This window comes from Polynucleobacter sphagniphilus (genome assembly GCF_001953355.1).
Taxonomy (GTDB): domain Bacteria; phylum Pseudomonadota; class Gammaproteobacteria; order Burkholderiales; family Burkholderiaceae; genus Polynucleobacter; species Polynucleobacter sphagniphilus.
This window is the reverse complement of sequence record NZ_MPIY01000004.1, coordinates 1-52677: the sequence shown is the minus strand read 5'-3', so window position 1 is coordinate 52677 and position 52677 is coordinate 1. Positions and strand designations below refer to the sequence as shown.

The 52677-nt window shown below is 43.3% G+C and carries 66 protein-coding genes and 1 tRNA gene (1 of these 67 only partly in view); 40 read left to right on the top strand and 27 right to left on the bottom strand.

Going from position 1 to position 52677, the window contains the following annotated elements; translation table 11 throughout:
* Window positions 1-72: the 5' portion of a selenoneine biosynthesis selenosugar synthase SenB gene (senB, locus tag BOQ04_RS06290; RefSeq protein ID WP_076023921.1), read on the bottom strand. It extends 885 nt beyond the left edge of the window; 72 of the gene's 957 nt are visible here — the first part of the coding sequence; its start codon is at window positions 70-72; the stop codon falls past the left edge of the window.
* Between the two features lie 146 nt (window positions 73-218).
* On the opposite strand from senB, the gene BOQ04_RS06285 reads away from it, so the two are divergent.
* Window positions 219-635 (top strand): CHRD domain-containing protein, encoded by a 417-nt coding sequence (locus BOQ04_RS06285; protein ID WP_076023920.1) that lies wholly within the window; start codon window positions 219-221, stop codon window positions 633-635.
* A gap of 464 nt (window positions 636-1099) precedes the next feature.
* Here the strand turns inward: BOQ04_RS06285 and BOQ04_RS06280 are convergent, their stop codons facing one another.
* From BOQ04_RS06280 to BOQ04_RS06270, 3 genes are read right to left on the bottom strand one after another with little or no spacing between them, the layout of a single operon-like run.
* On the bottom strand, window positions 1100-1600 hold the full coding sequence (locus tag BOQ04_RS06280) for a DUF6933 domain-containing protein (protein ID WP_076023919.1): 501 nt from the start codon (window positions 1598-1600) through the stop codon (window positions 1100-1102).
* A gap of 16 nt (window positions 1601-1616) precedes the next feature.
* On the bottom strand, window positions 1617-1925 hold the full coding sequence (locus tag BOQ04_RS06275) for a HigA family addiction module antitoxin (protein ID WP_076023918.1): 309 nt from the start codon (window positions 1923-1925) through the stop codon (window positions 1617-1619).
* Between the two features lie 16 nt (window positions 1926-1941).
* The gene (locus BOQ04_RS06270; RefSeq protein WP_076023917.1) at window positions 1942-2220 is read right to left on the bottom strand and encodes a type II toxin-antitoxin system RelE/ParE family toxin; all 279 of its coding nucleotides are present in this window, start codon (window positions 2218-2220) and stop codon (window positions 1942-1944) included.
* Between the two features lie 224 nt (window positions 2221-2444).
* On the opposite strand from BOQ04_RS06270, the gene BOQ04_RS06265 reads away from it, so the two are divergent.
* Window positions 2445-2987 carry a hypothetical protein gene (locus BOQ04_RS06265; RefSeq protein ID WP_076023916.1) on the top strand — a complete coding sequence of 181 codons (543 nt, stop codon included), beginning with the start codon at window positions 2445-2447 and terminating at the stop codon, window positions 2985-2987.
* Between the two features lie 297 nt (window positions 2988-3284).
* Here BOQ04_RS06265 and BOQ04_RS06260 read toward each other — a convergent pair whose 3' ends face one another.
* A complete protein-coding gene (locus BOQ04_RS06260; RefSeq protein WP_076023915.1) occupies window positions 3285-3941 on the bottom strand; it encodes a DsbA family oxidoreductase in 657 nt (218 codons plus the stop codon).
* A 98-nt stretch (window positions 3942-4039) separates the two neighbouring features.
* A complete protein-coding gene (locus tag BOQ04_RS06255; RefSeq protein ID WP_076023914.1) occupies window positions 4040-4504 on the bottom strand; it encodes an Hsp20 family protein in 465 nt (154 codons plus the stop codon).
* 469 nt (window positions 4505-4973) lie between these two features.
* Here BOQ04_RS06255 and htpG point away from each other — a divergent pair, with 469 nt between their 5' ends.
* Window positions 4974-6875 carry a molecular chaperone HtpG gene (gene htpG, locus BOQ04_RS06250; protein WP_076023934.1) on the top strand — a complete coding sequence of 634 codons (1902 nt, stop codon included), beginning with the start codon at window positions 4974-4976 and terminating at the stop codon, window positions 6873-6875.
* Window positions 6876-6895: 20 nt separating this feature from the next.
* A tRNA-Gly gene (locus tag BOQ04_RS06245) sits at window positions 6896-6970 on the top strand.
* A gap of 179 nt (window positions 6971-7149) precedes the next feature.
* Here BOQ04_RS06245 and BOQ04_RS06240 read toward each other — a convergent pair.
* Window positions 7150-8004, bottom strand: coding sequence for a DUF6671 family protein (locus BOQ04_RS06240; RefSeq protein WP_076023913.1), 855 nt, complete (start codon window positions 8002-8004; stop codon window positions 7150-7152).
* 17 nt (window positions 8005-8021) lie between these two features.
* Window positions 8022-8981 (bottom strand): sodium-dependent bicarbonate transport family permease, encoded by a 960-nt coding sequence (locus tag BOQ04_RS06235; RefSeq protein WP_076023912.1) that lies wholly within the window; start codon window positions 8979-8981, stop codon window positions 8022-8024.
* A gap of 83 nt (window positions 8982-9064) precedes the next feature.
* On the opposite strand from BOQ04_RS06235, the gene BOQ04_RS06230 reads away from it, so the two are divergent.
* Entirely contained in the window at window positions 9065-9967 is a 903-nt protein-coding gene (locus BOQ04_RS06230) for a LysR family transcriptional regulator (protein ID WP_076023911.1), read from the top strand.
* A gap of 33 nt (window positions 9968-10000) precedes the next feature.
* Here BOQ04_RS06230 and BOQ04_RS10830 read toward each other — a convergent pair whose 3' ends face one another.
* Genes BOQ04_RS10830 through BOQ04_RS06210 form a run of 5 tightly spaced genes read right to left on the bottom strand, consistent with a single transcriptional unit; the run spans window position 10001 to window position 12652 of the window.
* Entirely contained in the window at window positions 10001-10237 is a 237-nt protein-coding gene (locus BOQ04_RS10830) for a hypothetical protein (protein ID WP_198929297.1), read from the bottom strand.
* Window positions 10221-10574, bottom strand: a complete 354-nt coding sequence (locus BOQ04_RS10825; RefSeq protein WP_198929296.1) for a SixA phosphatase family protein — start codon at window positions 10572-10574, stop codon at window positions 10221-10223. The genes BOQ04_RS10830 and BOQ04_RS10825 overlap by 17 nt, the downstream gene beginning before the upstream one ends.
* A gap of 44 nt (window positions 10575-10618) precedes the next feature.
* Window positions 10619-11008, bottom strand: a complete 390-nt coding sequence (locus BOQ04_RS06220; protein WP_076023910.1) for a dihydroneopterin aldolase — start codon at window positions 11006-11008, stop codon at window positions 10619-10621.
* A gap of 8 nt (window positions 11009-11016) precedes the next feature.
* Window positions 11017-12030: an NAD(P)/FAD-dependent oxidoreductase gene (locus tag BOQ04_RS06215; protein WP_076023909.1), complete on the bottom strand. Its 1014-nt coding sequence runs from the start codon at window positions 12028-12030 to the stop codon at window positions 11017-11019.
* Entirely contained in the window at window positions 12023-12652 is a 630-nt protein-coding gene (locus BOQ04_RS06210) for an alpha-ketoglutarate-dependent dioxygenase AlkB family protein (RefSeq protein ID WP_076023933.1), read from the bottom strand. The genes BOQ04_RS06215 and BOQ04_RS06210 overlap by 8 nt, the downstream gene beginning before the upstream one ends.
* Window positions 12653-12731: 79 nt before the next feature.
* On the opposite strand from BOQ04_RS06210, the gene BOQ04_RS06205 reads away from it, so the two are divergent.
* Together BOQ04_RS06205 and BOQ04_RS06200 are read left to right on the top strand one after the other, a co-directional pair.
* A complete protein-coding gene (locus tag BOQ04_RS06205) occupies window positions 12732-13136 on the top strand; it encodes an MAPEG family protein (protein WP_076023908.1) in 405 nt (134 codons plus the stop codon).
* Window positions 13133-13312 (top strand): hypothetical protein, encoded by a 180-nt coding sequence (locus BOQ04_RS06200; protein ID WP_076023907.1) that lies wholly within the window; start codon window positions 13133-13135, stop codon window positions 13310-13312. Before BOQ04_RS06205 ends, BOQ04_RS06200 begins: the two co-directional genes overlap by 4 nt.
* Before the next feature lie 25 nt (window positions 13313-13337).
* Here the strand turns inward: BOQ04_RS06200 and BOQ04_RS06195 are convergent, their stop codons facing one another.
* From BOQ04_RS06195 to BOQ04_RS06185, 3 genes are read right to left on the bottom strand one after another with little or no spacing between them, the layout of a single operon-like run.
* Window positions 13338-13715 carry a DUF4149 domain-containing protein gene (locus BOQ04_RS06195; protein ID WP_076023906.1) on the bottom strand — a complete coding sequence of 126 codons (378 nt, stop codon included), beginning with the start codon at window positions 13713-13715 and terminating at the stop codon, window positions 13338-13340.
* 18 nt (window positions 13716-13733) lie between these two features.
* Window positions 13734-14594: an oxygenase MpaB family protein gene (locus tag BOQ04_RS06190; RefSeq protein ID WP_076023905.1), complete on the bottom strand. Its 861-nt coding sequence runs from the start codon at window positions 14592-14594 to the stop codon at window positions 13734-13736.
* A 47-nt stretch (window positions 14595-14641) separates the two neighbouring features.
* On the bottom strand, window positions 14642-15244 hold the full coding sequence (locus tag BOQ04_RS06185; protein WP_198929295.1) for an LON peptidase substrate-binding domain-containing protein: 603 nt from the start codon (window positions 15242-15244) through the stop codon (window positions 14642-14644).
* A 138-nt stretch (window positions 15245-15382) separates the two neighbouring features.
* Between BOQ04_RS06185 and BOQ04_RS10715 the strand changes: the two genes are divergently transcribed.
* The 5 genes from BOQ04_RS10715 (at window position 15383) to BOQ04_RS06160 (ending at window position 19849) form a co-directional block, all read left to right on the top strand.
* Entirely contained in the window at window positions 15383-15532 is a 150-nt protein-coding gene (locus BOQ04_RS10715) for a hypothetical protein (protein ID WP_158025480.1), read from the top strand.
* A gap of 22 nt (window positions 15533-15554) precedes the next feature.
* Window positions 15555-15983, top strand: a complete 429-nt coding sequence (locus BOQ04_RS06180; protein WP_076023904.1) for a DUF2244 domain-containing protein — start codon at window positions 15555-15557, stop codon at window positions 15981-15983.
* 571 nt (window positions 15984-16554) lie between these two features.
* Window positions 16555-17043, top strand: a complete 489-nt coding sequence (locus BOQ04_RS06170) for an RrF2 family transcriptional regulator (protein ID WP_198929294.1) — start codon at window positions 16555-16557, stop codon at window positions 17041-17043.
* A gap of 152 nt (window positions 17044-17195) precedes the next feature.
* Window positions 17196-18590 carry a 3'-5' exonuclease family protein gene (locus BOQ04_RS06165; RefSeq protein ID WP_076023902.1) on the top strand — a complete coding sequence of 465 codons (1395 nt, stop codon included), beginning with the start codon at window positions 17196-17198 and terminating at the stop codon, window positions 18588-18590.
* A gap of 2 nt (window positions 18591-18592) precedes the next feature.
* Complete coding sequence (locus BOQ04_RS06160) at window positions 18593-19849, top strand: DASH family cryptochrome (RefSeq protein ID WP_076023901.1); 1257 nt, start codon at window positions 18593-18595, stop codon at window positions 19847-19849.
* 24 nt (window positions 19850-19873) lie between these two features.
* Here BOQ04_RS06160 and BOQ04_RS06155 read toward each other — a convergent pair whose 3' ends face one another.
* Together BOQ04_RS06155 and BOQ04_RS06150 are read right to left on the bottom strand one after the other, a co-directional pair.
* Window positions 19874-20443, bottom strand: coding sequence for a YceI family protein (locus BOQ04_RS06155; protein ID WP_076023900.1), 570 nt, complete (start codon window positions 20441-20443; stop codon window positions 19874-19876).
* Between the two features lie 32 nt (window positions 20444-20475).
* Window positions 20476-20868 (bottom strand): DUF4399 domain-containing protein, encoded by a 393-nt coding sequence (locus BOQ04_RS06150; RefSeq protein ID WP_076023899.1) that lies wholly within the window; start codon window positions 20866-20868, stop codon window positions 20476-20478.
* 190 nt (window positions 20869-21058) lie between these two features.
* Here BOQ04_RS06150 and BOQ04_RS06145 point away from each other — a divergent pair, with 190 nt between their 5' ends.
* The 10 genes from BOQ04_RS06145 (at window position 21059) to BOQ04_RS06100 (ending at window position 28096) form a co-directional block, all read left to right on the top strand.
* Window positions 21059-21712, top strand: coding sequence for a cupin domain-containing protein (locus BOQ04_RS06145; protein ID WP_076023898.1), 654 nt, complete (start codon window positions 21059-21061; stop codon window positions 21710-21712).
* 161 nt (window positions 21713-21873) lie between these two features.
* On the top strand, window positions 21874-22197 hold the full coding sequence (locus BOQ04_RS06140; RefSeq protein WP_342418067.1) for a cupin domain-containing protein: 324 nt from the start codon (window positions 21874-21876) through the stop codon (window positions 22195-22197).
* A 159-nt stretch (window positions 22198-22356) separates the two neighbouring features.
* Window positions 22357-23118: an enoyl-CoA hydratase gene (locus tag BOQ04_RS06135; protein WP_076023897.1), complete on the top strand. Its 762-nt coding sequence runs from the start codon at window positions 22357-22359 to the stop codon at window positions 23116-23118.
* 100 nt (window positions 23119-23218) lie between these two features.
* Window positions 23219-23719 (top strand): DUF6644 family protein, encoded by a 501-nt coding sequence (locus BOQ04_RS06130; RefSeq protein ID WP_076023896.1) that lies wholly within the window; start codon window positions 23219-23221, stop codon window positions 23717-23719.
* 9 nt (window positions 23720-23728) lie between these two features.
* Entirely contained in the window at window positions 23729-24247 is a 519-nt protein-coding gene (locus BOQ04_RS06125; RefSeq protein WP_083657538.1) for a DUF6644 family protein, read from the top strand.
* Window positions 24248-24249: 2 nt separating this feature from the next.
* Window positions 24250-25092 carry a hypothetical protein gene (locus BOQ04_RS06120; protein WP_076023895.1) on the top strand — a complete coding sequence of 281 codons (843 nt, stop codon included), beginning with the start codon at window positions 24250-24252 and terminating at the stop codon, window positions 25090-25092.
* A gap of 22 nt (window positions 25093-25114) precedes the next feature.
* Window positions 25115-25549 carry a DUF6152 family protein gene (locus tag BOQ04_RS06115; protein WP_143742158.1) on the top strand — a complete coding sequence of 145 codons (435 nt, stop codon included), beginning with the start codon at window positions 25115-25117 and terminating at the stop codon, window positions 25547-25549.
* An 89-nt stretch (window positions 25550-25638) separates the two neighbouring features.
* Window positions 25639-26112: a hypothetical protein gene (locus BOQ04_RS06110; protein WP_076023893.1), complete on the top strand. Its 474-nt coding sequence runs from the start codon at window positions 25639-25641 to the stop codon at window positions 26110-26112.
* Window positions 26113-26360: 248 nt separating this feature from the next.
* Entirely contained in the window at window positions 26361-26933 is a 573-nt protein-coding gene (locus tag BOQ04_RS06105) for a phasin family protein (protein ID WP_076023892.1), read from the top strand.
* 194 nt (window positions 26934-27127) lie between these two features.
* The gene (locus BOQ04_RS06100) at window positions 27128-28096 is read left to right on the top strand and encodes an alpha/beta fold hydrolase (RefSeq protein ID WP_076023891.1); all 969 of its coding nucleotides are present in this window, start codon (window positions 27128-27130) and stop codon (window positions 28094-28096) included.
* A 13-nt stretch (window positions 28097-28109) separates the two neighbouring features.
* Here the strand turns inward: BOQ04_RS06100 and BOQ04_RS06095 are convergent, their stop codons facing one another.
* Complete coding sequence (locus tag BOQ04_RS06095) at window positions 28110-28529, bottom strand: hypothetical protein (RefSeq protein WP_076023890.1); 420 nt, start codon at window positions 28527-28529, stop codon at window positions 28110-28112.
* Between the two features lie 192 nt (window positions 28530-28721).
* Between BOQ04_RS06095 and BOQ04_RS06090 the strand changes: the two genes are divergently transcribed.
* Window positions 28722-29729 carry a CorA family divalent cation transporter gene (locus BOQ04_RS06090; RefSeq protein WP_076023889.1) on the top strand — a complete coding sequence of 336 codons (1008 nt, stop codon included), beginning with the start codon at window positions 28722-28724 and terminating at the stop codon, window positions 29727-29729.
* 37 nt (window positions 29730-29766) lie between these two features.
* Here BOQ04_RS06090 and BOQ04_RS06085 read toward each other — a convergent pair whose 3' ends face one another.
* Window positions 29767-31644: a propionate--CoA ligase gene (locus BOQ04_RS06085; protein WP_076023888.1), complete on the bottom strand. Its 1878-nt coding sequence runs from the start codon at window positions 31642-31644 to the stop codon at window positions 29767-29769.
* A 204-nt stretch (window positions 31645-31848) separates the two neighbouring features.
* Between BOQ04_RS06085 and BOQ04_RS06080 the strand changes: the two genes are divergently transcribed.
* Window positions 31849-33519: an MFS transporter gene (locus BOQ04_RS06080; protein ID WP_076023887.1), complete on the top strand. Its 1671-nt coding sequence runs from the start codon at window positions 31849-31851 to the stop codon at window positions 33517-33519.
* A gap of 50 nt (window positions 33520-33569) precedes the next feature.
* Here BOQ04_RS06080 and BOQ04_RS06075 read toward each other — a convergent pair whose 3' ends face one another.
* Window positions 33570-34436: a LysR family transcriptional regulator gene (locus tag BOQ04_RS06075; RefSeq protein WP_076023931.1), complete on the bottom strand. Its 867-nt coding sequence runs from the start codon at window positions 34434-34436 to the stop codon at window positions 33570-33572.
* A 175-nt stretch (window positions 34437-34611) separates the two neighbouring features.
* Between BOQ04_RS06075 and BOQ04_RS06070 the strand changes: the two genes are divergently transcribed.
* From BOQ04_RS06070 to BOQ04_RS06050, 6 genes are read left to right on the top strand one after another with little or no spacing between them, the layout of a single operon-like run.
* Entirely contained in the window at window positions 34612-36114 is a 1503-nt protein-coding gene (locus BOQ04_RS06070) for a CoA-acylating methylmalonate-semialdehyde dehydrogenase (protein ID WP_076023886.1), read from the top strand.
* 11 nt (window positions 36115-36125) lie between these two features.
* Window positions 36126-36902 (top strand): enoyl-CoA hydratase, encoded by a 777-nt coding sequence (locus BOQ04_RS06065; protein ID WP_076023930.1) that lies wholly within the window; start codon window positions 36126-36128, stop codon window positions 36900-36902.
* 17 nt (window positions 36903-36919) lie between these two features.
* Window positions 36920-37816: a 3-hydroxyisobutyrate dehydrogenase gene (gene mmsB / locus BOQ04_RS06060; RefSeq protein WP_076023885.1), complete on the top strand. Its 897-nt coding sequence runs from the start codon at window positions 36920-36922 to the stop codon at window positions 37814-37816.
* A gap of 1 nt (window position 37817) precedes the next feature.
* A complete protein-coding gene (locus tag BOQ04_RS06055; RefSeq protein WP_083657537.1) occupies window positions 37818-38660 on the top strand; it encodes an enoyl-CoA hydratase/isomerase family protein in 843 nt (280 codons plus the stop codon).
* Window positions 38644-38871, top strand: a complete 228-nt coding sequence (locus BOQ04_RS10620; protein ID WP_083657536.1) for an enoyl-CoA hydratase/isomerase family protein — start codon at window positions 38644-38646, stop codon at window positions 38869-38871. Before BOQ04_RS06055 ends, BOQ04_RS10620 begins: the two co-directional genes overlap by 17 nt.
* 21 nt (window positions 38872-38892) lie before the next feature.
* On the top strand, window positions 38893-40044 hold the full coding sequence (locus tag BOQ04_RS06050; RefSeq protein ID WP_076023884.1) for an acyl-CoA dehydrogenase family protein: 1152 nt from the start codon (window positions 38893-38895) through the stop codon (window positions 40042-40044).
* Between the two features lie 3 nt (window positions 40045-40047).
* On the opposite strand, the gene BOQ04_RS06045 is transcribed toward BOQ04_RS06050, so the two are convergent.
* Window positions 40048-40533, bottom strand: coding sequence for an acyl-CoA thioesterase (locus tag BOQ04_RS06045; protein ID WP_076023883.1), 486 nt, complete (start codon window positions 40531-40533; stop codon window positions 40048-40050).
* A gap of 65 nt (window positions 40534-40598) precedes the next feature.
* Between BOQ04_RS06045 and BOQ04_RS06040 the strand changes: the two genes are divergently transcribed.
* Entirely contained in the window at window positions 40599-41072 is a 474-nt protein-coding gene (locus BOQ04_RS06040; protein WP_076023882.1) for a hypothetical protein, read from the top strand.
* Window position 41073: 1 nt separating this feature from the next.
* On the opposite strand, the gene BOQ04_RS06035 is transcribed toward BOQ04_RS06040, so the two are convergent.
* Window positions 41074-41394, bottom strand: a complete 321-nt coding sequence (locus BOQ04_RS06035; RefSeq protein ID WP_076023881.1) for a 4a-hydroxytetrahydrobiopterin dehydratase — start codon at window positions 41392-41394, stop codon at window positions 41074-41076.
* 9 nt (window positions 41395-41403) lie between these two features.
* Window positions 41404-41757: an HNH endonuclease gene (locus tag BOQ04_RS06030; protein ID WP_076023880.1), complete on the bottom strand. Its 354-nt coding sequence runs from the start codon at window positions 41755-41757 to the stop codon at window positions 41404-41406.
* Window positions 41758-41821: 64 nt separating this feature from the next.
* On the opposite strand from BOQ04_RS06030, the gene BOQ04_RS06025 reads away from it, so the two are divergent.
* Genes BOQ04_RS06025 through BOQ04_RS06015 form a run of 3 tightly spaced genes read left to right on the top strand, consistent with a single transcriptional unit; the run spans window position 41822 to window position 43791 of the window.
* Complete coding sequence (locus tag BOQ04_RS06025; RefSeq protein WP_233126687.1) at window positions 41822-42091, top strand: TIGR03643 family protein; 270 nt, start codon at window positions 41822-41824, stop codon at window positions 42089-42091.
* Entirely contained in the window at window positions 42088-43623 is a 1536-nt protein-coding gene (locus tag BOQ04_RS06020) for a cryptochrome/photolyase family protein (protein WP_076023878.1), read from the top strand. The genes BOQ04_RS06025 and BOQ04_RS06020 overlap by 4 nt, the downstream gene beginning before the upstream one ends.
* 9 nt (window positions 43624-43632) lie before the next feature.
* A complete protein-coding gene (locus BOQ04_RS06015; RefSeq protein ID WP_076023877.1) occupies window positions 43633-43791 on the top strand; it encodes a DUF2256 domain-containing protein in 159 nt (52 codons plus the stop codon).
* Between the two features lie 3 nt (window positions 43792-43794).
* On the opposite strand, the gene BOQ04_RS06010 is transcribed toward BOQ04_RS06015, so the two are convergent.
* Together BOQ04_RS06010 and BOQ04_RS06005 are read right to left on the bottom strand one after the other, a co-directional pair.
* On the bottom strand, window positions 43795-44691 hold the full coding sequence (locus BOQ04_RS06010; RefSeq protein ID WP_076023876.1) for a histone deacetylase family protein: 897 nt from the start codon (window positions 44689-44691) through the stop codon (window positions 43795-43797).
* 11 nt (window positions 44692-44702) lie between these two features.
* Window positions 44703-45386, bottom strand: coding sequence for an SOUL family heme-binding protein (locus BOQ04_RS06005; RefSeq protein ID WP_076023875.1), 684 nt, complete (start codon window positions 45384-45386; stop codon window positions 44703-44705).
* Between the two features lie 150 nt (window positions 45387-45536).
* Between BOQ04_RS06005 and BOQ04_RS06000 the strand changes: the two genes are divergently transcribed.
* Window positions 45537-46430, top strand: coding sequence for an alpha/beta hydrolase (locus tag BOQ04_RS06000; RefSeq protein WP_083657535.1), 894 nt, complete (start codon window positions 45537-45539; stop codon window positions 46428-46430).
* Between the two features lie 40 nt (window positions 46431-46470).
* Here BOQ04_RS06000 and BOQ04_RS05995 read toward each other — a convergent pair whose 3' ends face one another.
* A complete protein-coding gene (locus BOQ04_RS05995; RefSeq protein WP_076023874.1) occupies window positions 46471-47187 on the bottom strand; it encodes a hypothetical protein in 717 nt (238 codons plus the stop codon).
* Between the two features lie 89 nt (window positions 47188-47276).
* On the opposite strand from BOQ04_RS05995, the gene BOQ04_RS05990 reads away from it, so the two are divergent.
* From BOQ04_RS05990 to BOQ04_RS05970, 5 genes are all read left to right on the top strand, one after another.
* On the top strand, window positions 47277-47966 hold the full coding sequence (locus BOQ04_RS05990; protein ID WP_076023873.1) for a DUF2461 domain-containing protein: 690 nt from the start codon (window positions 47277-47279) through the stop codon (window positions 47964-47966).
* A gap of 264 nt (window positions 47967-48230) precedes the next feature.
* Window positions 48231-48911: a GntR family transcriptional regulator gene (locus BOQ04_RS05985; protein ID WP_076023872.1), complete on the top strand. Its 681-nt coding sequence runs from the start codon at window positions 48231-48233 to the stop codon at window positions 48909-48911.
* A 33-nt stretch (window positions 48912-48944) separates the two neighbouring features.
* Window positions 48945-50462, top strand: coding sequence for an aldehyde dehydrogenase (locus BOQ04_RS05980; protein ID WP_076023871.1), 1518 nt, complete (start codon window positions 48945-48947; stop codon window positions 50460-50462).
* An 11-nt stretch (window positions 50463-50473) separates the two neighbouring features.
* Window positions 50474-51259 (top strand): alpha/beta fold hydrolase, encoded by a 786-nt coding sequence (locus tag BOQ04_RS05975; protein WP_076023870.1) that lies wholly within the window; start codon window positions 50474-50476, stop codon window positions 51257-51259.
* Window positions 51260-51297: 38 nt separating this feature from the next.
* The gene (locus tag BOQ04_RS05970; RefSeq protein WP_076023869.1) at window positions 51298-52629 is read left to right on the top strand and encodes an MFS transporter; all 1332 of its coding nucleotides are present in this window, start codon (window positions 51298-51300) and stop codon (window positions 52627-52629) included.
* The last annotated feature ends 48 nt before the right edge of the window (window positions 52630-52677 follow it).

The following is a 52677-nucleotide window of genomic DNA, read 5'->3' as shown; positions in this document are numbered from 1 at the left end:
TAAAGCAGTAATGCGGTTACCGTGTAGAGCACCTGGAGGTGCAGGCGTTACGATTTCGATACGTAGTTTCAATTCAGCAATTCCTAGTTAGCCTAGATTTAAATATTGCTCAAATTCTAGGATAGATAGGAAATATTTGTTTAAAGTCCACTAATTGTCAAAAATTGTATCTTCGGGTGTGATAGTCTAAAGATTCGCTAAACCGATTGGAGATATAGATGAAGATGAATCATATTTTTGCAAAAGCTGCTTTAGTAATAGGTGTTGGGATCGCCTCATGTGGCGCATATGCCCAATCCATGAAAGTGACTCTCACTGGCTCTCAAGAGGTGCCCCCAGTCATGACCTCCGCATCCGGAGTGGGTGCAATCATGGTTGCTCCAGATGGTTCAGTATCAGGAACAATTACCACCTCAGGTATTGATGGAACAATGGCGCATATCCATGAAGCTCCTATGGGGCAAAATGGTCCCGTGATCGTGCCATTTACTAAGACTTCGGATAATGTTTGGTCAGCCCCTGCTGGCGCTAAATTAACCGAGGCTCAGCTACAAAGCTTGAAGAGCGGCAATCTCTATCTGAATATCCACAGCGCTACAAATAAGCCGGGCGAAATCAGGGCTCAGCTCAAGTAATGTGAATTTAGATACATCCTTACCCCTAGATTACTGAGCCACTAAAAACACCTTTGGGTGGTTTTTTTGTTAATCGTCCACTATGGGTCGGAAGCGGCCTATCGTCAATAAAGTATTTGAGGTGACAAGCGTTACTTTAAGTAACGCTTATTCACTTAAAAGTAATTTGGAACAACGAAGTGCTAAACGGTTGTTCCAAATTTTCTTTGGTTTTGAAAACCAAAGAGCGAGCCAGCACTTCCTTTAAATCCCTGAATTTGCTTGCGCATTTGCTTACACACCGACACTGACCACCCGCAGATCTTCTGTTTATATGACTCTATCTTGGATGTCTGCTCTCATAATCCTTTGGTCCCAGGTTCAAGTCCGGGTGGGCCCACCAGAAAAGCAAACCCTCATCAGAAATGGTGAGGGTTTTGTCTTTTGGGCGTTACTTTAAGTAACGCTGGTATAGGATCTATTAATCAGTGAATTGTTCCGCTCAGAGCGAATTCCCTAAGAGCATTACCAGGCGTGATTGTACTTTTGTAAAGTGGTCCACAGGGAGTGTCGGCCATCATCATTGAAAGTGAGTAGCAATCATCTGCATAATGCATGGACTGATAGCCTTCTAGGTGATAGGTGAACATATTCAAAATACCAATGATGCTGCGATTAGTTGATTTGCAATACACCACCTTTTCAAGATGATCTAATTCCTGTCGCATAAAAGATTCGCTTACACCTTGAGCAAGCAGGATCTTAAATAGGTATTGTGGGAATCGCTCTACTAGGTTTAATGCCGGGGCTAGAGGCATCAACACTGGTAGCAGGGTTCTTTCATTTACAAACAAGGCTACCTGTGGTTTTGAAAATATTGCTTTAGCATACCAGTTACCCAAAATATTGTCTCCCTTTCCAGCGGGTTCGTTGACGCCTGAAGAGACTCGATCTAATAATTGTTTTGAGCAGTGTAAATAAAACATTGAAAAGTGTCTCTGATTAGGTTAAGACTGGAATCAATGCATGTGTAACTCTAGGTAGTCCAGATTTACGAACTTGCCATAAGTCATAGGCTGCCTGTAAACCTAGCCAAACGCTAGCACTACCTCCATTTTTCTCGCCTAACCATGCCTCAATACGAAGAGCCATTTCTGGAGAAATACCAGCTTTACCATTGATCACTCTAGAAAAAGCAGCTCGAGTTACACCAAGCTGTTCTGAAGCATCTGTTACGGTTAGTTTTAACGCTGGAAGAATATCCTCTTTCAGAGTAAGGCCTGGGTGGGGTGGGTTATACATTTTAGTCATCATTATTCCTATTCTTTTAGTGATAATCTTGATAATCAACAAGTATTACATCTTCACCTTCAAATTTAAACGTCATTCGCCAATTTCCATTTACCGAAATTGAATAGTGATCCTTTAGCTTATCTTTTAAAAGATGCAATCCCCAACCAGGTATATTCATATCTTCCCATTTTTTTGCAACATGTAATCTAGCTAGCTGCCTACCTAGCTTATTCGCATGAGCCGCCTGGATTCTAGACTTTTTACCTGTTTCAAAAAAGAGCTGTAAGCCTTTATGGCGAAATGTTTTAATCATGATGTATCGTATACTGATACTATACGATATGCAACTAGTGTAGTTAAATTATTAATCAATCGTTTTTCTAAGTATTGTTTAAAGTAACGTTCATCACCCCCATATTCCCCCAAAATCTCCCCATAAACCATCGCAACTAGCCACACTTTCTTTTGGCTAAATTGATCACTGTTTTTCCTCCAATCAGATTGTCCTAGCCTAGTGTCAGAAGCTAAAGTATGTGTATGTCAAATAAAAAAGAAAGTACACATCAACTCATACACCGTAACCTAACCCTCTATCAGCGCGAGCATAGTGCCGTATGGCAATGTCGCTATAAGGTAGATAACAAGTGGATTAGATCTACAGCTAAAGAAACCCAGTTTGATTTAGCGGTGAATAAGGCTAAAGAGCTATTGGTAGAAGCAGAAATTCGTAAACGCTCTGGCATCCCAGTGGTTACCAAGCGCTTTAAAGATATCGCTATATTAGCTATTGATCGGATGGAGCGAGCCATAAAAGGTGGCTTGGGTAAGTCAATCTATAAAGACTACATCCGCATCATTAATGAGCACTTCATCCCTAGTCTTGGGCAAAGACTCATTACCAATATTGACTACGATGCTCTGCAGCAGTACTACGATGACCGTGAAGCTAAGTATGGCTTAGCGCTATCGAACAGCAATCGCAAAACACAAAATGCTGCATTTAACAGGGTATTTGATGAAGCCATTGTTATTTATAAGATGCTTTATCTACCTATTTCTCGCTTTTTAAGCCTCAGTTAATTGGGTGTTGTTGGGCAGGTGTCAATTATTCGAGACTAGCTTCCCCATCCGTGCGATCAACATAAGTTTTTGGTTTCCAGTGAACATCGAGCTAAGCTTCAGTATGAAAGTGCTGCTGGAAGTGTTGAGATGAGATGGCACGCACCTAAGCAAAGATCCGAATCAGTAAATGATGAAGACATAGTCCAGGGAGTAGTGAGGGCTACGCAAAATTGAAGTCTTTGATCCTCTAATCAAGTACTGGTGTACCTTCCAGAAAAAGTAAACGCTCTTCAGAAATGATGAGAGGTTTTGGTATTAATGATCTTGGATGATTTTCTCAAATGCGTTTATGAACGACTGAGGAGCCTGAGCACCCTGTAAAAGATATCGATCATTTAGAATGATGGCGGGTACAGAGCGAATATCGGCGTTTGTATAAGTAGCTTCTTCATCCCGAACTTCTTTTGAAAATTCTTCTCCTTCTAGTATCTGTTGTGCTCTAGCTATATCTAATCCCGCTCGTTTAACTGCATCCAATACATTGGCATGATCATCTAGATTTACTGCAAGGCAAAAGTAGGTAATCAGCAATTCTTTTTTTAAGGCTGCTTGCTTTTGTAGGCCATGATCTTTGGCAGCCCAATACAGCAAGCGGTGCGCATGAAAAGTGTTGTATACCCTTTTTCGACCATCAGGGTGAAATTCAAATCCGGCTACAAGTGCCTTTGTCCTTATATTGGCTTGATTGATTTTGACTTGCTCCACGGCCAAGCCATATTTTTCAGTAAGGTGTTCTATGGCATCTTGACCGCCTTGGGCCATGTTGGGGTTAAGTTCAAATGGGCGAAAATGAACTTCAAAATTTACCCTCTCACTTAATGCGGCCATAGCTTGATTGAGATTACCTAAGCCCACGGCGCACCAAGGGCAAGCTACATCGGATACGTAATCTATTTTGATCGTTGACTTCATTGACTTTATTCTACAGAAGCCTACCGAGAATAGGTATTTATCAATGCAGTTTTTAAGTAATTGGCTAGCCCAGATATTTCTGAGTCAGCCGATCTTCTTTATGCCGCTTCTTTGACTTCCTCAATAGCAAACTTTGAGTTGCCACCAATCAAAATCTTACGCGGCAGTTTTTCTTCGGGAATCACATTTTCTAACTTGATAATGAGCAAGCCATTCTCGATATCTGCAGAGCGCACAATCACAGTCTCTGCCAATGTAAAGTCGTGGCTAAAATCCCGATTAGCAATTCCTTTGTATAGGTATTCTCCTGTTTGCTCAGTCTTCACTTTGCCGATAACCGTGAGTTTATTACCCTCGGCGGTAATATCAAGCTCATCATTTTTAAAGCCAGCCACTGCAATTTCTATTGCATAGTCGCGTTCATTTTTCTTGATGATGTTGTATGGAGGGTAGCTTAGCGCTTTGTTGAGCGTTTCTCCGGAATTCATTTCTTCAATCGCATTAATCAGGCGATCAAAGCCAACAGAGCTTAGTAAAACATTTCTACCAAATGGATAAGACATCGTTTTCTCCTTAAATTAAGCAAGTTCACAATTTCCTGGACCCCGAAGGCATCCAGTTAAGCAATACTTAAGGGTTAATTTTTTGGATTTCAAGGGGCTTGAAATTAGATTTTTTTGCCCATAAATAAATAAATGACGGCAAATATTCCCCATTCAAAAAAGGGTTATTTACTGCTGTCATCTTCAGGGAATTTAATAGCAAACTGACCTAATGGAGAAAATAAAATGCTCGATGCTGACCATTTAGAGCTCCAGGAAAATACCCGGGAGCCCATTACCAGACCCAAGCTAAAGCGCTTGATTCTGGAATACCTGCAAAAGAGAAGTCGGAAAGAAATTCTGTTGGAAGACCCTTGCGACCAGGACTCAGGCTCCCTCGAATAGGCGTTCAAAGGCTTTTTGGGGTCTTGAAATCGCCAACAATATCCCCAAATAAGGTTGATTATTCTTTTTTATGGGAAATGAAAAAATGACTGTTGCTACAAAAGAAACACTTGGATTTCAAGCGGAAGTAAAGCAGCTTTTGCAGTTGATGATCCACTCCTTATATTCCAATAAAGAAATTTTCTTACGTGAGCTTATCTCGAATGCTTCAGATGCTGCTGATAAGTTGCGCTTTGAGGGAATTGCTCACCCAGACTGGTATGGGGATGACCCAGAGCTGAAGATTAAGGTCGAATTTGATAAGGCCAGCAAAACAGTAACCATTTCTGACAATGGAATTGGCATGAGTAGGGAAGAGGTCATCAACAATCTGGGTACGATTGCACGCTCGGGCACAAAAGAGTTCTTTGCTAAGCTCTCTGGCGATCAGCAAAAAGATGCAGCTTTAATTGGTCAATTCGGTGTGGGCTTTTATTCTGGATTTATCGTGGCCGACCGAATCACTGTAGAGACTCGTCGAGCTGGACTTCCTCCATCTGATGGTGTTCGTTGGGAGTCTGATGGTTCTGGTGTATTTACAATCGAAACCATCGACCGCCCGCAACGTGGAACTTCAATTACCCTACATCTGCGCGAAGGTGAGGATGACTTCCTCAACTCATACAAGCTTAAATCGATTATTCGCAAGTATTCAGACCATATTTCTTTGCCAATTCAAATGCGCAAGGAAGAGTGGGATGAAGATAAAAAAGAGCAGGTGATTCGGGATGAGTTTGAAGGCATCAATCAATCATCGGCACTGTGGGCTCGAAATAAAACAGAGATTACAGAAGATCAATATAACGAGTTTTATAAGCACCTATCTCATGATTATGAGAATCCCTTGTGCTATTCATTGAATCGAGTCGAGGGTAGAAGCGAATTTACGCAGCTGCTCTATGTACCAGCGCGTGCACCATTTGATCTGTGGGATCGCAATAAGCGGGGTGGTATTAAGCTTTATGTGAAGCGTATTTTCATTATGGATGACGCTGAGAAGCTGATGCCAATGTATCTTCGCTTTGTTACTGGCGTGATTGATTCGGCTGATTTGCCTTTGAATGTCTCTCGAGAAATCTTGCAAGAGTCTCGTGATATCAAAGTGATACGGGAAAGCTCTACTAAGCGTGTTTTGAGTATGCTTGAAGAATTAGCTAGCAGCGAAGATGAGGGCAAAAAGGAGAAATATCGCACTTTCTGGACCCAGTTTGGTCAGGTCCTTAAAGAGGGTGTAGGTGAGGATCAAGCGAACCAAGAGCGTATTTTCAAGCTTCTTCGTTTTGCAAGCACCCATACTGATTCTTCAGAGCAAACCGTGTCCTTAGCTGAGTATGTTTCTCGTATGAAAGAAGGGCAGGACAAAATTTACTATGTCACTGGCGAATCATTTAATGCTGCTAAAAATAGTCCGCATTTAGAAATCTTCCGCAAGAAGGGTGTTGAAGTGCTTTTGCTGTCTGATCGTGTAGATGAGTGGATGCTCTCATTTATCACCGAATTTGATGGTAAGCAGTTGGCATCTATTGCCAAGGGTGACTTAGACTTGGGAAGTCTGAGTGATGAAAAAGAAAAGAAAGAGCACGAGGAAACTGAGAAGCAATTCAAAGACCTGGTTGATCGTATGAAGAAGGTCTTGGAGAATAAGGCAAAGGATGTGCGTGTTACATTCCGCTTGACCGATTCCCCTGCCTGCTTGATTGCTGATGAAAATGAGCTTTCTGGAAATTTATTGCGAATGCTAAAGGCTGCCGGTCAAAATGCGCCAGATATGAAGCCCATCTTAGAAATTAATCCAGAACATCCATTGTTATCAAAACTAAAAGATGACGATCAGAAATTTGATGAGTGGACTAATCTCTTGTTCGATCAGGCCCTCTTGGCGGAGGGTGGGCAGTTAAATGATCCAGCAGGTTTTGTAAAACGCATGAATCATTTGCTATTAAATTAACCCGCTATCACTCTTCTGCTGCGGGTGTCGTATAACGGCTATTACCCTAGCTTCCCAAGCTAGAGACGAGGGTTCGACTCCCTTCACCCGCTCCAGTAATTGGATAAGCGTGACTTCAGGTAATGCTTATTCCTCTAAAAATACTTTGTGGTGATGAGGCGTTAGGCAGTTTTTTCAAAAAAACCTTTGGACTCGGGTTTAAGTCTGGGTGTTAACCAGCAATATTAAATCCTCATCAGAAATGGTGAAGGTTTTATTTAGGCGGTGCTACTTGCTAGGGATTGCAGTAATGGCACTTAGCTGGATCAGCAGTGACCTGATTGGCAATCAGCTCTTCTTTTTTGTCTCCACATTTAACGCATGACCAGATATTAGCGATAGGGAGATTTGTCGGGACTCCACAATGAGAACAAGGCAATCCTTTTTTAGTTTCCGTAATTGAGTATCCCGGGGATTTGCATCCAGGACAAAGCGAAGTCATTTTTTTAGCTAGATCTTGAGTTGCCTTCAGGATATTTTCCATCCGAGTCGGGTTTATGTGGGCTCGTAGGTCATTCTCTACAAATACATTGCCTTTTTTAGAGAGGTTTCTGGCCCAGTCATAGGCCTGTCTAAGTGATCTAATGGTGTCAATTCCTTTGCGACACTCAAGATGGTATTCATCATCAGGCTTTATAACCAAGTGATGGCTTGGAAACCGAGCCTCAGGTAGAAAGGCGGTGAGCTCATCCCAGCTCGATACTAGCATGTTCGCACTTTGGGCTTCACCACCATAAAAGCCAGTGATTTCTATCTCATGAATATCATCCACCAATATGACTAATTCGTAATTCCAGGGAATTATTCCAGCGAAAGGATCATTTGCAAAAGCACCTTCGCTTGCAATGCCTATTTGGGTGCCCGCAAGCTCCATACCTATCCTCGCTTTCTTCCTGGCAGCATCTAGTTGCGAACCATATCTTGGAATATCGCGAGTAAAGCTTCCTAATTTATCAGTGTCATACCCATTGACATGGCTTACCTCTAGGCCATTCGTACTCAGCAGTAGGGGGCAAATAACAGATTCTTTACCGTGCTGAGTTAAAAGGCTTGCCTGTAATCCGAGATAAGGCTTGAGATCGTTTGGCATATTGAATGTCAAATCCTTTAAGCAAAATAGTTAGCAATTGCGCTATAGATAGGGATTCCTAAAATAATATTCAAAGGAAAGGTAATACCTAGTGACATCCCCATGTAGAGGGCGGGATTCACCTCCGGCATAGCATGACGCAACACGGCTGGCACCGCGATATAGGAAGCGCTTGCTGCCAGAATCATTAGTAGAATCGTATCGCCAAGCGGTACATGAAATAAGTGACATAAGCTCAGCGCAATGAGCGCGTGAACGGGCGGCGCTATGAAAGCATATGCCAGAGTAATAGGCGGCTTCCCTTTAAGTTCACTGATACTTTTGGCGGCAACCAAGCCCATGTCTAGCAGGAAGAATGCCAATAGGCCTTTGAATAAATCAATCGAGAATGGCGCCATGACTTTATGACCGGCATCACCTGATATCAAGCCAACGACCAGTGATCCCAATAAAAGAAGCTGCCCGCCATCAGTAAATGACTCGTGCAACACTTTACCTAATGATGTATTGGAGGTTTTGCTATCGAGATTTTTTTGCCTAATATGGTTTGCAAGCAGGATGGCGATGATGATTGCAGGCGACTCCATCAGTGCCATCGCTGCAGCCATATGCCCCCCATAGCTAATGCCGTTTTGATCTAAGACTTGGGTGGTGGTGATAAAGGTGACTGCGCTAATTGATCCATACGTGGCAGCAATTGCAGCAGCATCCAGTTTGTCAAGCTTGTGCTTGAGAAGGTTGTAGCCTAGCAGTGGAATCAAAATGGCTAGTGTGATTGCCAGCCCAAGACTAAGGGCAATTTCAGGGGTAAATCCAGATTTATTGAGCGCAAATCCACCTTTTAATCCCAGCGCCATGAGGAGGTATAGCGACAGAAAGCGAGAGATGGGCTGTGGAATCTCTAAATTAGATTTAACCAAGCCAGCAAAGATGCCGAAGATGAAAAACAGAATGGATGGGTCTAGTAAATTGGTCATATATTTCCTTTTGGACTCATTCTAGGAAGGTAACTATATAAAGTAAAATCGAAATTAAGATAGTTATATATAGATAAATACCTATGAATATTACTTTTAGGCAATTACGCCTTTTTATGGCTTTGGCCGAGACTGGCAGTGTGAGTGCAGCGGCTCGCATGGTTCATGTAACTCAGCCCACTGCGTCGATGGGGCTCAAGGAAATCACCGATGCTATTGGGGTGCCACTTTATGAAGTGGTGGCCAGAAAAATTCATCTAACGCAAATGGGTCATGAATTAGCAAAAACGGCTAGAGCAATATCTGGTGAATGGGAAGCTTTTGAGCAGCAGGTCGATGGGGTCAAAGGATTAACGCGGGGTAAGTTAAAGGTGGCTGTGGTGAGTACTGCCAAATATTTCATTCCAAGAATATTGGGAATATTTTGTGCGAAATATCCACAAATAGACATTGCCTTAGAAATATTAAATCGGGACGGCGTGGTCAATAGGCTAGAAGAGAACTTGGATGATCTATACATCATGTCTCAGCCACCAGTGCATTTAGATATTGAAGACGCAGTGTTTATGCCAAATCCCCTGGTATTGGTAGCATCTAAGGCACACCCCTTTGCTAATAAAAAAAATATTGAGATTGCCTTATTAAAAGGCGATAAATTTATTTTTAGAGAAAAAGGCTCCGGCACACGAATGACAGCGGATGCGCATTTCAAAAGATTGAAATTTAAACCGGATGTTAGGCTTGAGCTAGGTAGCAATGAGGCTATTAAGCAGGCAGTGATAGGTGGTTTGGGTGTAGCCGTACTTTCTCAATATTCTCTTGGCGATAAAGCTGATCAAGAAGAGGTCGCCATTTTAAAGTGTAAAGAATTCCCAATAGAGTCGAGTTGGCATATTGTGAGTCCAAAGGGTAAGAAGTTATCGCCGATAGCAACTATATTTAAAAAACACTTATCTGAGCAATCCAAGGAATGGGTAAAGGCCTAATAAACCTATTTCATCTGTGCAGTTTGCTTATATTTAAAAAGCTGGGCTGGGGTAAATTTGTTGGGATATGTACTTACCATGTTTGTCTACCTTAACCAGGATGATGTCGCCGGTACTGACATTTTTCCCGATATATGATTCGATATTGACCTGGTGAGTAACTAAGATAAGCGGTGTTCTTGGATTTTCTTTGAGTTGAACTTGAATGAGTTTTTCTAAATCCTGAGTCTGTTTTTTGGCCGTACGCGCATCATCAAAAAAAAGAGCCAAGCACAGGGGTGCTGCTGACCGGCCCTTTATTTAACAGCCTTGCTGTATCAAGACAGCGACACCAAGGGCTGCTAAAGATATTTGCAGATAGAATGCCTTGAGTACTTAACCACTGTCCAACCAAGATGGCCTGCTGCCTACCTTTATCCCCCAAATTTCTTTGTGTGGAGCATTGATCTATTTGGTAGCCTGCCGGGTCACCATAACCAGGCGCATCAGCATGGCGCATGAGTAATATATGCTGACCATCATCTAGATCATTTGCAAGATTGGCTCTGGCCTGTAAGGCAAAAAAACTCAGTAAGATAGCGATGAGCAGGGAGATTAGTGTTCTCATAGTTTTTAGACTCAAAAAGATGAAGGGAGTGCTTTGATCAGGGTTTAAGCGATTCTAATATCAGCTAAGGTGTTCTGATCTATCGAGAGGCGAACGCCGAGTGAGCCAGAGTTTGCAAAAACTGGTGATTTTCTCAAGCTAATTTCCAGCGATTGAATTTCGGGGTATTTTGAGCAAATTTGAATGATGCGCGTCATGAGTCTTTCCTGAGTTTCGTAATGACCATGACCTGCAATCTGAATAATCTCCAGGACTAGTGGATCATAGTCAAACACATTTTCCATGAGGTCTTCTGCAATGAAGACTAGTTTTGAGTCAATGAATAGCGTTAAATCTAATAGATGTTCTTTGGGTACGGTGGCATCGGGACCATAGGTGCCAATTTGTGTTTGAAGCTTCAGATCTTTTAATTCAATGCAGGCGTTTGATTGCATAAGGGGCTTTATAAATTGGTTTGGTGTTGTGTCTTTTGAATTTGGGAGGCTAAATGGTGGCCGCTGAGCCAGGCACCCTCCACTCTGCCTCCATTGAGCCAATCCCCGCAGTAGCCTAGTTTTAGATCTTCACAAAGTCTAAAGCCAGAGATTGGAGCGGCATGTCCGCTTGCATAACGCCAGCGGTGAATCGATATTTTGGCTGCATCGCAATTCAAGCCCAGTCTTTTTGCGCAATCAAGAATTTCCTTGGCAGCCTCATCTTTATCCCGCTCCACCCATACTTGACTCCACAGTGGATTGGCATGGATGGTCCACGTCTCCATTCCTGCTCGGTTTGGTTTTGAATTGTTTCGTGATAACCAGCTAATAATCTCACTATTAATGAAAGCCGCATCAAATGGCATATTGGTTTTTTCTGTAAGGGTGGCCATCACTGTCCAGCAAGCTTGCATATTTGCTCGCTTGACAACTTCTTCTATTGGCCGATCTATTGATTGAGTAATCACCAGCGCCTGTGGTGCCGGTAGTGCCAAAACAAGCCAATCAAATTGCTCCTGGATGGCGCCATGCTCTTGGCTATGCAGTAACCATTTGCCTTGATCATAGGCTATATGATGAATGGTTTGGTTTAATTTAACCACTAAGTTTTTGGCTAAATATTGACCAGGGGTGTTCATTGCAGGATTGCCTACATAGCGATTTTCCTTAGAGGCGCTATCTTGCCACTCGCCAGCCTTAAACACCTGAAGACGTGGTTCCCAAATCGCAGCTACATCGTCTTTGATCCATTGTTTGAGTTCATTAATAAATAGTGGATCTCTCGCTGTGAAATATTGAGCTCCATGATCAGCATTCCAATCTGCTGTGCTACGAGTACTCATGCGACCGCTTACCCCACGACTCTTCTCATAGACCCTGACTTGGTAGCCGAGTGCTTTTAAGCGAGTAGCGCAGCTTAATCCTGAAATGCCAGCACCAATGATAGCAACGCTGATTTCGGAGCAATTTTGCTCATGCATGATGAAGCTTCATTTTTCTAAAAGTTAAATTAATCCTGGGCGAATGAATCGTTTTTGTTTTTAGTAAGGCATGTTTCCAAAATTCTTGGGTAGGTGGGTGCATCACCAGGGCGCTACCATTCTCCAGTAAAAGGGTGCTAGTTTTTTTATCTTGTTTATGCTTAAAAGCAAATTTACGGGTAGCACCAAGACTTAATGAGGCAATGGGTGATTGTGAATCTAACTCTTTCTCATCATCACTGTGCCAACCCATGCCATCTTCCCCATCATGGTAGAAATTGAGTAGGCAAGAATTAAATTCTGCATGGGCAAGCTCTTCCATTCGATCCTTAATGACTAGTAATTCCGGGGTCCATACTCGAGGTTCTTTTTTGACGCCAGAGTAGGTATACGTGCATTGCGGATCGCCCACCCAGGCCACTTTGCGACGAGTGGTGATTTTTTTACCAAATAGGATTAATTGATCTGCTTCCCATGGAATTGAATGTTGCAGATGATGCATGAATTGGGCACTACTTTCGACATCCATAAAGGCCGATTGATAGTAAACAGAACCATCCTTTGGTAATCGGTTTAGCTTGGCTTGCTTTATATCGATTTCAAATAAGCTTGTTTGATTCATGAAGGGAGTATGGCCTGAGCGCAAAATCAATAAAAACTCTAGAATATCCTTAATTCTTATTTCTTGATGAGGTCCTACAATGAGTCAGTATCTTTACACCTCATTTATTACTTTGCTCACCATCTTATTGATGCTCGTCCTCAGCTTTAATGTAGGAAGGGCTAGAGGCAAATATCAAGTGAAGGCTCCTGCAGTTTCTGGACATGAACTTTTCGATCGTGCCTACCGGGTTCAGCTCAATACTATTGAAAACGTGCTTATGTTTCTACCGGCCTTGTGGCTCTATGCTGTTTTCCTTGGGGATAAAGGTGCAGGGGACTCCGGTGTGATTTGGCTCATTGCTAGAGTTTGGTATGCCGTTTCATATCAACTCAATCCAGCAAAACGTGGATTGGGTTTCTTAATCTCTATTTTAGTTATAGCTGGCTTGTGGACTGGCGCTGCTTATGGGATGTTTCATCAACTGATGAAGGGTTCAATATGAAAGCCCCAGATAAGCGATGCTGTGGATCGGGTGTTTGCATTATTAATGATGCAGGAGAATGCTGGTGTGGGCAAGTTTGGGATGGTGAAAAAATGACTGCGCCTAGCTTCAACTCCCAGCGAAACGCCAATCAGAATCAAACCGAAGATCCCACTGCACTCAAACCTGAAAAGTAGGCCTTCTGGGGCTGGATAAGGATTTTTAGGGTGCTTTAACCAGAAGATAGATAAAAGTGATTAACTGGAAAAGGTTAATTACTACACTGGCTCCATGAAGTAGGTGAAATTGCCTATTACGTCCACTATCTTTGGCCTTATTTATTTTCGCGGTTAAGTAGAAAAGGGTAAGGGCAAATAACGCTGCGCAGATTCCTAGCAATGCTCTACTGATTGAGTCTGAGGCAGTCCATATGCAGATTAATGTGAGCAACCCTAGAGTGGCGTAATACTTTGGAAAAAAAATCCGCACGTATTTGCTTGACCATTCAACCGGCAACACCTTAAAAACAGTAGGAGCTACTACCACAGTAAAAAAGAGCATGATGCCAACCATGCCAGATAAAAGATAGTTAGTAATCATGATCACTCTCTCAGGAAATTATCCGTAAACTCTACGAAGTGAGTGGGCAGCCACCCCATCTTTAAGAGCCTCACGCACAGGTATTGCAATAAAGTTGATACTCTTTTTAACTGCTAAGCGTTCAATGTAACTTGGGGTGGGCCTCTGAATCAGAGGGAAGGCCCAGTCAGGTAAATTCATCATGCCGGCTCGGCTTATGAGCTTTATAAAAGGTTTTGCAGTGAGATTACTTGGAAAGTTTTCTAATAAATGCACAATACTTCTAGCGCGCTCTCCAAAGTAAAGCTCGGGAATGTAAGATTTAATTGCCTCGCTGGTACTTTGATAAGTAACCGGTAAATCACTTGTACCCATTCTTTTCCCGATAAAGCTCATCTCCAAAAAATATTGATCTTTGTCTTGGGCACTCAGTTTTTCGTGTCGATAGTCTTCAAAGGAACCCATAAAGCTATAAGTCTCGGTCAGATGCACCCAAGAGAGTAAATGGGGGTCTGTAGCGGAATACGGTTTCCCAAATTCATCAAAGCCGGTAATTTTGGTATGAATTTGATTTACCTTCTCGATAATATTGTTGGCCATTTCGACAGAGCCATAGGTCGTTGCTGCTATGAAAAATGCCGTTCTGCCTAATCTACCTTTGAGATCTTGTCTGAAACTTGAGTGATCCCACACTCCCGCTAAGGCTTGAGGATGAAGAGCTTGCAAGATGAGTGAGCTGATTCCTCCAATCATCATGGAGATAAAGTCTGCATGTACTTTCCATGCGACAGATTCTGGTCCGAATAGACCGCGATCTCCTTTGGGGGTCAGGAATGCTACTGGGGGGCCGCCCCCGCCAACCATTTCTCGGATCGTTTTACGAATCAAATCATCAAGCATGGCGCTAATGCATCATGAAATTTTTTAAATCATCATCTTCAATGATTTCAGAAATAAGATCTAGCCTGATACGAGGATTGTTTTGGGCTAGCAAATGATTTTTTTTGTGCAAGAGAGATGGGTAGAAGCTCTGCGAGACGATTTGATACCCAGCCACAGTCTTCTGTCATATAGGGCTTCTTAAACGGAGCATCGCTTAATAAATTTTCACTCTGAATCACTGTAATAATTTCGTCTAATAAATTTGCTACCCGCTGATGTTCTTTAGGAATGGGGATAAGCGGATCTTTTTCCAAAAGCATGATTTCACCAACCCACAGACCGTTTGCCTCTTGAGAGCTACTGAGTAACTGAAAGCGCTGCGTTCCAAATGATTTGGTCATGTATAAAGCGGGTTGAATTGGATCAAAGTCCTCGATGAGTGCAAGAGTACCAACGCTAGAGAATCTTGGGGTTGGGTTGTCATGACTGTCATCTTGATGTTGGATGATGCTAATTACGCCGAATTCAGTTTTTTCACGTAAGCACTGCTTGATCATGTCTAGATAGCGTGCTTCAAAAATTTTTAGAGCGATGACCCCATCAGGAAAAAGGACTGTTTCCAGAGGAAACAAGGGAATTTTGCGTAAGGCAACATTGAGATCATTCATCTGATCAATGTAATGGATTTGTAGATTTTCTGCTCAATAGGAAGTAAGGCTAAAACCATTTATTTCAATTTTTGAGGTCCGCCCTGCAATAAATGCAATTTCCGATTACATTGGATCCTTGATACCTGGAGAAACAGAATGATACAAAAACTACGCATCAAGCTTGCCCGTTGGATATTAGGAAAACATTGTCCATGCTATCAAATGGGTTATCACAGCATGGTCGACTTCCAGCAGCGAAGTGCTGATCAGCTGGCTAAATCTAAAGAGCGAAAAAATACTGCTTAATTTCTAGGCAAGCGAGTTTGGTATGAAAACTTGGCAAATGCGAAGAAATTGTGCACTCACGCCAAAACAGCTCCTTAGGTTTTATATTGCTTTAGTTTGCATTTCGGCGACGGTAGCCACTGGTTTTTTATTGGCTGGTGTTTGGGTTATTTTGATTTTCACATGCATCGAACTGAGCGTTGTCACTACAGGGTTTTTAATTTACTGTAGACACGCGCTCGATTCTGAATCAATTGAAATTGATGGCAGTCGACTAATTGTCAAAAAATTTATTGCCTACAAAGAAACAGTGTATGAATTTAATACCAAGTGGGTAAAAATAGAATTACCCATCGGAGACGGAAAAACATTCTTTATCAGTCAATCTAATCTGCGTATTGAGCTCGGTCAGTTTTTGAGGCGAGAGCAGCAACTTGCTTTAATTTCTTCAGTTCGGGCCCACTTGAGATGATGTCAATCTGCTAAGACGCCATGCGGTTAGGCTACTTAGGGAAATCTGCGTCATTAGTAAGAGTGGGGTGAGGCAATTTAATATTAAAAAGTAGTTGGCGAAGGGTGAAAGCATGACAGGCATGCCATCATGTAGGGCTGTTTCGCGCAAGTAATCCCTACGGGGTATCAGAAGAAAGTTTGTAAAAGCGAGATCCAATATGAAAACGAGCGTCGGAGTGCGAATTGTTTTTAGTTGGAACAAACCTCTTTTAATTAATACATTGGAAACGCTCAATAGGATGAATGCTCCCCCTAAAAAATAATATGAAAGATGCTGGACCAAAAGGTCAGCTTTCATGCCGGCTGCCTGCGAGTCGAAGATGAAAAAGTACATCATTGCGCAAGCAAGGGCTTGTATGAGGGTGCCTCCAGCCAAAATATACGCAATCCATCTCAATAATCGAGTGGTGAGTGGATAAGGGGTTTGGGTAGTATCAACCATGAGATAAAAAGGGTTAAATAATGCATAGCAGCATGATGATTCATTCGGTTTCATACTAGCCCCAACTTCATTTTTTTGTCAAAACGTCATGGAAATCACCAAAGCAGTCAAAGCAGCTCTGAATACCCTTATCGATATTGCAAGCCATTCGCCAAATGGTGAGTTAGTACCAGTTCCGGAGATTGCCAAACGACAGCATTTATCCATTAGCCGAATTGAATTGTTACTGCGTCCTTTAAGGGAGCCAGGAATGGTGGTTGGCGTTAAAGGGCGTACTGGTGGCTATCAACTTTCCAAAGATCCTAGAGTGATTACTATTAAAGACATTGTTTTGGCAATGAATCAGATCAAAAAAAGAAAAGTAGAAGTAGCGGACATTGCCAAAGACCTGTATCAGTCACTTGAGGCTTATATGATGAGCTGCATCTCGAATGTCACTTTAGCCTCTGCTATTAAGGACCATGTCCCGGTATTTAGTGAGTTGCAAACGGCGCCAGAGCGCAAATCCTATTTGCCCAAAGAGCCTCAAGCTCAATTGAAGCGAGAAAAAAACACACAGCCGAGATTAAAAAGGTAGTTTTGACTCATTTCAAGAAGGCGGAGGAAGTTCTGCGCGGTCCAAATTCAGTTTTTGACTTTGCTAATTACCTAAACCGCACCCCTAATTAAAGCGTTTTAGGATAATCAAGGGTCCATGGTTTCAGCTATTTTCGTTGCGTTTGCATTTTCATGAAAAATCAATCAGGGGAGTATCCTGCGCTTGCTTTTGTAGATATTGAAACTACGGGCTCACATTTCGAACGAGATCGTATTACGGAAATCGGAATTAAAACGTTTTTCAAAAATAAGGTGAGTATTTGGGAGAGATTAATTAATCCCCAAGTCTTTATTCCGCAAAATATACAAAGACTCACCGGTATTACGCAACATATGGTGTCGAATCAAGCCACTTTTGAGGATGTAGCAAAAGAAATAAAAGAAGAGCTTGAGGGAAAAATTTTCATAGCGCATAACGCTCGCTTTGATTATGGCTTTCTGAAGGCTTCTTTCAAAAGAGTGGGGATTGATTTCAAGCCTAAAGTGCTGTGTACAGTCAAGCTTTCCAGATTGCTGTTCCCCGATCAAGCTCGTCATAACCTGGACACCATTATTCAGGCTCATGATCTAGAGGTGAGTGCGCGACATAGGGCGCTCGGTGATGCAGATTTACTTTTTCAGTTCTGGCAAGTTTGCGAAAAAGAAGTTGGTAAAGAGCGATTAATAGAGCTTATTCACCAGCTGATAGGCAATGCCAGCCTGCCCCCCAATATCGATCAAGGCTTGATTGATTCCATTCCAGATGCGCCAGGGTGCTATATCTTTTATGGAGAAAATAAGCTTCCCTTATACATTGGCAAAAGCATTTCTCTGCGCAGTAGAGTGATGGGGCATTTTCAGGGAGCGTTAACCCAGCGTAAGGAAATGAAGCTATCCCTGCAAGTGAGGGATATTGACTGGATAGAAACCAGCGGAGAATTAAGCGCACTCATTTTGGAATCTAGGCTCATCAAAGAGCGGATGCCCAGCATGAATATCAAACTTCGACGCTCCAAAGATCTGTGTGCATGGAGTTTGGAAGAGGATTTAGCTGGAATATTGAAACCAGTGCTGAAAAGCTACAAAGATTTATCCCCAGGTCTTCAAGATAATTTGTATGGATTGTTTTATAGCAAAAGAGAGGCTCACTCCTACTTAAGGGCAGTGGCTAAAAAATATCGCTTATGTGAGGTGCTGCTTGGGTTGGAAAAGGGCGAAGAGGGAAAGGCTTGTTTTGGGTATCAAGTAAAACAATGTGGCGGTGCCTGTATAGGATTGACCCCCGCGGAAATGCATAATCTGCAGCTTAAAACTGCAATGAGTTTATACAAGGTACAAGTCTGGCCATTTAAAGGTCCAATCGCCATTAATGATGGCGGCGAAATGATTGTGTTGGATAAGTGGTGTTATCTGGGTACAGCGATCAATGAGGATGAGATATCTGAGCTCACACACTCTGGCGATGCCGAATTTGACCTCGATATTTATAAGATTGTTAAAAAAGCCCTGACAGGGTCATATAAAAATCAAGTCATACCCTTAAGTTAAAAATGACCACAATCATCTACTGGTTTAGGAATGATCTTCGCCTAGAAGATAACCCGGCATTTAAGGAAGCATGTAGAGATGCCACTCTTCTTTTGCCCATTTATATCCATGCAAATTACAAAGATGAGTTGACTCATTGGGGGTTCCCAAGAATCGCCAATCACGCCAAAGCATTTTTACAAGCTTCCCTAAAGGATCTTCGTAGTCAATTGGCTGCAAAAGGTTCGACCTTATTGGAGTTCAAGGGTGATGCAGCAGAAATAATGCAAGTGCTGAGAGATCAGACCCAATCTGGACTGGTGTACTGTGAGCAAATTGAAGCTCCCGAGGAGCTTGACCAAGTTACTGTCATTGAGGGTCTGGGATTTAAGGTTAAACAATTTTGGCAATCCAGTATGTTAGATCCAAGAGATTTGCCATTTGATTTGAAAGATATGCCCGATATCTTTACGAGGTTTCGCCAGGATATCGAGCGTGAGGGCCTTTCTTATGCGCTCCCAATAGTGGCGCCAGAATTCATCCCGCCTTTGCCTTGCTTGAATCAGCATGAGGGGCAGCGGGAGAGTCTATTAAGTAAACAAAGTGAATCCCCATTTGTAGGCGGTGAGTGCAGTGGTCTAGCTCACTTGTCTCAATACTTAGATAGGCGACTACCAGATACCTATAAACAAACTCGTAATCAGCTGATGGGCATGGATTATTCCAGTAAGTTCTCGCCTTGGTTATCCCTTGGGTGTTTATCGCCAAGAGTGATCGCTGACAGACTTAAAAATTACGAGTTAATACATGGCGCTAATGATGGAACGTATTGGCTTTGGTTCGAATTATTGTGGAGGGATTATTTCCGTTTTTTGCACTTTAAGTACGGAAGGAAACTTTACCAACCTAAGGGCTTGGGTAAGCAACAGCCAAATAGCTTTCATGAGGAACAGTTTTACCAATGGAGTTCTGGTCTCACAGGTGAGGATTTGATTGATGCCGGCATGCGTGAACTTCAACAAACTGGCTTTCTATCAAATCGGATGCGCCAAGTGCTAGCAAGCTATTGGATTTATGACATGAAGGGCGACTGGCGTGCAGGGGCCGCTTGGTTTGAATCTCAATTAATTGACTACGATGTACATAGCAATCAAGGAAATTGGTTATATATCACCGGAGGTGGTACAGACCCACGCGGTGGAAGACCATTTAATGTTCAGAAGCAAACTAAGGACCATGACCCCGACGGGGTTTACAGGGCAATGTGGTTGGCAAAATAGGCTTTAAAGTATTGCCAAAGCCGACTATTGCCTTGATGCTTCTATAACAATATTGAGTGTTACCTCATCCCCAACAAAGGGCGTATATTTCCCCAGGTCAAAATCAGAACGGCTTATTTTGGCGCTTGCGTTTGCGCCACACATGTATTGAAGGGTAAGTAGGTTTCTACTGCAATTAAAGTGATCCACTTCAATGCGCACTGGCTTGGTAATCCCCTTGATGGTGAGCTCACCATAGATTGCGGAGATATCATCTTGATTAAAGATAATACTATCGGATTTAAATGTAGCTAGAGGGAACTTCTCGCTTGAAAAAAAGTCCTCGGATTGAAGGATGTGGTTGAAAGTGGGTGACCCAGTACTGATGGAGTTGGTGTTGATGGTCATCTCTACGCTTCCCCCATCATTTTTATCATTGACTCTCACTATGCCACTGACTGCATCAAATCGACTGGTTTGAACAGAGTAATTCAGATGCCTATAGCTAAAACTGACAAAGGTGTGCTCAGGATCAGTTTTATATATTTCGTCAGCCTGAGACAGGCTAACAATAGATAAGCTCAATGCTAACAGGGCCAGCAACTTCAGATACATGATTGAGCTTTATCAGTGTGAGTGAGATGATCCTATTTGACTATGACTTCAATTGATTTCTCAAGCTTCGGGCCATAAGACTGATGTGCTCCATTGGCAAATTGCATAGTGAGTTTATATTTACCTGGGGGGAGTGTCACTTCAGTTTCAGTTTGACCCTTGCCAAAGTGCTTATGCATTTCATCCATCGGGATTACGGTGCCTTCGGGAATACTTTCGGCATTAATGAGGAGATGATGGTGCCCTGTATTGGGGGTCATATCACCTGCGGGTGCCACATTCATTCCTGTAACTGCAAAAATCACTTTAAATGGACTGCTAACAATTGCACCATTTTTGGGTTCTACAAAATCAACTGATTCTGCGAAGACTAGGTGACTGGAGAGGGCTAAGAGAGCGCCTATCAATAGAGAGTGAAGTTTCATGCGATGTTCCTCGTAATATGGTGTGTTTCACTCGCAAAATGAGTGAGCCTTATTCATACTACAGATATATTTGATTACTTGCTTTGAGTATGTTTCCGGCTAATTTGCAAAGACTGGAAAGAATGGCTCCTCAACGAGGATTTGCACCATCTGCTATGCTTTATTGATAGTGAATATAGATAGCCCCGCAATGAATATCAACGCCGATTACAGTCAAAAGGTTGTAGTTAATCACCATGAACTGCCATGGATTCCGAGCCCCGAGCTAGGGATTGAGAGGCGTATGCTTGAGCGCTGTGGTGGTGAAGTGGCAAAAGCAACTTCCATTGTTCGCTACCAAGCTGGATCGAAGTTCCCAATGCATTTCCATGAATTTGGTGAGGAAATCTTCGTTTTGGATGGGATCTTTAGCGATGAGTCTGGTGATTATCCTGCTGGTTCATACATCATGAATCCCCCTGGTTCTTCCCATGCGCCATTTAGTGATTTTGGCTGCACATTGTTTGTGAAGTTACGACATCTGGGCCCTGATCAAGAGAGTGGAGAAGTGATTGATACGAAAACGGCGGATTGGTATCAAGGGATGGTTCCAGGTCTGCATGTAATGCCATTAATGCGCCAAGGTAGTGGATCGACTTTAGTACGTTGGGCTCCGCAAACCTATTTCAATCCACACAGACATTATGGCGGTGAAGAAATCTTTGTAATCGATGGCGTCTTTGAGGATGAGCATGGTCGTTATCCCGCTGGTTCTTGGATTAGAAGCCCTCATATGAGCCTGCATCAGCCGTTTAGTAAAGAGGGCTGCACTATCTTTGTTAAGACTGGCCACCTACTGGAATGATCTAGATCAGTCGAATTTTTGGGCTGATTTCTAAAGTTAAGGCACTCTCGTTCTCCCAAATAGTTCTCAAAACATCCATCAATCATGCCGGAGCCCTTGTCTCTGGGGGTAATATATTGACAATAGAAAAATATTAAAAATATAAATCAGGAGAACTCATCATGAAATTAGTAAAAGGGATTGTCATTGCTGCAGGTGTCTTTATATTTGGCGCTAGTGCCTCTGTATATTCTCAGAGCGTAGGTTTAACACGATCAGTAGTGCTGAAAGAGGATGTTTCCGTTCCCAATCGTGAAGCAGTGATTGCGCGTGTTGAAATCGCTCCCGGCGGTGTGGCGGATTGGCACACTCATCCAGGTGATGAGATCAGCTATGTAGCCGATGGCGACATTGTGCTGTTTGTTGCTGGACAGCCACCACGTAAGATTTCTAAGGGTGAGGGGTTTGTAGTTCCTGCTGGGATAGTTCATAGCGCAAAAAAATGAAGGGACTACTCCTATTAAGCTAGTTGGTGTGTATGTTGTTGAGAAGGGTAAGCCTTTAGCATCACCAGCCCCTGCGCCGGCGCAGTAATATCAAAAGAGGCGACTTAGTATTTATTGCTTTGTCACTTCTTTCTACTGCCACATGAAAGGTAAAGATTAATGATTCAATGTCATGAGCAAGATGGCATTCTGACCATTCAATTTAATCGCCCGGATAAAAAGAATGCTTTTACTGGCGCAATGTACTTGCAATTGAGAGATGCGCTGATCGCGGGAGATTTAGATCCCGCAGTAAAAGTGATTTTGATTTGTGGCTCTGGAAAAATATTTAGTGCTGGTAATGATATTGCTGATTTTCTTCAATCCAGTTTTGATGAGACAGCTCCCCCAATTCTTTTGTTAAGAGCGCTAGCTCAACTTAAGAAACCGCTGATCGCTGCAGTAGATGGACCTGCAGTAGGCATTGGATCGACTATGCTGTTCCATTGTGATCTGGTATACGCCCAGAAAGATGCTCAATTTATATTTCCATTTGTGGCCTTGGGCCTTGTTCCCGAGGGAGCGGCTACATTATTACTGCCTCGTCTAGTCGGTCATCAAATCGCTTCCGAGGTATTGTTCTTTGGTGAACCTCTTACTGCGGAGCAGGCGTACAAAATGGGTTTTGTAAACAAAGTTATCTCTGAGGAATCCTCTCTTTCATATGCGCATGAGCGTGCCAAGGCTTTAACGGCCCTGCCTTTGGGATCTATTCTGGAAACAAAAGCGTTGCTAAAAAGCGGCAGGGTGAAGGCCGCAATCTTGGACCAAATATCTATTGAGGCACAGGCTTTCATGCAAAGACTCAAGGGCCCAGCCGCTAAAGAGGCTCTGACGGCGTTTATGGAAAAGAGGGTGCCAAAATTTGATCTCTTGGATTAGTAAAAACAGCTGAATCAGTTGTGAAATATTGATCTGCGTCATCGGTCTAGTAATGTAGCCCTGAGTTAAAATCAATCACAAGAAAGAATATCAGAGAGACATGAGAACAGCTGCCCTACTCAACTTCTGCGCTTCAATTGGAAGCACACAGCTCAGTATATGGATTCAGGATCATGGTGAATCTTTTGTGCCAGCGGTGCAAGTCATTCACATTCTTTCAATTTCGGCAATTCTTATTTCTACTTTGATGATTAACGCCAGAATATTGGGTTTTGGTTTTTCGGATAGACCATTAAATTTAGTAATCAAGCGTTTTTCGCCCGCCATCTATTTAGCGCTGACCTGTTTGCTGTTGACTGGTGTAGCAATGATTGTTGGTGAGCCGGCAAGGTCACTAGCCAACATCGCCTTTCAAGTAAAAATGCTGTTTTTATTAAGCGCTCTCCTGATCTTTTTTATCTTTAAAAAAACCGCAAATCAAGATCCTCAGTATTGGGAAAAGAGTCATCAGCGTCAATTCTTTGCAAAACTTCTTGCCCTCACTTCTATAGTTCTTTGGATTGGGATTGTCTTTGCGGGCCGTTGGATTGCCTACCTATAAGAGTCCTACATGCTAATGAACACAATCATTGATTTATTAAATTGGCTCAACGATTCGCAGCTTGCGGTATTAATTAGCGAAAATGATTACCTATTTCCGTGGATAGAGTCTATTCATGTCTTGGCCATTACAATTTTTTTTGGCTCACTCGCCCTGGTTGATTTGCGATTGATGGGATTGGCCTTTTTAGAAAAGACGATCTACAGGGTGAGTGAGGCCATTCTGCCATTGACGTGGATTGCTTTTGGTATTGCGCTCATCACTGGGTCACTACTCTTTATTAGTAAAGCAATCACCTATTCTCACAATGCCTTTTTTCTGGCAAAAATGTGCCTGTTAATTTGTGCCGGAATCAATATGATGATTTTTCAGAAAATCACTGGTCGAGATATGGCTGATTGGGGGGTGGGCAATCACATTCCTCTATCAGCTAGATTGGCTGGATTGATCTCCTTGCTTTTGTGGATCTCAATCATCATCTGTGGTCGCTGGATTGGTTTCACTTTGACACCAACAATGGGAAGTTAATCATGTCGTCTAAACACATCATCCAATTTGTGTTGCGCTTTTGCGCTTATAGCCTTGTTGGATACAGCATTCTCGCCAGCAGTGCTCATGCTCAAGAAAAGCCCATCATTAATCGAGCCCCTGTTGCTAAAGATTATGCTGACTTGGGCAAATTGCCTGATTGGAGCGGTACTTGGAATCCAAATATTAGCGATCAGTTTAATCAGGTCAATACGAATATGCCCCCCTGGAAACCTGAGCAGGCCAAGGTCATTCAGTTTCAGCTTGTAGAAGAGAAGGCCGGTCGTCCGGCTCCCCTCTTCACCAATTGCCTTCCTGAATCAATGCCTTCATGGGCTTTGATTACGCATAACTCGATTGAGTTTTTGTTTACCCCAGGTCGAGTAACTATTCTGGGAGAGTCTGATTCAAACCGTTTACGTCGCATTTATACAGATGGTCGAGCAATGCCCGATGATCCGGATCCAACCTTTCATGGCTACTCAGTGGGGCATTGGGAGGGTAATACTTTGGTGGTAGAAACCACTGGCATTCGACCTCAAACCTATTTGGCAGTAAGTGAAGCGGTGGGCGTACCCAACAATGGCGATGTGCGGGTAATTGAGCGTTTTCATCTTGCAGGTAAAGATATCATGCATGACGATATTGAAATCATTGCCCCGAATGTGCTGACCAAGCCTTGGAAAACCACTCGCGAGTATTTCAGGCAACGTGCGCGCAAATATGAAATTATTGAAGGCGTTTGCTTAGAGGGTTCCTTTTCCGAATCTAAAGATCAGACTGGAAACGATATCTTTGTTCCAATAAAGTATGATGTTGGCGGCAACCGTATTCCGCCTCAATAATCCATTTTTTCTAAATCATGAAATGAACCCGATGAAAACCATCACTAATTTATTTAAATTGGCCTTATTCATAGCAACTGGAATAGTTCCTTTTGCCGTCAATGCCCATCATTCCACGACGATGTTTGATCGCACTCAAGTGGTGACCATCACCGGTGTAGTGAAAGAAGTGCAGTGGACCAATCCGCATGTGGCGATCTTTGTTTCAGGCGCGGTAAAGGAAGGTGATGAGCAATCCTTATGGTTAATGGAGATGACTAGCCCTGGCAATTTAATCCGTGTGGGTGGATGGTCTAGAACGGCAGTGAAAGCTGGAGATAAAGTGGTCGTTGAATTTTTTTCCGCTGCGAAATGGTGGCAAAGGCGGTGCTTTAAAGAAAATTACAGAGACTCAAACGGGCAAAGTGTATACAGCGGACATCTTTGCTCAAGAGAATGCAAATCTAGAACAATCTAAATAGTTTGGGTTTCTCTCGGATAATTAAAATACCACCGCTACGGTGGTATTTTTTATAAGACTACATCAGCCACAGTAATATTGCTTTCATGAAAAAAAAGATATTCATTTTATTTTTCTCACTCCTCGCATTACTTGGGTGTGAAAAGTCAGAGCCTCCCCCTAAGCCACCATTTAATGTAAGCTTAACTTTGCCCCAGCTCATGGATTGGGTTCTGGATCCCGCCGCTGATGGAATTTGGGATGCTGTTGCTTGGATCAGCACCACCAAGGGCGAGAAAGTAATAGCGCCCCATACTGAGGCCCAGTGGGACGCTTTGCGTAATAGCGCAGCCACATTGATGGAGGCGAGTAACTTGCTGATGCTTGAGGGTAGGGCGAAAGACAATGGCCCGTGGATGACATATTCGCGAAGGTTGAGTAATGCGTCTGAAAAAACGCTCAATGCTATTGCCAACAAAGATACACAAGCTATTTTCGACGCAGGCTCGGAAATTGATAGCGCTTGTGAAGCATGCCATATTCAGTATGCAAAATTTGACCCAAAAGCCCCTCAAAAATAAGTAATTAGATCTTTTGAGTCGTGTATTTTTGACTATAAAACCCTAATAATTTTATGGTTTTGGCTTGTTTTTGAGCCCATTTTGACCTGCTTAAATAACAGTAAGTCTATGATTTATATATAAATAGTGGTCTTACACCCTATTTATGTTGCGCCGCCGCAAATAATGCTTGATCACTTAGAAGTTTGGTCGTACTATGGTGCATCGCAACAAATTAAACCTTCTTTACTTACATTAGGAAAATTACCATGGCACAAACTCTATTAAACGACCAATTAACTGCTGCTCAAGCTAAAGCTGTTGAAACTGCAAAACATTTGGCACAAGTTGCTGTACAAAGCGCGCAAGAGTTAGCTGAAATCAATCAAGCTGCCGCTAAAGATGCTTTAGTTGCTGCACAAGAAGCAAGCACACAATTGTTGTCAATCAAGGATCCACAAGAATTGGCTAAGTTGGCTCAGCCAGAAGCTACTCAAGAGGTTGTTAAGTACGCTACTTCCTACCAAGCTAAGGTTAGCAAAGTAGTTCGCACTAGCAATAAACAAGTTGCTGAGGTCATTGATGCTTCTATTGATGATGCACGTGATGACTTAGTTAAATTTGTTAAAGAAGCTACTAAGACTGCACCAGCTGGTTCTGAGTCTTTTGTATCTGCATTCAAATCTATTTTTGAAACTTCAGTTCAGCAATTTGATCAGGCTCGTGCAAGCGCAGCTGATGCATTCGCAAATTTTGAAAAGTCTATTGACGCTGCTTTGGCAAACGTTCAAGGTCAATACGCAGTTGCTAAGCCTGCTGCTAAAACACGTAAAGCTGCTTAATACAAAGCTACTCAATACGTATTCTGTTGTACATGAGAAACCGCCCTCGGGCGGTTTTTTGTATTTTTAAGCTTTATGTTCAATTGGCTGCCTTCTAATGGTGCAAGTTAAGTATTTTTGTCATGAATGATCTGTACAGTCAGTTTTATAGGTGGCTTATATTGGCCAACATACTTTGATTGGAGAAGACTTCAATGAAGAAAGAGTTATTTAATTTACTCATGGAAGTTAAGGCTGAAATTCTCAAGTCGATACAGCCTTTGGGCGGAAAGAAAACAATCATCGAAATTCAAGAGCAGCCGCATATGCAAGTGCAATCCTTAGTCAAGGTAGAAAGTACACCTTCGGTAGTGGAAAGGGATGAAAAGAACTTGCTAGAAACGCTTTACTATGAAATTCAAGATGGGGCGCGCCTTAGGAAAATTGCTTATACCGTCTCTGGTTCAATTGATGCAGAAAATATTCTGCTTTGCTTACCGGGGCTATTGGAGACCAAAGCCTCTTTCTTGGGAATCCACCATTTCTTTTTAAAGACCCCTAACTACAAAGTCATTAGTGTAGATTTTTCAGGTCGCGGTCAATCTGACTATCTAGATTCTGACCAATCCTACAAGATGTCACTCTACCTATCTGATCTAAGTCAATTTGTTGAGGGAGTGTTGTTTCGCGATCAAAGCAGGCGCCCTAAGCTCACAGTGCTTGGAACTAGCATGGGCGGTGTACTGGCAATGTATCTTTGCAAGGTATTTGGTTCAAAGATATTCGGCATCGTATTAAATGATATTGCGCTAACCGTCAATTGGACCTCGCTGTACTCACTCTATAAGTCGATGAAAAATGATGCTGGATTTAAAGAGGCAAGAGAGCTCGCCAGGGAATTTGATGTGGATGAGAAAGCGATGTCCGATGTCCAACTGCCCACTCATTTTGATCTTGCTTACCAAGCAGATGTGTGGGGTATGAACTTCCATGAATCTTTAGAGGGATATAAGGGGAGAGTGAGCTTGATCTATGGGGGCGATTCAAAAATTTGTACTAAGCGGCGTGTTTCCGAGGCCAAGACTCACATACCCCGTCTCAAGACCTTTGAGGTTCCTGGTGCGGGACACCCAGCACCATTTACGGTTCCAGTATGTGAGTTTATTCAATCGGCAATGATTTAATTGGCGCCATCTCTTATTTATAAAGTTGATGGAGGGTGCTGATTTCTTTGACTTCTAGCTCGCCAAAAATAAATGATTCTGATCGAATGAGCTGCCACCCTAGGTCTTGGAAGATATCCTGATAGGAGCCAGAAAATTTCTGTGAAATTCCATAGAAAATGTCTGTCAGCTCATCCTCTAATGCCTCTGGAACGGTTTGTGAGAAGTAGATTACTTTTTCGCTGTTGTATGTCTCGCGAATCTGTGCGCCTTTAATATCGGCGATGCAAATGCCAATGTGGGGTAGATAGTTTTTTAAAAATATTGGCTTTTGTTCGGTTACTACTGAACCTAGCTTCCAAACTAAGCCACATTTGATCTCCATGTTGTCGCTTTGAAATACTTCACGTTCAACAATGGATCCTAGCTCTAGGGGAATAATTTGATATTGCATCTTTGACTTCCTTCATTTTGTGGAGTCTTGATGCGTTTGATTATTTCATTGCATTATGACAATTGAGCGATGCCACTCATCTGACTAATATGACAGTTTGATGTCAGCAGCGCGAATATCGGAGACTTTCAGTGTCATACAATAAGTGCTTACTAAATAGGGTTCGTGCCTTGTTTAAACCGGTAGAACTAGATGAATGATCTGAATTCCGCTCCATTCCCGATTGATGGAGTCGTTTTTGCTTGGGCAATGCGATCAGGCAAGAGTGATGAAATCCCCCCAAATCAAATTGGGAATGCCTTGGCTGATCCCGATCAATCAGTATGGCTGCACCTCAATCTATCTCATTCACAGGTTCAGCGTTGGCTTGAAAAAACCAATCTAGTGCCAGAGCGTGCTGTTGCGATGATCCGTGAGGGCGTTACACGCAGTCGCCTCGAGAGAATTGAAAAGTTAGATGACTGCTTGTTGATGGTGATGAATGATTTTCATCAGGAGTTTGGGGGTGCTGATGGGGAAGCTAGTCTAGGTACTTTGTGGGCTATTTTGACCCCGCACTTGATGATCTCCCTTCGAAACAAGCCACTCAATACAACTGATAAACTCAGGGCTGATTTACGCGCAGGAGAGTTGCATCCACATTCCGCGATTGAGTTATTTCATGAACTAATTGATTTGCGTGCAGAGCATTTGAGAACCTTGCTATTTCGTGTATCTGAAAAAATGGATGACTTAGAGGAGTTGCTTCTTAAAGGCAGGGATATACCAGAGCACGAAAATTTGGGTGCCATTCGAATTCAATGCAGTCGTTTGCGACGCCAATTTGCTCCTGAGCTCGTTGCGTTACATCGCTTACAAAAACATCCTCCTTTTTGGTTTTCTAATGAGGACAAAATTCGATTAGCTGATGATTTGGATTTGCTGTCTTTCTTGGTCCAAGATATATCCAACCTGTACGATCGGGCAAGAGTGCTGCAGGATGAGCAGGCTGCCCATGTTGCCGAATTTAATGCGCGTAATTTACAGGTCTTGTCTGTGATGACCGTTATCTTTCTGCCAATGACCCTGATCACGGGAATCATGGGTATGAATATGGAGGATCTGCCGGGCCTTAAAGGGTCTTTTTACGAGATCATGTTCATCATGGGCTTAGCTGGTGCACTGGTTTATGCAGTGCTAAAGCAACGAAGAATTATTTAGCCTACTTAAAACTCTCAGAAACTTATTTGCTTGGCTATCACTTTCTACTATCAATCACTTCCTGTATTTGCCCTAAAACCGTTTTATCTTCCATAGTGCTAATGTCACCTGGATCACGTCCTTCTGCAATCGCTTGCAGAGCACGGCGTACTATTTTTCCGGAGCGTGTTTTAGGAAGTAAATTGACTAAGTAAATTTTTGCTGGCCTTGCTAGTGCGCCTAATTTGGAATCAACGATTTTCATTAACTCTGATTCGATTTCTGGGTCGTTCGAGCCGTCTTTGGTAATGACAAAACCTATAGGTACTTGTCCTTTGAGTTGATCCTCAATGCCTACAACTGCTACTTCGGCAACGTTGCTATGACTGGAGAGGCACTCTTCAATTTCTCGGGTGCCCAAGCGATGTCCGGCAACATTAATCACATCATCAGTGCGCCCAAGAATAAAAAAATACCCATCTTTATCTTTAATTCCCCAATCAAAAGTCGAGTAGGTGAGTTTTCCAGGTACAGTTTCCCAGTAAGTACTAATAAATCGTTTGTCATCACCCCAAACAGTTTGCATGCAACCAGGGGGGAGGGGGCCTTCAATCACAACCACTCCTTTTTTGTCTGGACCCAATTCTTCTCCGGTATTTTCATCGAGTAGTTTGAGGTTGTATCCAAATACTGGTACGCCAGGAGAGCCAAATTTATGCGGCATCACCTCAACCCCCCTTTGAATGGCCATCATGGGCCAGCCTGTTTCGGTCTGCCAGTAGTTATCTACGATTGGTTTTTTAATGGCCTCATGGATCCAGCTTGCTGTTGGTTCATCTAGTGGTTCGCCAGCAAGAAAGAGTAAGCGCAAGGACGATAAGTCATATTTACTTAAATAAGCAGGATCTTGTTTTTTAAGAACCCGAATTGCAGTTGGCGCAGTAAACATCACTGTTACTTTATATTTTTCAACTAATGACCACCAAATGCCTGGATCGGGTCTGAGAGGCGTACCTTCATACATGATTGAGGTCATGCCATTAATCAAGGGGCCATAGACTGTGTAGCTGTGACCTACAGCCCAGCCGACATCAGAGGCGGTGAACATGGTTTCGCCAGCTTGACCGCAAAAGATATATTTCATCGAGGCTGCTAAGGCAACTGCATGGCCCCCGGTATCTCTTTGAATTCCTTTTGGTTTACCGGTTGTGCCTGAGGTATACAAGATATAGGATGGATGAGTAGCATCAACCCATTCCACCGGAACGAGCTCATCATGATATTTTTGATATTCGGTGGCGTAATCTAAATCGCGCTCTGCGATTTGGGTAAACGGTGTCAGGCCCCGATTGACGATCAAGACTTTTTTCGGCTTGTATTTGGCTAACTCAATGGCCTCATCTAGCAGTGGTTTGTAAGGGACAATTTTGCCTGCGCGCATGCCAGCTTCAGCAGTCACAATCACCACTGGCTCCGCATCATCAATTCGAGTGGCCAGGCTATGCGAAGCAAAGCCGCCAAATACTACTGAGTGAATGGCGCCAAGACGAGCGCATGCCAGCATGGCAAAGGCGGCCTCAGCAATCATTGGCATATAAATTAATACGCGATCACCTTTGCTAACCCCGTTCGCTTTCAGGATGGCTGCCATGCGATTCACCTCTGCATAGAGCTCTTGATAGGTATAGATTTTTTCTTGATTGGTCTCTGTAGATACTGCTACTAGAGCTAACTGATCGCCGCGCTGCGCAAGGTGGCGATCAATTGCGTTGTAACTGAGGTTCGTTAATCCGCCCACAAACCATTTGGCAAATGGGGGGTTTGAGTAATCCAATGCCGAGTCATAAGGTTTTTTCCAGTCAATCAGCTTGGCTTGTTCTGACCAAAAATCGCTAGGGTTCTCAATAGATAATTTGTGGAACTCGATATAAGACATACACACTTTCTTTATAGAGATGCTTTAGAAATAATTCTAATTTTGACAATTGAGTGTAAGTGCTTTGCAGTAAAGATCAATCTTCGGGATTACCCTGCATCTCTGATCTAAGGTTTTCCCTAATAAGGCACAAAACTAAATTATTTGAATACATAATTAGCAACTTGTTAATCTTTCATAAAAAAAATTAAATAGGAGCTATTGATGTCTACAGCAATCAAGGCAGTCCCGATGTCGGCAGAAGAGCGTAAGGTTATTTTTGCTTCATCACTGGGTACCGTTTTTGAGTGGTATGACTTTTTCCTTTATGGTTCACTTGCAGCCATCATTGCGAAACAGTTTTTCTCTGGCCTTGATGCGGGCTCAGCTTTTATTTTTGCTCTCTTAGCATTTGCGGCTGGCTTCATTGTTCGTCCATTTGGCGCCTTGGTCTTTGGTCGCCTTGGAGACATGATTGGTCGTAAATACACTTTCTTAGTAACCATCCTCATTATGGGTGGCTCAACCTTTGTAGTCGGTTGTTTGCCAAGCTATGCATCTATTGGTGTTCTAGCGCCGGTGATCTTGATTGCCTTACGTATGCTTCAGGGTTTGGCTTTAGGTGGTGAATACGGTGGTGCAGCAACCTATGTTGCCGAGCATTCACCAAATGGTAAACGCGGTGCTTATACATCTTGGATCCAGATGACTGCTACTGGGGGCCTATTCCTCTCATTGCTAGTGATCCTGTTTACACGTGAACTCACAGGCGCCGATTTTGATGTTTGGGGCTGGCGGATTCCATTTATCGTTTCCATCGTATTACTTGGCATATCTGTTTGGATTCGTTTATCAATGAGTGAATCTCCTGCTTTCCAAAAAATGAAAGCAGAAGGTAAGTTATCCAAGGCTCCGATTTCAGAATCATTTGGCCAATGGAAAAACTTGAAAGTCGTTTTATTGGCGCTCTTTGGTTTGGTTGCTGGCCAGGCAGTAATTTGGTATACAGGTCAGTTCTATGCCTTGTTCTACCTCACGCAAGTATTGAAAGTGGATGGTAAAACGGCCAACCTATTGATGGCTCTAGCACTAGTTATCGGTACGCCATTCTTCGTGGTCTTTGGCTCACTCTCGGACAGGATTGGTAGAAAGCCTGTGATCATGGGTGGCCTATTACTGGCGGTGATTTTGTATATCCCAAATACGCCGATCTCATTGTTTAATAATTTGACCCACTACGCCAATCCAAAATTGGAAATGGCAATGGCAAATTCGCCTGCGGCAATCACCGCAGATCCGGCTGAATGTTCTTTCCAGTTCAACCCAACCGGCACTACAAAATTCACTAGCTCATGCGATATTGCTAAGCAGGTAATGGCTAATAACTCTGCAAGTTACAGCACTATCCCTGCTTCTGCTGGAGCAGTTACTAAGGTGAAGATCGGCGATCAAGAAATTGAAAGCTATAACGCTAAGGGCCTAGCTCCAGATGAGCTCAAAGCCAAAGATGCTGCGTTTAAGAAGTCGATTCGCGAAGCCTTGGATGCTGCTGGTTATCCTGCTAAGGCAGATCCTGCTCAAATTAACATGGTGATGGTAGTTGTTTTGTTGGCAATCTTGGTTATCTTGGCAACGATGAGCTACGGACCTTTAGCGGCAATATTGGTTGAAATGTTCCCAACCCGTATTCGTTATACCTCCATGTCACTGCCATACCATATCGGTAACGGTTGGTTTGGCGGCCTCTTGCCAACCATCTCGTTTGCTTTGGTTGCTCAGAATGGCAATATTTACTATGGTCTTTGGTATCCAATCATCATTGCGTCGATGACTTTGGTAATCGGAACCTTATTTATCCGCGAAACAAAAAATGTGGATATTTATTCCCGGGACTAAGTAGTCAGTCTTTAATATAGAAAAGGGTCCAATTTTTTGGGCCTTTTTCTTTAGATCGATGCCTCACGCTTAATGCAATCCCAGACTAAATTCATGCGCTCAATTTTTTTATACTCATTGGGCATAATCATCCAAAAGCTCCGTATTACCTCTATCTCTTTGGGGAGAACTAGCTGTAGGCTGCTATCGGGAGCCACCATAAAACTAGGGAGGATTGCTACCCCTAGTCCAGAGCGCGCTGCTTGTAATTGAGATTGAATGCTGGTGCTGCGAAAAGAAATTTGTTTTGGTTTGCAGATTTCATCTAAGTAGCTTAATTCTTTACTAAAGAGCAAATCATCTACATAGCTGATAAATGTCTGCTTATCCAAATCACTACGTGTTGTAATTTCAGGATTGGATTCCAAGTATTCCTTGGAGGCATAAAGCTTTAACTCGTAGTCTCTTAGTTTGGTGACGATGTAAGGCCCTCTTGTGGGTCTTTGCAAGGTGATGGCAATGTCAGCCTCGCGCCGCGATAAGTTCACAATGCGTGGCAATGAAAGTAAGTCGATCGAAATGCGGGTGTACCTCTTACTGAGGCGATGCAAAATTGGCCCGATGACATAGGTCCCAAACCCCTCTGTAGCGCCTACGCGTACCGTGCCAGTAACCTCGGTATTTTCTGCATAATTATTTTTATTGATGCCATGAATCTGGCGCTCTACTTTGTGTGCAATATCTTGCAGCTGTACTCCAGCTTCAGTGAGCTCAAATCCAAGGTTATTGCGAATAAAGAGCTGAACCCCCATTTCTCGTTCTAGTGCTTGAATACGCCGCGAAACTGTGGTGTGGTTTACCCCTAAAGAGCGTGCTGCTACCACTAGCCTTCCATCCTTGGCTAGCGCTAAAAAATACTGTAAATGATCCCAATTCATTGAATTCATTATATTTTTATTGGTAACAAGTGGTTTTCATTGTGTGCATTATTGCAGATTAAAGTTGCAATTTATAGTGTTGTTAATACATTTTTATGCAGCTATGCTTGATCCATTCATACACCAGTGTGTTTTTACTAATCCACTCACTTCAAGCAAGCTAAAGGAAATCCTCATGGCCATAAACCCTCCCAATGTCCCCTTATTTATCGATGGCAAATTGGTTCAATCAAAAACACAGGAATGGCGTGATGTGGTGAACCCCGCAACGCAAGAAGTGTTGGCGCGTGTTCCTTTTGCTACTGCTGATGAATTAAATGCGGCAGTTGCAAGCGCTGCCAAAGCATTTGCTACTTGGAAAAAAACATCTATTGGCGCAAGGGCGCGCATTTTTCTCAAGTACCAACAGTTAATTCGCGAGAATATGAAAGAACTTGCAGCCATTTTGACGGCAGAGCAAGGTAAAACTCTGGCTGATGCTGAAGGTGATGTTTTTCGCGGGTTAGAAGTGGTTGAGCATGCTGCTGCAATTGGAAATTTGCAATTAGGTGATTACGCAAACAATGTAGCGGGCGGTGTAGATACCTATAGTCTCCTACAGCCCATTGGTGTGTGCGCAGGAATTACCCCGTTTAATTTTCCTGCCATGATTCCTTTGTGGATGTTCCCAATGGCTATCGTGACTGGCAATACATTTGTTCTCAAGCCTTCTGAGCAAGATCCGATGGTGACGATGCGTTTAGTTGAGTTGGCGGCAGAGGCTGGTGTCCCAGCAGGCGTATTAAATGTGGTCCATGGTGGTGAATCGGTTGTGAATGGTATTTGCGATCATCCATACATCAAAGCGGTTTCTTTTGTTGGATCTACGCGTGTTGGTACGCACGTGTACAACCGTGCCACCTTGAGTGGCAAGCGGGTTCAATGCATGATGGGTGCAAAAAATCACGCGATCATCATGCCTGATGCTAACAAAGAACAGACTCTCAATAACTTGCTCGGCGCATCTTTTGGTGCGGCTGGTCAGCGCTGTATGGCGATCTCCGTAGCAATTATGGTTGGCGATGCTAAAAATTGGGTAGCCGATTTAGTAGAGAAATCTAAAACCTTAAAAGTGAATGCTGGTGTTGAAGCGGGCACGGATGTTGGGCCATTGGTGTCTCAGGCGGCCTATCAACGAGTCAGTGGCTTGATTGAAAAAGGCATTACTGAAGCCAAGCTCGAATTAGATGGCAGAGCTATTAAGGTGGCTGGCTATGAGAATGGCAACTTTGTAGGCCCAACCATCTTCTCAGATGTCAAACCAGGGATGACTATTTACGAGCAAGAAATTTTTGGCCCCGTGTTGTGTCTCAGTTTTGCAAAGGACATTGATGAGGCGATTGCCATGATTAACAAAAATCCCAATGGCAACGGCACGGCGATCTTTACCCAGTCTGGTGCCGCAGCCCGTAAGTTTCAGGAGGAGATTGATGTTGGTCAGGTTGGCATTAACGTGCCTATTCCAGTACCGGTGCCGATGTTCTCCTTTACTGGCTCCCGTGCGTCTAAACTAGGTGACTTGGGGCCGTATGGCAAGCAAGTAATTGCCTTCTATACTCAAACCAAGACCGTAACCGCACGCTGGTTTGATGATACGACCGCGACTGCTGGTGTAAATACAACCATTAGCTTGAAGTAATGAAAGCCTTTATGACCTACGAAAATCTTATTGTTACCAATCATGGCAAAGTAGCTCTGATTACACTCAATCGCCCAAAGGCCTTGAATGCATTAAGTCCAGATCTCACTAGAGAGCTAGGTGATGCACTAGACGTATTAGAGGCGGATAACGCAACTGCTGCAGTAGTTCTCACGGGGAGTGAAAAAGCGTTTGCTGCGGGTGCCGATATTAAGGCAATGAAAGATTGGTCTTACATGGATGTATACAAGTCTGATTTCATTACGGCAACTTGGGAGCGTATTACCAAATTTCGTAAGCCCACCATTGCAGCCGTTGCTGGTTATGCACTTGGTGGCGGTTGTGAATTAGCCATGATGTGCGATTTCATTATTGCTGCAGATAATGCTAAATTTGGCCAGCCAGAAATCACGATTGGCACCATCCCTGGCGCTGGTGGCACTCAACGCTTGACTCGACTGGTGGGTAAGTCAAAAGCCATGGAAATGGTTTTAACTGGGCGCATGATGGATGCTACTGAGGCTGAGCGAGCTGGCTTAGTGACGCGTATTGTGCCTTTAGATGAACTCATTCCGGATGCCTTAAAAACAGCCCAAAAGATTGCCTCTATGTCTCTGCCAATTACCTTGATGGCTAAAGAGGCAGTCAATAGTGCATATGAAATGACTTTGAACGAAGGCATTCATTTTGAAAGACGTCTGTTCCATTCAACCTTTGCTACTGAAGATCAAAAAGAGGGTATGAATGCTTTTTCTGAAAAGCGACCACCCGTATTTAAAGATCAATAGAAATTAAGGGGCTCATCATGAAATTAGGATTTATTGGTTTAGGTAATATGGGCGCACCTATGGCTCGTAACCTGCTCAAAGCAGGCCACGACTTAACCGTGTTTGATGTAGTTCAGGCTAACGTGGACGCCCTAGTGAAAGCTGGTGAGGGTCACGCACAATCTGCCAGTACGCCAGCAGCTGTTTTGGAGTCAGGGGTTGATGCAGTGATCACTATGTTGCCAGCAGCTCAGCATGTCAAATCAGTCTATCTTGGCGAGCAAGGTATTTTGTCGGCCAATGTAGTCGGTGTCGTTTTAATTGACTCCTCTACCATTGACCCAATGTCGGCTCGCGATGTTGCCAAGGCAGCAGCGCAAAAGGGTGCCTTGATGTTAGATGCTCCCGTGTCCGGGGGAACTGGAGGCGCAGAAGCTGGGACGCTTACTTTTATGGTTGGCGGCGAGGAGGCTTTATATGAGCGCATGAAGTCACTGTTAGCATGCATGGGCAAGAATATTGTTTATTGCGGCGGAGCGGGTAATGGCCAGGTGGCTAAGGTCGCTAACAATATGCTTTTAGGCATCTCTATGATTGGTACTGCCGAGGCAATGTCCTTGGGCGTGTCATTGGGCATGGATCCTAAAGTGTTGGCGGGCATTATTAATACTTCAAGTGGCTGTTGTTGGAGTTCAGATACCTACAATCCATATCCAGGCGTTTTAGAAAATGTTCCAGCCTCCCGCGGATATACCGGTGGCTTTGGCGCAGATTTAATGCTGAAAGATTTAGGTTTGGCAACCGAGGCAGCCAAACTTGCAAAACAACCAGTTCCACTTGGCAGCTTAGCGCAACAGATTTATCAAACCTTTAGCTTGCAGGGTAGCGGTAGTCTGGATTTCTCAGCAGTGATCAAGTTATTCACTAAAAAATAAGATGAGTAACGATATTTTTTTTGAGAAGAGAAGCGGACTTGGTCTGATTACCTTGAATCGTCCAAAGGCATTAAATGCGTTGAATTATCCAATGATTCAATTAATGCACCAAACGCTCAAGGAGTGGGAGAAGGATCCAGAGGTGCTAGCAGTTTTAGTGAGAGGCGAAGGTGAGAAGGCCTTTTGTGCTGGAGGCGACATACGCAGTCTATATGAGAGTATTACCTCAGGACGGGATGAGCACGCTCATTTTTTTCGCGATGAATATGATTTGAACGAATATATATATCGTTATTCAAAGCCCTATATTGCTCTCATGAATGGTTATGTGATGGGTGGTGGTATGGGAATTTCTCAAGGCGCTAGTTTTAGAGTGGCAACCGAGCGTTCAAAAATATCTATGCCTGAAGTAGCAATTGGTTACTTTCCAGATGTTGGTGGCAGTCATTTCTTATCGAAATGCCCCGGAAGTATTGGGCAATACTTGGCTTTGACGGGCGTCACCCTGGGTGCTGAAGACGCTTTGTACGCACACCTGGTCGATTGGATTTTGCCTTCAGAACAATTAGCCAGATTTCAAGAGTGTTTAGAAGCTTTGGATCAGCAAAAATCTACTGCAGATCAAATTAAAGTAATTTTGCTCGATTTAGGTGCGCGTAATAAGCCTCACAATGCGCAATTGATGGAAAGGCAGGAGCTCATTGATGCTACTTTTTCATTAGGAAGCGTAGGGCAAATAATTGCTCGCTTGGATCAGCTTGCGGCAAATGCCCCCGCTTGGATTGGTGAGACAGCTGAGCTTATGAAAAAAAAGATCCCCAATTGCTATGGTCGGCGCCCGTGAAACAGTGAGTCGAGGTAAACATCTCAGTATTTCGCAATGCTTTGCGATGGAACTCGCCTTATCTAGTCGCTGGATTGAGGTCGGCGATTTTGTAGAGGGGATTCGGGCTTTGATTATTGACAAAGATAATTCACCTCAGTGGGCTTACACTTTGGTGGAATTAAATGAACAAAAAATACGTGAATTATTCCCATTACTAAGTCAGTATTGATAATTCCTGAAGGATATAGGTATGGCGTTTCTCGAACTCTCAGAAGAGCAAATTATGGTTCAGGACATGGCAAGAGATTTTGCCAAAAATGAACTCGCCCCACATGGTGAGCGTTGGGATCATGAGGGTTGGATTGATGATGGGGTCATAGCCCAAATGGGTGAATTGGGTTTATTGGGTATGAATGTACCTGAAGAGTGGGGTGGAGCTAATGTCGATTATGTTTCTTATGCTCTTGCGGTAGAAGAGATTTCTGCAGGTGATGGCGCAGTTGGGGCCATTATGAGTATTCATAACTCGGTTGGTTGTGGCCCGATTATGAAATATGGCACAGATGAGCAGAAAGAAACTTGGTTGAGAGAATTGGCAACTGGTCGCGCAATTGGCTGCTTTTGCTTGACTGAGCCTCAAGCTGGATCGGAAGCGAATAATTTAAGAACTAAAGCAGTCTTAAAAGATGGCTCTTGGACTCTCAATGGCTCCAAGCAGTTTGTGAGTAATGGTAAAAGAGCCAAGCTGGCTATTGTTTTTGCTGTGACAGATCCTGAGCTTGGTAAAAAAGGCATTTCCGCCTTCTTGGTTCCAACCGATACTCCCGGTTTTATAGTGAATCGAGTTGAAAAAAAGTTGGGAATCCGTGGTTCTGATACCTGTGCAATTACTTTAGATCAGTGCGTTATTCCAGAGTCCAATTTGCTTGGTCCCCGCGGGAAAGGTTTGGCTATTGCACTTTCCAATCTAGAGGGTGGGCGTATTGGTATTGCTGCCCAAGCGCTTGGAATTGCTAGAGCTGCCTTTGAATCAGCACTTAAATACTCAAAAGAGCGAATTCAGTTTGGCATTCCCTTAATTGATCACCAGAGCATTGCGAATTTCTTGGCGGACATGCAAACTCAGATTAATGCGGCACGTTTATTGATATTGCAGGCTGCAAGCATGCGCGAACGCGGATTACCTTGTTTGTCTGAAGCTTCTCAAGCTAAATTATTTGCTTCTGAAATGGCAGAGTCAGTATGCTCAAAAGCGATTCAAATTTATGGTGGCTATGGCTATCTAGAGGACTATCCTGTTGAGCGTTACTACCGTGATGCACGTATTACCCAGATTTATGAGGGCACTAGTGAGATTCAACGCCTAGTGATCGCCCGTGCGTTGAAAGATCTTGATCTGTAGGCTTTAGTTTGGGGAAACTCGAATTGCATTGAACTTTTCTTCGAGTTCTTTACGCATTTCTTTTCTGAGGATCGCGCTTTTATTACGCCGAATTTCATCAGGCGTCGTTGGGATAAATTTTGGCACTGCAATCGGCTTGCGATTTTCGTCCATGGCTACCATCGTTAAGAAGCAGCTATTCACGTGCCTGACTACTTTGGTCAAAATATTTTCAGCAATTACCTTGATACCTACTTCAATGGAAGAGGTGCCAGTGTGATTGACCGATGCTAAGAAGGTTAATAATTCACCTACGTGGATAGGTTGCTTAAAGGTGACCTGGTCAACGCTGAGTGTGACTACGTGTCGACCGGCGTAGCGACTGGCACAGGCATAGGCCACTTGATCGAGCAACTTCAGAACATCTCCACCATGCACATTGCCAAAAAAATTTGTTTTATCGGGGGTCATTAAGACCGTCATGGTCAGTTGATGTGATGGCAGATTCATGGAAATAGTTTAATCTAAGGAGTCATAAGAGCTAAGATTTGCCAATCACACTCAGGAGTAAACCAATGACAATGCACCAATTTAGAACACTTGCCTCCATTCTGATATTGGCGCTCGGCTGGCTGAGCCTGGATGTTCATGCCGCAGCCATTACGAAAAAATACTCTAATTTCACATACACAGAGGTGGCTGGAATTGAGATTTCGGGTGGCGCTGCCGTCACTGAAACTTTGGACGGCACATTAAAGTACAAAGGAATTTTCTATCCCTTTAAGATTTACGGCCTCAAGTTAAGCGCTTATCCCAAGGAGTATGGCTTGCTGATGAAAGGTCAAACGGCAGATTTATTAGGCTTAGATATCTTTTCTGGCACATACTCTCAGCCTGATGGCGCAATTGTGATTGAGCTCGGTGTCAATGGGGCGGATCTTAAAAATCAATATGGTGTGATTATGCGCATCACCGATCTCATGGTTGATGCGCAGTTAAGTATTGACGCCAATGGCGCTACTGCCAAACTCGATCCAAAAGAGCAATGATTCATTTGCTGTTCGCTAGCACTTTTTGATAGGCGTCTTCCATAGCCTGTGCTAGCAGAATATCTAATTGAGTCAGTGCCTTTGCTGAGTGGGTACTCAGACTTACGCTGACCTTATTCCAAGAGTTTGACCAGTCAGGATGATGATCAATCTCTTTGGCGTATTGTGCGCACAGCGTCATAAACTCAAAAGCGTAGTCAAAGTTTGCGAATATAAATTCGCGGGTGATTTCAGTTCTTGCCGGGTTAAGACTCCACTTGGGGGTTACTTTCTGAAAATCAAAATGTGGGGCTAAAGCCGTTGGTTTGGGGTGTGTAGTCATATATTGGGTTTATGGGCGTTTATCTTTAAGTCGACTGCTTTTGCGCGCTTTCTCGTAAAACCCGCTAGGTTTTGATTGAACCCAGCCGATGAAGCGTTGCATTTCTGGTGCTGATCTGAGTGCATCTGAGTTATTGAGCTCAATCGCCAGTTCTGTTTCAGTAAATAAAGCATGAATTTGTCTATGGCAGATTCTGTGAAGGTATTGGGTGGTTTTACCGCCTTTTGATTTTGGCACTAAATGATGGGCATCCTTTTGCGATGGTGGAATAGGGCGCTCACAGATTGGGCAGATGACTTCCGTTTCCTTTTGCTGGGAAGTTGATTGAATAGTGCATAGCTTTCTGCGAATTTTTCCAATCATGCCGACAGGCCTGTAAATATAGTGACTTTCTGCCAGTTTAGTTAAAAAGTCTTAAACTTGCACAGTGCCAAATCCCTCCTTAAGCATACTCTCCTCAGCTGATTTATCCCGCCTAATTGAAATGGCTTGGGAAGATAGAACCCCCTTTGATGCTATTGAAAGGCTCTATGGACTCAATGAGTCGCGGGTGATCGAGATCATGCGCTCAGAGCTCAAACGCAGTTCTTTTGAATTGTGGCGTAAGCGCGTGACTGGCAGAGTCACAAAACACAAGGCATTGAGAAGTAAGGATGTAGGACGAGCCTACTGCCCCACTCAGTATAAGAATAAATGACTCTATCCAAGAAGTTGGTGCTGATTCTGGGCGATCAGCTCGATATAAATAGTGCTGCCTTAAGGGACTTTGATCAAAAGGTTGATCGAGTCATCATGATTGAGTCAGTGCAGGAGGCTCAATATGTCTGGTCCCATAAGGCAAAAATTGCATTGTTTTTAGCGGCAATGCGCCACTTCGCACATACGCTTGAGAAGTTACATTACCCTCTTACTTATATCAAGGAATCCCCTTTCTCGATTGTTGAGACTCTCAGGCAGCAAATTCTTGAAGATCGAGTTACTCATTTGGTATGTATAACTCCGGGTGAATGGCGTTTAAAGCAGGAGATTGCACTACTCGCTCAAGAGCTCGATTTACGTTTGGAGATGCGCGAAGATGAACACTTTTTTTGCTCACACCAGGAGTTTGAGCTGTGGGCCGCTAATCGAAAAGAATTTAGGCTGGAATATTTTTATCGACAGATGCGCAAGACCCACCGTATCTTGGTTGATGAGGAGGGCAACCCAATTGGGGGTCAGTGGAACTTCGATCAAGATAATCGCAAGCCTTATCCAAAAAAAGGCCCCGGGATAATAGATCCGCCCGCGAGCTTTGAAATTGATTGCATCACAAAAGAGGTTATTGATTATGTTGAAGCGACCTATCAAGATCATCCTGGTTCATTGCTTGCTTTTAACTGGCCTGTAAGCAGAGATCAAGCGCTTGAAGCGCTTGCTTATTTTGTTGATTATCGCTTGCGAAATTTCGGCGTGTATCAAGATGCGATGTGGACTGATACCCCATTTGGTTGGCATTCGATTCTTTCAAGTGCGCTGAATCTGAAGTTACTAAATCCACGAGAAGTCATTGCAAGCGTTTTAGAGGCTTGGAAAAAATACACCTTAGATCTGGCAACGGTGGAAGGTTTTATTCGCCAAATTTTGGGTTGGCGGGAATTCGTGCGTGGTATGTACTACCTAGATATGCCCAAAATGGCGCAAGATAACTATTACGAACACAGTAGGGCCTTACCCAATTGGTATTGGACGGGGGAGACAGGCATGTCCTGTATGAGGGATGCCATTGGTCAAACTCTCCGGTATGGTTATGCTCATCATATTCAGCGCCTGATGGTGACTGGAAACTTTGCCTTATTAGCAGAAATACTGCCAAAGGAAGTATGCGATTGGTATTTGGCAATCTATGTAGATGCGATTGAATGGGTTGAGTTGCCCAATACGGCTGGAATGGCTTTGTTTGCCAATGGTGGCCGCTTTACCAGTAAGCCCTATATTGCTAGCGGTGCGTATATTAAGCGCATGAGTAACTATTGCAACACCTGCAAATATAAGCCTGACATTCGCTTCGGTGAAACTGCTTGCCCAATAACAACGCTGTATTGGAATTTCTTGATCAAGCATCGCGCTCAATTTGAGGCTAGCCCCAGAACAAGATTGATGACGGCCAACCTCAATAAAATTAGCCAGGAGGATCAAGATCAAATTGTCCTGCACGCTCAACAATTACTGCACAATCTCGATCAACTCTAGAAATAAGCAATGACTGTCACCTTTAAAGGAAATAAAAGTACCTTGCCCAGCAAAACCTGCCTGGTATGCAAAAGAGAGATGGTATGGAGAAAATCCTGGGCAAAAAATTGGGAAGAAGTGAAGTACTGCTCAGATGCTTGTAAGAAGCTCAAAAATAAGAATGCCTAAGGGCTAATTTTTTTGAAAATGGGCAGCCGTTATGATGGTTTGATGGTGAATGGCAACTGTGGAATCAATTGACTTGCCATACCCTCCAGCCATTGAAAATGCGATGGGTATTTGAAGATCTTTTGCATACTGAAATACAGCCTCATCTCTTTTTCGCATGCCTGCTTGGGTAATCTTCAGTCTACCTAGTCGATCATTTTCATGTGGATCTGCGCCCGCCAAGTAAATGATGCAATCCGCTTGAAAGCGGGTGCTTAATTGATCCAATCCCATCAGCAATGAATTGAGGTATGTCGCATCGGTGCAGCCATCCGCCAGGCCAATATCTAAATCGCTATTTTCTTTTTGAAAAGGGTAGTTGCTTTCACCGTGAATCGACATAGTAAAAATGCTGGAGTCATTTTCTAAAATAGATGCGGTGCCATTACCTTGATGCACATCTAAATCAATAATAGCAATTTTCAATTTCGAGTGAACTTCTCGTTGCAGACTTCGAGCAGCAATTACCGAATCATTAAAAACACAAAATCCGCTACCCTTGTTGCGATACGCATGGTGTGTTCCACCTGCAAGATTGGCAGCAATGCCTTCCTTGAGAGAAGTTTTGGCCGCCGCAATCGTAGCCCCCGCTGATCTGCGGGATCGTTCGACCATTTGAGTACTCCATGGAAAACCAATCTCTCTTTGTTCTTGGGCGCTAAGACTTCCTTCTAAGACATGGATAAGATACACAGGATCATGAGCATACAAAATTTGAGTATCACTTGCCGCAGGTGCTTCAACTAACTCTACGCCATCTATTGCGCTGACCAAGTCTCTTAATTGAGCATACTTTTCCATCGGAAAGCGATGACCCTCCGGTAGTGGCAGTACGAAATGATCCGCATAAAAAGCTTTCAAACGACTCCCTTTTACTCTGCAGATTTCATTTTGCTTAAATCAGGTTTGGCAATCTCCATCAGGATTTCATTCCTGCGAAACATCGGCAGAGTCCATGGCGGGTTATATCTCGCAAGTTGCGCAGTGCTTCTAATGGTTAATCCTTGATCTTTTGACCAAGCTTGTAGTTCATGAGAACGTTGCTGTACCTTTCCAGCTGTATTAAAACCAGAGTATTGAAGTGCTACAAAATATTGCTCAGGAAGTTCTTTTAACTGAACTGAGCTATCTTTTGGCTTTGGAATATTGGCAAGTGTGTATTGGCTAGGCATCACAAAATGCACGCGCCATTTTTGTGAGCTCACCAAATTTCCCTCTTGAGATTGGGGTTCAATGGCCACTGGTGCTGTCATTGGGATTTTTTCAGCTTGAGGTTCTATAGTCACAGGGGTCGTCATGGCGATTTTCTCAGGATCCGATTGGGTGACCGACTGATTGTTACCAAAAATATAGCTGGCAATCAAGCGAAAGCCTTTGTTAGAAGCTTCATCCATATCGCCATCGACATATACCTGCGCAATGAGCATGGGGGCATATTGTCTAATTTCGATATTTTGACTGCTATAAAGCACTTTGTACTGCGGCTCATCGTAGGCCATCACATGCCCCATAAAAATTAGATTTATAAGAAATGCTAAAAATAAGCTTAGTTTCATGATTTGATTCTAATCTGTCGCCTTTGGAGGGGCTAGGCATCCTTGATGCGACCATTTTTACCCCATTTAGGTGCGTAAAGCGAATATGATGTTTTTAGTCGGCCGAAGACTGAGGTAAATTAAAAAAAGAATATATTGATAGGGGATAGTATGAAATTGCTCAAACTAGTTTTATTTGCATTAATCACTTTTTTTACTCAAGCTATGTACGCACAAAATTTCCCGGACTGGCATCAGATGAATCAGCAAACTCTGGATGATTCATACAATAATTCAAAAGCTGTTCCAGAGAGCAAAGCCATGTTTGATGGTTGGGTTGAGCGCAGTCAGGCATTTAGAGCTGCGCATCCAGAGTATTTAGATATTTCTTATGGCCCATTGGAGCGCGAAAAGATTGATTACTTCTCAGCTGGAAAAAATACTCCAGTTGTGATTTTTATCCATGGTGGTTTTTGGCAAATGCGCTCAAAAAATGATTTTGCATTCATTGCTGATCATTTCTTAAAAGAGGGAATTAGCGTTGCCATGGTGGGTTATCCATTGGCGCCGCAAGCGAATATGGACGAGATTGTTTCATCTTCCAAAAAAGCAGTTGAATTCATCGGCAATCATCTTGCACAGTGGGGCGGAAATCCCAATCAAGTTATTTTGACGGGCTGGTCATCTGGCGGCCATCTCACCATCACTTCAATGGATAGCGTCAAAATGAAAGCTGCTATTCCTATTAGCGGTATTTATGAGCTAGAGCCTTTAATTGGCTCTTATTTAAATACAAACCTCAAAATGGATCAGGCGATTGCGGATAAAAATTCTCCGATGATGCATGTGCCCCCAGGGAAGACGCCCATCTATATTTTTGTAGGCGGAGCGGAGTTGAGTGAAATGCGACGCCAATCCCATAACTTTACTAAGAAGATTGCCAAGACTGCTCACCCTAATTCTTTTGTAGAGATTCCGGGTAAGAACCACTACACCATGCTAGTACAGCTAGAGCAGCCTACTGGGCTGATTCATCAAAAAATTCTGGAAACTTTCAAGCAATAAGTGATTAAAAATACCAGCTTACGGGCTGGTATTTTTGTATTTAAGGTATACATGTTGAAAGAATTGAGCTTGGCTCTGGTTCACCCCATTTGTTTGTTGGGACTTTGGGGTAGGCAGAGCCAAAAATTTGTTGGACTACTTCAAACTTTTCTGGCAGGCCATCTGCGTTGTAATGAATAATCCAAAAATAGTCGTAGTTTGAGTCTGGCCAGGTCTTTGGTACCTTGGGATCTTTTAGGGTATCTAGTTTTAAAAGTTGCCTGAGTGTGACTTCTTGATTGGGAAAAGACTTTTCAAGTTCGGCATTTGCTATGTGGAAATGCTCCCATGACAATACAACCGTCTTTCCATTCCAGTAGGGATTTTCAAAAAGCCCTTTTGCAAGTTCTTGAGTTTGTTGATTCAGTGACTGCGTGAGTGCGCTGGGACTTTTATGGGATGCTTGAACCACATAAGCAATCACCGGCATTTTCCATGTGCCTGCAATAGGGCCAATAAACTCTAGCGTGTGAAGGGTAATTGCAAAGAAAGCGGCAGGTGGTGAAAGAGTAAATAAGGAGCTTTTTGCCCCTTGGCCCAGATAATATTCCGTTAATGCTTTTGAGCGTAATTTTCCGGTGGCACATAAATCAAACTCATTACGCTTTTCACCGTGCCTAAGAATGATGATTTGCGCAGGCGCTGCAAAAAGGGGCATTGTAAATAAAAGTGCTATCACCAATACGAATGCTTTAATTAATGAGCTACTTGCTTTCATTTGGGTTCCTGAAGAGGATAGGTGCCAGATTGACTCTTATCAGGTACTATAAAGTCAAAATGCTGCAATCGCCCTGTTCGCAAAAAAACATGACTAAAACCTCCACCAATAAGTTTCCTGGATTTGATCCCAAGGCCTTTCTATTTTTAGAGGCATTGACCAACAACCAAAACAGGATCTGGTTTGCAGAGCATCGCTCGGAGTATGAGGACTTCGTACGCGAGCCAATGAAGTCCTTTGCTGATGCCTTATCTGCGAGCTTGGCTGCAAAGGAGGTGCCATTGTGGGGTGACCCCAAAAGATCCCTTTATAGAATTAATCGCGACGCTCGATTTTCAAAAGCCAAACATCCATACAACATGCATGCTAGTGGTTTATTTACAAGAACAGGCGATAAACATTCCTCTGGCGTGCTGTACTTTCGTCTTGATCCATTAGGCAGTAGGGTGGCGGCTGGATATATGCAGCCAGAACCACCTGTCTTAAAGAAATTGCGACAAGGAATTTTAGATAACCCTAAGGCCTGGCTATCTCTAGAGAAGTCCTTAAAGCGTAAGGGTTATGAACTCGATTACTCTCATACCTTAGCTCGCATTCCTAGGGGATTTGATGAGGTTCCAGTGGAGCTTGAAAAAGCCCTTAAGCTAAAAGGATGGATTATTCGCAAGCAATTGCCACGCAATATTGTTTGCTCAAACACGCTCATTAAAGAGGTCACTGCATTCGCGGTAGATCTACTCCCCTTACTCAGCTTTGGCTGGCACGCGCTGGCTAAATAATTCCAGACAATAGTCCGGTTCTCCTGGGCCTCCATCTACGAGGAATTGGCTTTCTTTTTTCTTAAATCCCATCAAAATTCAGGGTTCTTTATCAATTTGATATATTAGAGAATTAAATTTCTAGAAGATTTTAGTATTTAATTAGCAATCACTAACTATAATTATTAATTAAAACAATGACTTACAAAATACTATAAAAAATTACCAATTTTTGTAATATTTCAGTAGAATAATTTTTATTAAATTCTAATATTTCTACTAAACATGATTGTTGAGTCTGCTGAACAGCTTGAATCTGGATCTCGTCTCTTAAAAGAGCGTGTCTATGAAGAGCTACGCAATGACATCATTAGCTGTCGCATCGCCCCAGGTGCCGAGGTGCGGGAGGCTGATTTAGCGACTCGCTTTGAAGTGAGTAAGTCTCCAGTGAGGGACGCGCTAATTCGCCTCGAGCGTGAGGGCTTGATCATCACTATGCCAAGACAGGGATATCGGGTGTCCCCAGTCTCCATCTCTGACATGTTGGATATGTTTCATTTACGAGCAGCGCTAGAGCGCGCCAATATTGAGCGCGTGATTCGGTATGCGACTGATGAAGAATTGGCTCAATTGGATGTGTTTAAGGTATTTAACCCAGAGCAATGGAAGGGTGGCTTTGTTGCCTATAACAAAGCATTCCATAGGCGTTTGGCAGAGTTAGGGGGGAATCCCAGAATGCGTGATCAATTGCTAGATTTAATTGACCTAATGGAGAGGGCGGTTCAGATGAGTGTGAGCAATTTTGATCATGGTGAGCCAAAGGGTCTCATTCAAGAACATCTAGACATCATTCATGCCATTCAGGGTCGATTGGTGAAGGCTGCACAAAAGATATCCGAAAAGCATGTACTCGCTGCAGGTAAAAGGGTTGAGCGTGCGATCGATCGAGGAATAGTAATTAGTTAATTTTTTCAAAATAAAAGGTAGGAGACAGTTGTGATGAATAAAAATAAAAATATCCCCATTCGCGGTTTGTTTATTGATGGGAAAGAAGTGCCGGCAACCCGCCCTGATTTGTTGGATGTTCTCAATCCGGCAACCGGGGAAATGTTGGCGCAGATTTCTCATGCGAGTGATGAGGATGTAGATCGAGCAGTGATGAATGCAAAAAGCACTTTTCACAGTAAAGAGTGGAGTCAAATGTCCAATCGGACACGTGCCAAATTAATTAACAAATTGGCTGATGTATTTGAGGCAAATCTTGAAGAGATCTATACTTTGGAGACAGCAAACAACGGCCGCTCTTTGAATGAAACCCGTGCCCAAGTATCACGGTTGCCTGATTTCTTTCGGTATAACGCGGGCCTAGCGATTGCGCGTCGTGACTCAGTCATTCCGGTTGATGGTAATTATTTGAATTACACATTGCGCACACCAATTGGTGTGGTTGGAAATTCTACGCCTTTCAATCATCCATTAATGATTATGGTGAAAAGCTTGGCGCCCTCCTTGGCCTCGGGTTGCACCACCGTTGTTAAGCCATCAGAGTACACGCCCCTAACTACTTTGCGCTTGGCGCAACTTTTCGTAGATGCAGGCCTGCCTCCTGGCGCATTCAATGTGATTACTGGCTTAGGGCCTACCACTGGTAAGGCATTAGCAGAACATCCTGGCTTGGCTAAGTGGGTATTAACTGGTGGTACTGAGGCAGGACGTATTACTGGCGCACTTGCTGGTAGTAATTTTGCACATCAAACACTTGAGTTGGGTGGTAAAACCCCGGTACTGGTATTTGATGATTTTGATGTTGATCAAGCGGTGAACTATGCAGCGTTTGGTGCATTTATTGGTGCCGGTCAAACTTGCATTTGTGGTAGCCGTCAAATTGTTCAAGAGAAGATTTATGACGAATTTGTTGAAAAATTAGCTGCAAAGGCAAAAGCAATCCGAATTGGTAATCCGATCGATCCAACGGTTCAGTTAGGGCCAGTTGTTTCTGCCAAGCAACAGCAACGTGTTCTGAGTTATATCAACATTGGTTTGAATGAAGATAAGGCACGTTTAGTTGCTGGAGGTAAGATTCCATCAGACCCAAGCTTAAAGGATGGGTTCTTTGTAGAGCCAACTGTTTTTGCTGATGTGACCCGCAATATGCGTATTTTTCAGGAGGAAGTTTTCGGTCCTTTTGTTTCAGTCACTAAATTTACAACCGAAGAAGAGGGCTTGGAGCTAGCTAACGACTCCCCATTTGGTTTAGCTGGTGCTATTCGTACTAAAGATGTCACCCGCGCACATCGTTTAGCAGCGCAATTGAAGTGTGGCATCGTTTGGATCAATGATCACCACCGCTTAGATCCGGCATCACCATGGGGCGGAATTAAAGACTCCGGCATCGGACGTGAGTGCGGAACCGAGTCATTTGATCAGCACTTTGAAACTAAGAGCGTGATGTTGCGCCTGGATGACGCTCCATTTGATTGGTACCAAAATACCTCAGCTCAACCCCGCTTGAATTAATGGGGTCAACTATGAACGAATTAAAAATCATCGAGGTCAATGGAAAGAGGCTGAGTGCTCACATTGTAGGTGAGGGCGCTCCGATTATTCTTTTTCATTCATTATTGGCTGATGGAAGCAGTTTTGATCCTATTGTCCAGGAGCTCTCTAAGACCCATCAAACAATTATTTTAAATTTACCTGGCTTTGGTGAGTCTGAATATATTGGTGGAAATCTGAATGGCATAGCTGACCATATCGCCAGGGGGATCGAGTTACTTCATTTAACCCAAAAACCTATTTTTCTTGGCAACGGCTATGGAGGGTTTATTGCTTTAATTACCGGCATTCGTCATCCAGAGCTACCCGCCCGGTTGATCTTAGCGGATTGTGGGGCGGCATTCTCTGAGCCTGGAAGGGCAGCTTTCAAGATGATGTCTGCAACCTCAAAAGAGAAGGGCTTGTCGGCTATCGCTGATGTTGCCATGAGAAGGTTATTTGCCCCTGAGTTCCAGGAGAAAAATCCAGAACTTATTGCTGAAAGAAAAAAATGTTTTTTGGCGGTCGATCCAGAAACATTTCACGGTGCATGTGAAGCGCTTTCTACTCTGGATATTCGTTCTGAATTATCCAAGGTATCTGTACCTGTTTTGGTGTTGGTTGGCGAGCATGATGAGGCTACACCACCACCAATGTCGTACGAATTAAATGCGGGCTTGCCTCATTCAGAGTTAGTTGTACTTACTGGTTGCGCCCACGTACCGCAGTTGCAGTCCCCGTCACAGTTTTTGGCGGCAATTCAAGATTTCATTAGGTAATTTCATTGCAGCAATAAAAATAAAAAATTGGAGACAAAATGAGAGTTGATAGCGGAGCAAGGTTGGATCGATTGCCATTATCGGCATTTCACAGCCGCATCATGTGGCTAATTGGTATTGGAATGTTTTTTGATGGTTTTGATATTTACATAGCATCGACTGTGTTGGGAGCAACTGTTAGTAGTGGCTTTTCAACAATTGCCGAGAATGCATTATTTGTTTCGATGACATTTTTAGGCATGATGATCGGTTCGTTTGGAACTGGTTTCTTAGGCGATCGTTTTGGTCGTCGTTTTACATACCAGGCTAATTTGGCTTTATTTGGCGTTGCCTCATTGGCTGCAGCGATGGCTCCTAGCATGACAATCTTGATTATTTGCCGCTTCTTTATGGGCGTTGGATTGGGTGCTGAAAACGTTGTGGGCTATTCGACCCTTGCTGAATTCGCCCCACCAAAATATCGCGGCAAACTACAAGGCCTTATGGCTACTTTTGTTGTGACTGGATTACCAGCTAGCGCTTTATTGGGTGTGTTTCTAGTGCCCAATTTTGGCTGGAGAATCATGTTTGTGATTGGCGGTATTGGCGCCTTGATTGTGTGGATGATTCGCAAGTCTTTGCCCGAATCACCTCGTTGGCTTGAGTCAGTGGGGCGCGATGCTGAGGCAGAGGCTTTAATGAGCAAAATTGAAGCTGAAGTCAGTGCTGAAAAGGGCGTCTTACCACCGGTGACTTATGGACAAGCTCCGTCAGTGCCGCGCAATGTGGGCTACCTGCTTTCACCACGCATGTTGCCGCGCATGATTGTTGGATCCATCACATTAATTGTGATTAATACTTTGCTGTATGGCTTTGTTACTTGGCTGCCAACCTTTTTTGTAAAAGAAGGTATGACGATCGTGAAGTCATTTAACTTTGCATTTGTGATGTCAATTGGAGCGCCTGTTGGAGCAGCCTTGGGTGCCTTCCTGGCCGATAAGGTTGGTCGCAAGACTCTGATTATTGGTGCCTCAGCCATTGCAGCTATTTTTGGTGCAATTTATCCCTTTGTACGTGACCCAAATTTACTGCCAGTATTTGGTTTGCTCTTGGTCATCCCTATTTATGTATTAGTTGCTGGTTTATTTGGTATGTATGTTCCGGAGCTATTTCCGACAGAAGTGCGCTTACGTGCCTCTGGAATTTGCAACACCTTTGGTCGTGGGGCAACCATCGGAACGCCATTCTTGGTCGTTTTCTTATTTAATTCCTACGGCGTGACTGGTGTACTTGCACTTATGATCGCCTTGCTCATTGTGCAAATTATTGCAGTAGCAACGATCGGAATTGAGTCAAGCAATCAAGGGTTAGAGCAGTTATCCACCCAATAATCAACGTTAGTCATTCTTAAAAAAATACCAACCATGAGGTTGGTATTT

What these genes read in the sequence shown, in the direction of transcription:
- BOQ04_RS06020 (WP_076023878.1), top strand. Translation starts at nt 42,088, where the DNA reads ATGACTCTATCCAAGAAGTTGGTGCTGATTCTGGGCGATCAGCTCGAT.
- BOQ04_RS06195 (WP_076023906.1), bottom strand. Translation starts at nt 13,715, where the DNA reads ATGATTACTAACTATCTTTTATCTGGCATGGTTGGCATCATGCTCTTT.
- BOQ04_RS06205 (WP_076023908.1), top strand. Translation starts at nt 12,732, where the DNA reads ATGAGTCAGTATCTTTACACCTCATTTATTACTTTGCTCACCATCTTA.
- BOQ04_RS10620 (WP_083657536.1), top strand. Translation starts at nt 38,644, where the DNA reads ATGGTCGGCGCCCGTGAAACAGTGAGTCGAGGTAAACATCTCAGTATT.
- BOQ04_RS06220 (WP_076023910.1), bottom strand. Translation starts at nt 11,008, where the DNA reads ATGCAATCAAACGCCTGCATTGAATTAAAAGATCTGAAGCTTCAAACA.
- BOQ04_RS06160 (WP_076023901.1), top strand. Translation starts at nt 18,593, where the DNA reads ATGACCACAATCATCTACTGGTTTAGGAATGATCTTCGCCTAGAAGAT.
- BOQ04_RS06035 (WP_076023881.1), bottom strand. Translation starts at nt 41,394, where the DNA reads ATGACTACACACCCCAAACCAACGGCTTTAGCCCCACATTTTGATTTT.
- BOQ04_RS06170 (WP_198929294.1), top strand. Translation starts at nt 16,555, where the DNA reads ATGGAAATCACCAAAGCAGTCAAAGCAGCTCTGAATACCCTTATCGAT.
- BOQ04_RS06185 (WP_198929295.1), bottom strand. Translation starts at nt 15,244, where the DNA reads ATGAATGATCTCAATGTTGCCTTACGCAAAATTCCCTTGTTTCCTCTG.
- BOQ04_RS06260 (WP_076023915.1), bottom strand. Translation starts at nt 3,941, where the DNA reads ATGAAGTCAACGATCAAAATAGATTACGTATCCGATGTAGCTTGCCCT.
- BOQ04_RS06095 (WP_076023890.1), bottom strand. Translation starts at nt 28,529, where the DNA reads ATGCAATATCAAATTATTCCCCTAGAGCTAGGATCCATTGTTGAACGT.
- BOQ04_RS06275 (WP_076023918.1), bottom strand. Translation starts at nt 1,925, where the DNA reads ATGACTAAAATGTATAACCCACCCCACCCAGGCCTTACTCTGAAAGAG.
- BOQ04_RS06115 (WP_143742158.1), top strand. Translation starts at nt 25,115, where the DNA reads ATGAACCCGATGAAAACCATCACTAATTTATTTAAATTGGCCTTATTC.
- BOQ04_RS06080 (WP_076023887.1), top strand. Translation starts at nt 31,849, where the DNA reads ATGTCTACAGCAATCAAGGCAGTCCCGATGTCGGCAGAAGAGCGTAAG.
- BOQ04_RS06200 (WP_076023907.1), top strand. Translation starts at nt 13,133, where the DNA reads ATGAAAGCCCCAGATAAGCGATGCTGTGGATCGGGTGTTTGCATTATT.
- BOQ04_RS06075 (WP_076023931.1), bottom strand. Translation starts at nt 34,436, where the DNA reads ATGAATTGGGATCATTTACAGTATTTTTTAGCGCTAGCCAAGGATGGA.
- BOQ04_RS06055 (WP_083657537.1), top strand. Translation starts at nt 37,818, where the DNA reads ATGAGTAACGATATTTTTTTTGAGAAGAGAAGCGGACTTGGTCTGATT.
- BOQ04_RS06240 (WP_076023913.1), bottom strand. Translation starts at nt 8,004, where the DNA reads ATGCCAAACGATCTCAAGCCTTATCTCGGATTACAGGCAAGCCTTTTA.
- BOQ04_RS05980 (WP_076023871.1), top strand. Translation starts at nt 48,945, where the DNA reads ATGAATAAAAATAAAAATATCCCCATTCGCGGTTTGTTTATTGATGGG.
- BOQ04_RS06050 (WP_076023884.1), top strand. Translation starts at nt 38,893, where the DNA reads ATGGCGTTTCTCGAACTCTCAGAAGAGCAAATTATGGTTCAGGACATG.
- BOQ04_RS06100 (WP_076023891.1), top strand. Translation starts at nt 27,128, where the DNA reads ATGAAGAAAGAGTTATTTAATTTACTCATGGAAGTTAAGGCTGAAATT.
- BOQ04_RS06210 (WP_076023933.1), bottom strand. Translation starts at nt 12,652, where the DNA reads ATGAATCAAACAAGCTTATTTGAAATCGATATAAAGCAAGCCAAGCTA.
- BOQ04_RS06085 (WP_076023888.1), bottom strand. Translation starts at nt 31,644, where the DNA reads ATGTCTTATATCGAGTTCCACAAATTATCTATTGAGAACCCTAGCGAT.
- BOQ04_RS06155 (WP_076023900.1), bottom strand. Translation starts at nt 20,443, where the DNA reads ATGTATCTGAAGTTGCTGGCCCTGTTAGCATTGAGCTTATCTATTGTT.
- mmsB (WP_076023885.1), top strand. Translation starts at nt 36,920, where the DNA reads ATGAAATTAGGATTTATTGGTTTAGGTAATATGGGCGCACCTATGGCT.
- BOQ04_RS06065 (WP_076023930.1), top strand. Translation starts at nt 36,126, where the DNA reads ATGACCTACGAAAATCTTATTGTTACCAATCATGGCAAAGTAGCTCTG.
- htpG (WP_076023934.1), top strand. Translation starts at nt 4,974, where the DNA reads ATGACTGTTGCTACAAAAGAAACACTTGGATTTCAAGCGGAAGTAAAG.
- BOQ04_RS06045 (WP_076023883.1), bottom strand. Translation starts at nt 40,533, where the DNA reads ATGAATCTGCCATCACATCAACTGACCATGACGGTCTTAATGACCCCC.
- BOQ04_RS06190 (WP_076023905.1), bottom strand. Translation starts at nt 14,594, where the DNA reads ATGCTTGATGATTTGATTCGTAAAACGATCCGAGAAATGGTTGGCGGG.
- BOQ04_RS06135 (WP_076023897.1), top strand. Translation starts at nt 22,357, where the DNA reads ATGATTCAATGTCATGAGCAAGATGGCATTCTGACCATTCAATTTAAT.
- BOQ04_RS06140 (WP_342418067.1), top strand. Translation starts at nt 21,874, where the DNA reads ATGAAATTAGTAAAAGGGATTGTCATTGCTGCAGGTGTCTTTATATTT.
- BOQ04_RS06005 (WP_076023875.1), bottom strand. Translation starts at nt 45,386, where the DNA reads ATGAAACTAAGCTTATTTTTAGCATTTCTTATAAATCTAATTTTTATG.
- BOQ04_RS06000 (WP_083657535.1), top strand. Translation starts at nt 45,537, where the DNA reads ATGAAATTGCTCAAACTAGTTTTATTTGCATTAATCACTTTTTTTACT.
- BOQ04_RS06255 (WP_076023914.1), bottom strand. Translation starts at nt 4,504, where the DNA reads ATGTCTTATCCATTTGGTAGAAATGTTTTACTAAGCTCTGTTGGCTTT.
- BOQ04_RS06265 (WP_076023916.1), top strand. Translation starts at nt 2,445, where the DNA reads ATGTCAAATAAAAAAGAAAGTACACATCAACTCATACACCGTAACCTA.
- BOQ04_RS06125 (WP_083657538.1), top strand. Translation starts at nt 23,729, where the DNA reads ATGCTAATGAACACAATCATTGATTTATTAAATTGGCTCAACGATTCG.
- BOQ04_RS05985 (WP_076023872.1), top strand. Translation starts at nt 48,231, where the DNA reads ATGATTGTTGAGTCTGCTGAACAGCTTGAATCTGGATCTCGTCTCTTA.
- BOQ04_RS06280 (WP_076023919.1), bottom strand. Translation starts at nt 1,600, where the DNA reads ATGTTTTATTTACACTGCTCAAAACAATTATTAGATCGAGTCTCTTCA.
- BOQ04_RS06030 (WP_076023880.1), bottom strand. Translation starts at nt 41,757, where the DNA reads ATGATTGGAAAAATTCGCAGAAAGCTATGCACTATTCAATCAACTTCC.
- BOQ04_RS06215 (WP_076023909.1), bottom strand. Translation starts at nt 12,030, where the DNA reads ATGCATGAGCAAAATTGCTCCGAAATCAGCGTTGCTATCATTGGTGCT.
- BOQ04_RS06040 (WP_076023882.1), top strand. Translation starts at nt 40,599, where the DNA reads ATGACAATGCACCAATTTAGAACACTTGCCTCCATTCTGATATTGGCG.
- BOQ04_RS05970 (WP_076023869.1), top strand. Translation starts at nt 51,298, where the DNA reads ATGAGAGTTGATAGCGGAGCAAGGTTGGATCGATTGCCATTATCGGCA.
- BOQ04_RS06145 (WP_076023898.1), top strand. Translation starts at nt 21,059, where the DNA reads ATGAATATCAACGCCGATTACAGTCAAAAGGTTGTAGTTAATCACCAT.
- BOQ04_RS06285 (WP_076023920.1), top strand. Translation starts at nt 219, where the DNA reads ATGAAGATGAATCATATTTTTGCAAAAGCTGCTTTAGTAATAGGTGTT.
- BOQ04_RS06150 (WP_076023899.1), bottom strand. Translation starts at nt 20,868, where the DNA reads ATGAAACTTCACTCTCTATTGATAGGCGCTCTCTTAGCCCTCTCCAGT.
- BOQ04_RS05975 (WP_076023870.1), top strand. Translation starts at nt 50,474, where the DNA reads ATGAACGAATTAAAAATCATCGAGGTCAATGGAAAGAGGCTGAGTGCT.
- BOQ04_RS05995 (WP_076023874.1), bottom strand. Translation starts at nt 47,187, where the DNA reads ATGAAAGCAAGTAGCTCATTAATTAAAGCATTCGTATTGGTGATAGCA.
- BOQ04_RS06070 (WP_076023886.1), top strand. Translation starts at nt 34,612, where the DNA reads ATGGCCATAAACCCTCCCAATGTCCCCTTATTTATCGATGGCAAATTG.
- BOQ04_RS06235 (WP_076023912.1), bottom strand. Translation starts at nt 8,981, where the DNA reads ATGACCAATTTACTAGACCCATCCATTCTGTTTTTCATCTTCGGCATC.
- BOQ04_RS06180 (WP_076023904.1), top strand. Translation starts at nt 15,555, where the DNA reads ATGAAAACTTGGCAAATGCGAAGAAATTGTGCACTCACGCCAAAACAG.
- BOQ04_RS06130 (WP_076023896.1), top strand. Translation starts at nt 23,219, where the DNA reads ATGAGAACAGCTGCCCTACTCAACTTCTGCGCTTCAATTGGAAGCACA.
- BOQ04_RS06105 (WP_076023892.1), top strand. Translation starts at nt 26,361, where the DNA reads ATGGCACAAACTCTATTAAACGACCAATTAACTGCTGCTCAAGCTAAA.
- BOQ04_RS06090 (WP_076023889.1), top strand. Translation starts at nt 28,722, where the DNA reads ATGAATGATCTGAATTCCGCTCCATTCCCGATTGATGGAGTCGTTTTT.
- BOQ04_RS06270 (WP_076023917.1), bottom strand. Translation starts at nt 2,220, where the DNA reads ATGATTAAAACATTTCGCCATAAAGGCTTACAGCTCTTTTTTGAAACA.
- BOQ04_RS06120 (WP_076023895.1), top strand. Translation starts at nt 24,250, where the DNA reads ATGTCGTCTAAACACATCATCCAATTTGTGTTGCGCTTTTGCGCTTAT.
- BOQ04_RS05990 (WP_076023873.1), top strand. Translation starts at nt 47,277, where the DNA reads ATGACTAAAACCTCCACCAATAAGTTTCCTGGATTTGATCCCAAGGCC.
- BOQ04_RS10825 (WP_198929296.1), bottom strand. Translation starts at nt 10,574, where the DNA reads ATGAGAACACTAATCTCCCTGCTCATCGCTATCTTACTGAGTTTTTTT.
- BOQ04_RS06230 (WP_076023911.1), top strand. Translation starts at nt 9,065, where the DNA reads ATGAATATTACTTTTAGGCAATTACGCCTTTTTATGGCTTTGGCCGAG.
- BOQ04_RS06015 (WP_076023877.1), top strand. Translation starts at nt 43,633, where the DNA reads ATGACTGTCACCTTTAAAGGAAATAAAAGTACCTTGCCCAGCAAAACC.
- BOQ04_RS06110 (WP_076023893.1), top strand. Translation starts at nt 25,639, where the DNA reads ATGAAAAAAAAGATATTCATTTTATTTTTCTCACTCCTCGCATTACTT.
- BOQ04_RS10715 (WP_158025480.1), top strand. Translation starts at nt 15,383, where the DNA reads ATGATACAAAAACTACGCATCAAGCTTGCCCGTTGGATATTAGGAAAA.
- BOQ04_RS06165 (WP_076023902.1), top strand. Translation starts at nt 17,196, where the DNA reads ATGAAAAATCAATCAGGGGAGTATCCTGCGCTTGCTTTTGTAGATATT.